The 57,671-nt window shown below is 35.0% G+C and carries 53 protein-coding genes, 1 tRNA gene and 1 pseudogene (1 of these 55 running past the window's edge); 24 read left to right on the top strand and 31 right to left on the bottom strand.

The genetic code is table 11. The features are described 5' to 3' along the window. The 3 genes in view from ABD745_RS05905 to ABD745_RS05895 are tightly spaced (at most 42 nt apart) and all read right to left on the bottom strand, a layout consistent with a single transcriptional unit that may run on beyond the window. On the bottom strand, positions 1 to 921 hold the beginning of the coding sequence (locus tag ABD745_RS05905; protein WP_344826653.1) for a recombinase. 1,110 nt of this gene lie to the left of the window's left edge; only the first 921 of its 2,031 coding nucleotides appear in the window; the start codon lies at positions 919 to 921; the stop codon falls past the left edge of the window. 13 nt (positions 922 to 934) lie between these two features. Further along, positions 935 to 1,579 carry a monofunctional biosynthetic peptidoglycan transglycosylase gene (gene mtgA, locus ABD745_RS05900; RefSeq protein ID WP_344826651.1) on the bottom strand — a complete coding sequence of 215 codons (645 nt, stop codon included), beginning with the start codon at positions 1,577 to 1,579 and terminating at the stop codon, positions 935 to 937. A gap of 42 nt (positions 1,580 to 1,621) precedes the next feature. Beyond that, positions 1,622 to 2,668, bottom strand: coding sequence for an ABC transporter substrate-binding protein (locus ABD745_RS05895; RefSeq protein WP_344826648.1), 1,047 nt, complete (start codon positions 2,666 to 2,668; stop codon positions 1,622 to 1,624). Positions 2,669 to 2,715: 47 nt separating this feature from the next. On the opposite strand from ABD745_RS05895, the gene ABD745_RS05890 reads away from it, so the two are divergent. The 3 genes and pseudogenes from ABD745_RS05890 to ABD745_RS05880 all read left to right on the top strand — a co-directional run bounded on the left by ABD745_RS05890 (position 2,716) and on the right by ABD745_RS05880 (position 3,528). Then, positions 2,716 to 2,789, top strand: a tRNA-Arg gene (locus ABD745_RS05890). 230 nt (positions 2,790 to 3,019) lie between these two features. Beyond that, positions 3,020 to 3,326 (top strand): annotated as a pseudogene (locus ABD745_RS05885) (transposase); the annotation flags it as partial. Positions 3,327 to 3,360: 34 nt separating this feature from the next. Further along, entirely contained in the window at positions 3,361 to 3,528 is a 168-nt protein-coding gene (locus ABD745_RS05880; RefSeq protein ID WP_249413646.1) for a winged helix-turn-helix transcriptional regulator, read from the top strand. A gap of 206 nt (positions 3,529 to 3,734) precedes the next feature. Here the strand turns inward: ABD745_RS05880 and ABD745_RS05875 are convergent, their stop codons facing one another. The 3 genes from ABD745_RS05875 to ABD745_RS05865 form a co-directional block, all read right to left on the bottom strand. Further along, complete coding sequence (locus ABD745_RS05875; protein ID WP_056015209.1) at positions 3,735 to 4,487, bottom strand: SDR family oxidoreductase; 753 nt, start codon at positions 4,485 to 4,487, stop codon at positions 3,735 to 3,737. 29 nt (positions 4,488 to 4,516) lie between these two features. Next, positions 4,517 to 4,942: a YybH family protein gene (locus ABD745_RS05870; protein WP_056015210.1), complete on the bottom strand. Its 426-nt coding sequence runs from the start codon at positions 4,940 to 4,942 to the stop codon at positions 4,517 to 4,519. 112 nt (positions 4,943 to 5,054) lie between these two features. Next, a complete protein-coding gene (locus ABD745_RS05865; protein WP_056015211.1) occupies positions 5,055 to 5,930 on the bottom strand; it encodes an AraC family transcriptional regulator in 876 nt (291 codons plus the stop codon). 363 nt (positions 5,931 to 6,293) lie between these two features. On the opposite strand from ABD745_RS05865, the gene ABD745_RS05860 reads away from it, so the two are divergent. Continuing rightward, positions 6,294 to 7,595, top strand: a complete 1,302-nt coding sequence (locus ABD745_RS05860) for a chloride channel protein (protein WP_062672582.1) — start codon at positions 6,294 to 6,296, stop codon at positions 7,593 to 7,595. Between the two features lie 360 nt (positions 7,596 to 7,955). Here ABD745_RS05860 and ABD745_RS05855 read toward each other — a convergent pair whose 3' ends face one another. The 8 genes from ABD745_RS05855 to ABD745_RS05820 form a co-directional block, all read right to left on the bottom strand. After that, complete coding sequence (locus tag ABD745_RS05855) at positions 7,956 to 8,714, bottom strand: SDR family NAD(P)-dependent oxidoreductase (RefSeq protein ID WP_056015213.1); 759 nt, start codon at positions 8,712 to 8,714, stop codon at positions 7,956 to 7,958. A gap of 46 nt (positions 8,715 to 8,760) precedes the next feature. Continuing rightward, positions 8,761 to 8,925 carry a hypothetical protein gene (locus ABD745_RS05850; RefSeq protein ID WP_165589281.1) on the bottom strand — a complete coding sequence of 55 codons (165 nt, stop codon included), beginning with the start codon at positions 8,923 to 8,925 and terminating at the stop codon, positions 8,761 to 8,763. Between the two features lie 59 nt (positions 8,926 to 8,984). Continuing rightward, complete coding sequence (locus ABD745_RS05845; protein WP_213279944.1) at positions 8,985 to 10,301, bottom strand: NtaA/DmoA family FMN-dependent monooxygenase; 1,317 nt, start codon at positions 10,299 to 10,301, stop codon at positions 8,985 to 8,987. A gap of 213 nt (positions 10,302 to 10,514) precedes the next feature. Continuing rightward, on the bottom strand, positions 10,515 to 11,411 hold the full coding sequence (locus ABD745_RS05840; protein WP_056015215.1) for a helix-turn-helix domain-containing protein: 897 nt from the start codon (positions 11,409 to 11,411) through the stop codon (positions 10,515 to 10,517). 64 nt (positions 11,412 to 11,475) lie between these two features. Beyond that, positions 11,476 to 12,294: an SDR family NAD(P)-dependent oxidoreductase gene (locus ABD745_RS05835; RefSeq protein WP_056015216.1), complete on the bottom strand. Its 819-nt coding sequence runs from the start codon at positions 12,292 to 12,294 to the stop codon at positions 11,476 to 11,478. Between the two features lie 186 nt (positions 12,295 to 12,480). Beyond that, positions 12,481 to 13,236: an NADPH-dependent F420 reductase gene (locus tag ABD745_RS05830; protein WP_213279945.1), complete on the bottom strand. Its 756-nt coding sequence runs from the start codon at positions 13,234 to 13,236 to the stop codon at positions 12,481 to 12,483. A gap of 26 nt (positions 13,237 to 13,262) precedes the next feature. After that, a complete protein-coding gene (locus ABD745_RS05825) occupies positions 13,263 to 14,066 on the bottom strand; it encodes an NADPH-dependent F420 reductase (RefSeq protein WP_213279946.1) in 804 nt (267 codons plus the stop codon). 20 nt (positions 14,067 to 14,086) lie between these two features. After that, complete coding sequence (locus ABD745_RS05820; RefSeq protein ID WP_056015219.1) at positions 14,087 to 14,830, bottom strand: glucose 1-dehydrogenase; 744 nt, start codon at positions 14,828 to 14,830, stop codon at positions 14,087 to 14,089. A gap of 516 nt (positions 14,831 to 15,346) precedes the next feature. Between ABD745_RS05820 and ABD745_RS05815 the strand changes: the two genes are divergently transcribed. Beyond that, complete coding sequence (locus tag ABD745_RS05815) at positions 15,347 to 16,369, top strand: LLM class flavin-dependent oxidoreductase (protein WP_425394617.1); 1,023 nt, start codon at positions 15,347 to 15,349, stop codon at positions 16,367 to 16,369. A 31-nt stretch (positions 16,370 to 16,400) separates the two neighbouring features. After that, positions 16,401 to 16,745, top strand: a complete 345-nt coding sequence (locus ABD745_RS05810; RefSeq protein ID WP_056015221.1) for a winged helix-turn-helix transcriptional regulator — start codon at positions 16,401 to 16,403, stop codon at positions 16,743 to 16,745. A 772-nt stretch (positions 16,746 to 17,517) separates the two neighbouring features. Here the strand turns inward: ABD745_RS05810 and ABD745_RS05805 are convergent. The 6 genes from ABD745_RS05805 to ABD745_RS05780 form a co-directional block, all read right to left on the bottom strand. Then, positions 17,518 to 18,549 (bottom strand): hypothetical protein, encoded by a 1,032-nt coding sequence (locus ABD745_RS05805; protein WP_344826629.1) that lies wholly within the window; start codon positions 18,547 to 18,549, stop codon positions 17,518 to 17,520. A 75-nt stretch (positions 18,550 to 18,624) separates the two neighbouring features. Then, complete coding sequence (locus tag ABD745_RS05800) at positions 18,625 to 19,647, bottom strand: hypothetical protein (RefSeq protein WP_344826626.1); 1,023 nt, start codon at positions 19,645 to 19,647, stop codon at positions 18,625 to 18,627. Positions 19,648 to 19,814: 167 nt separating this feature from the next. Continuing rightward, positions 19,815 to 20,606 carry a hypothetical protein gene (locus ABD745_RS05795; protein WP_344826623.1) on the bottom strand — a complete coding sequence of 264 codons (792 nt, stop codon included), beginning with the start codon at positions 20,604 to 20,606 and terminating at the stop codon, positions 19,815 to 19,817. 70 nt (positions 20,607 to 20,676) lie between these two features. Further along, positions 20,677 to 21,516 carry a hypothetical protein gene (locus tag ABD745_RS05790; RefSeq protein ID WP_344826620.1) on the bottom strand — a complete coding sequence of 280 codons (840 nt, stop codon included), beginning with the start codon at positions 21,514 to 21,516 and terminating at the stop codon, positions 20,677 to 20,679. Positions 21,517 to 21,953: 437 nt separating this feature from the next. Beyond that, positions 21,954 to 22,568 (bottom strand): response regulator, encoded by a 615-nt coding sequence (locus ABD745_RS05785; protein WP_344826617.1) that lies wholly within the window; start codon positions 22,566 to 22,568, stop codon positions 21,954 to 21,956. A 90-nt stretch (positions 22,569 to 22,658) separates the two neighbouring features. After that, entirely contained in the window at positions 22,659 to 25,532 is a 2,874-nt protein-coding gene (locus ABD745_RS05780) for a ligand-binding sensor domain-containing protein (protein ID WP_344826614.1), read from the bottom strand. Between the two features lie 310 nt (positions 25,533 to 25,842). Between ABD745_RS05780 and ABD745_RS05775 the strand changes: the two genes are divergently transcribed. After that, a complete protein-coding gene (locus tag ABD745_RS05775; RefSeq protein ID WP_344826611.1) occupies positions 25,843 to 26,058 on the top strand; it encodes an NAD(P)H-binding protein in 216 nt (71 codons plus the stop codon). On the opposite strand, the gene ABD745_RS05770 is transcribed toward ABD745_RS05775, so the two are convergent. The 4 genes from ABD745_RS05770 to ABD745_RS05755 form a co-directional block, all read right to left on the bottom strand. After that, positions 26,027 to 26,218 (bottom strand): alcohol dehydrogenase catalytic domain-containing protein, encoded by a 192-nt coding sequence (locus ABD745_RS05770; RefSeq protein ID WP_344826608.1) that lies wholly within the window; start codon positions 26,216 to 26,218, stop codon positions 26,027 to 26,029. The genes ABD745_RS05775 and ABD745_RS05770 overlap by 32 nt on opposite strands. A gap of 279 nt (positions 26,219 to 26,497) precedes the next feature. Further along, positions 26,498 to 27,016, bottom strand: coding sequence for a DUF2911 domain-containing protein (locus ABD745_RS05765; RefSeq protein ID WP_344826605.1), 519 nt, complete (start codon positions 27,014 to 27,016; stop codon positions 26,498 to 26,500). A 30-nt stretch (positions 27,017 to 27,046) separates the two neighbouring features. Beyond that, positions 27,047 to 28,738, bottom strand: a complete 1,692-nt coding sequence (locus ABD745_RS05760; RefSeq protein ID WP_344826602.1) for a sodium:solute symporter family protein — start codon at positions 28,736 to 28,738, stop codon at positions 27,047 to 27,049. A gap of 100 nt (positions 28,739 to 28,838) precedes the next feature. After that, a complete protein-coding gene (locus ABD745_RS05755) occupies positions 28,839 to 31,337 on the bottom strand; it encodes a PIG-L family deacetylase (protein WP_344826599.1) in 2,499 nt (832 codons plus the stop codon). Between the two features lie 999 nt (positions 31,338 to 32,336). Between ABD745_RS05755 and ABD745_RS05745 the strand changes: the two genes are divergently transcribed. From ABD745_RS05745 to ABD745_RS05730, 4 genes are all read left to right on the top strand, one after another. After that, a complete protein-coding gene (locus ABD745_RS05745; RefSeq protein ID WP_344826593.1) occupies positions 32,337 to 32,546 on the top strand; it encodes a helix-turn-helix domain-containing protein in 210 nt (69 codons plus the stop codon). Between the two features lie 122 nt (positions 32,547 to 32,668). Beyond that, the gene (locus tag ABD745_RS05740; RefSeq protein WP_344826590.1) at positions 32,669 to 33,541 is read left to right on the top strand and encodes an ABC transporter ATP-binding protein; all 873 of its coding nucleotides are present in this window, start codon (positions 32,669 to 32,671) and stop codon (positions 33,539 to 33,541) included. Between the two features lie 2 nt (positions 33,542 to 33,543). Continuing rightward, positions 33,544 to 36,720, top strand: coding sequence for an ABC transporter permease/M1 family aminopeptidase (locus ABD745_RS05735; RefSeq protein WP_344826587.1), 3,177 nt, complete (start codon positions 33,544 to 33,546; stop codon positions 36,718 to 36,720). A 1,289-nt stretch (positions 36,721 to 38,009) separates the two neighbouring features. Then, positions 38,010 to 39,089: a hypothetical protein gene (locus ABD745_RS05730; protein ID WP_344826584.1), complete on the top strand. Its 1,080-nt coding sequence runs from the start codon at positions 38,010 to 38,012 to the stop codon at positions 39,087 to 39,089. 46 nt (positions 39,090 to 39,135) lie between these two features. Here the strand turns inward: ABD745_RS05730 and ABD745_RS05725 are convergent, their stop codons facing one another. Next, positions 39,136 to 40,614, bottom strand: coding sequence for a helix-turn-helix transcriptional regulator (locus ABD745_RS05725; RefSeq protein ID WP_344826581.1), 1,479 nt, complete (start codon positions 40,612 to 40,614; stop codon positions 39,136 to 39,138). Between the two features lie 1,085 nt (positions 40,615 to 41,699). Between ABD745_RS05725 and ABD745_RS05720 the strand changes: the two genes are divergently transcribed. The 8 genes from ABD745_RS05720 (at position 41,700) to ABD745_RS05685 (ending at position 47,713) form a co-directional block, all read left to right on the top strand. Continuing rightward, a complete protein-coding gene (locus ABD745_RS05720) occupies positions 41,700 to 42,092 on the top strand; it encodes a GlcG/HbpS family heme-binding protein (protein WP_344826578.1) in 393 nt (130 codons plus the stop codon). Between the two features lie 60 nt (positions 42,093 to 42,152). Beyond that, complete coding sequence (locus ABD745_RS05715) at positions 42,153 to 42,965, top strand: SDR family oxidoreductase (protein WP_344826575.1); 813 nt, start codon at positions 42,153 to 42,155, stop codon at positions 42,963 to 42,965. 229 nt (positions 42,966 to 43,194) lie between these two features. Next, positions 43,195 to 43,734: a VOC family protein gene (locus tag ABD745_RS05710; RefSeq protein WP_344826572.1), complete on the top strand. Its 540-nt coding sequence runs from the start codon at positions 43,195 to 43,197 to the stop codon at positions 43,732 to 43,734. A gap of 182 nt (positions 43,735 to 43,916) precedes the next feature. Next, positions 43,917 to 44,843, top strand: coding sequence for an AraC family transcriptional regulator (locus ABD745_RS05705; RefSeq protein WP_344826569.1), 927 nt, complete (start codon positions 43,917 to 43,919; stop codon positions 44,841 to 44,843). A 221-nt stretch (positions 44,844 to 45,064) separates the two neighbouring features. Next, positions 45,065 to 45,709 (top strand): SDR family NAD(P)-dependent oxidoreductase, encoded by a 645-nt coding sequence (locus ABD745_RS05700; protein WP_344826566.1) that lies wholly within the window; start codon positions 45,065 to 45,067, stop codon positions 45,707 to 45,709. Then, on the top strand, positions 45,678 to 46,367 hold the full coding sequence (locus tag ABD745_RS05695; protein ID WP_344826563.1) for a putative quinol monooxygenase: 690 nt from the start codon (positions 45,678 to 45,680) through the stop codon (positions 46,365 to 46,367). Before ABD745_RS05700 ends, ABD745_RS05695 begins: the two co-directional genes overlap by 32 nt. An 18-nt stretch (positions 46,368 to 46,385) precedes the next feature. Continuing rightward, positions 46,386 to 47,216, top strand: coding sequence for an SDR family NAD(P)-dependent oxidoreductase (locus tag ABD745_RS05690; protein ID WP_344826560.1), 831 nt, complete (start codon positions 46,386 to 46,388; stop codon positions 47,214 to 47,216). Positions 47,217 to 47,242: 26 nt separating this feature from the next. Next, positions 47,243 to 47,713, top strand: a complete 471-nt coding sequence (locus ABD745_RS05685; RefSeq protein ID WP_344826557.1) for a nuclear transport factor 2 family protein — start codon at positions 47,243 to 47,245, stop codon at positions 47,711 to 47,713. A 358-nt stretch (positions 47,714 to 48,071) separates the two neighbouring features. Here the strand turns inward: ABD745_RS05685 and ABD745_RS05680 are convergent, their stop codons facing one another. Further along, positions 48,072 to 48,314, bottom strand: coding sequence for a hypothetical protein (locus ABD745_RS05680; protein ID WP_344826554.1), 243 nt, complete (start codon positions 48,312 to 48,314; stop codon positions 48,072 to 48,074). 621 nt (positions 48,315 to 48,935) lie between these two features. Between ABD745_RS05680 and ABD745_RS05675 the strand changes: the two genes are divergently transcribed. From ABD745_RS05675 to ABD745_RS05665, 3 genes are read left to right on the top strand one after another with little or no spacing between them, the layout of a single operon-like run. Beyond that, positions 48,936 to 49,991 carry a hypothetical protein gene (locus ABD745_RS05675; RefSeq protein ID WP_344826551.1) on the top strand — a complete coding sequence of 352 codons (1,056 nt, stop codon included), beginning with the start codon at positions 48,936 to 48,938 and terminating at the stop codon, positions 49,989 to 49,991. 29 nt (positions 49,992 to 50,020) lie between these two features. After that, positions 50,021 to 51,037: a hypothetical protein gene (locus ABD745_RS05670; protein ID WP_344826548.1), complete on the top strand. Its 1,017-nt coding sequence runs from the start codon at positions 50,021 to 50,023 to the stop codon at positions 51,035 to 51,037. A 10-nt stretch (positions 51,038 to 51,047) separates the two neighbouring features. Next, positions 51,048 to 52,103 (top strand): hypothetical protein, encoded by a 1,056-nt coding sequence (locus ABD745_RS05665; RefSeq protein ID WP_344826545.1) that lies wholly within the window; start codon positions 51,048 to 51,050, stop codon positions 52,101 to 52,103. Between the two features lie 268 nt (positions 52,104 to 52,371). Here ABD745_RS05665 and ABD745_RS05660 read toward each other — a convergent pair whose 3' ends face one another. Further along, the gene (locus tag ABD745_RS05660; RefSeq protein WP_344826542.1) at positions 52,372 to 52,755 is read right to left on the bottom strand and encodes a winged helix-turn-helix transcriptional regulator; all 384 of its coding nucleotides are present in this window, start codon (positions 52,753 to 52,755) and stop codon (positions 52,372 to 52,374) included. Positions 52,756 to 52,883: 128 nt separating this feature from the next. Between ABD745_RS05660 and ABD745_RS05655 the strand changes: the two genes are divergently transcribed. Beyond that, entirely contained in the window at positions 52,884 to 53,675 is a 792-nt protein-coding gene (locus tag ABD745_RS05655; RefSeq protein ID WP_344826539.1) for an SDR family oxidoreductase, read from the top strand. Positions 53,676 to 53,698: 23 nt separating this feature from the next. Then, positions 53,699 to 54,022 (top strand): nuclear transport factor 2-like protein, encoded by a 324-nt coding sequence (locus tag ABD745_RS05650; RefSeq protein WP_344826536.1) that lies wholly within the window; start codon positions 53,699 to 53,701, stop codon positions 54,020 to 54,022. 171 nt (positions 54,023 to 54,193) lie between these two features. Here the strand turns inward: ABD745_RS05650 and ABD745_RS05645 are convergent, their stop codons facing one another. From ABD745_RS05645 to ABD745_RS05625, 4 genes are all read right to left on the bottom strand, one after another. Further along, positions 54,194 to 54,670, bottom strand: a complete 477-nt coding sequence (locus ABD745_RS05645) for a GNAT family N-acetyltransferase (RefSeq protein ID WP_344826532.1) — start codon at positions 54,668 to 54,670, stop codon at positions 54,194 to 54,196. Positions 54,671 to 54,866: 196 nt separating this feature from the next. Next, positions 54,867 to 55,820, bottom strand: a complete 954-nt coding sequence (locus ABD745_RS05640) for a DUF6624 domain-containing protein (protein ID WP_344826529.1) — start codon at positions 55,818 to 55,820, stop codon at positions 54,867 to 54,869. Between the two features lie 283 nt (positions 55,821 to 56,103). Continuing rightward, positions 56,104 to 57,222: a retropepsin-like aspartic protease gene (locus ABD745_RS05630; protein WP_344826523.1), complete on the bottom strand. Its 1,119-nt coding sequence runs from the start codon at positions 57,220 to 57,222 to the stop codon at positions 56,104 to 56,106. A gap of 76 nt (positions 57,223 to 57,298) precedes the next feature. Further along, on the bottom strand, positions 57,299 to 57,671 hold a 373-nt coding region (locus tag ABD745_RS05625), incomplete at its 5' end, for a hypothetical protein (protein WP_344826520.1).

Raw genomic sequence — 57,671 nt, 5'->3', positions numbered from 1 at the left:
ACTGTCATTAATAAGATCTGAAATATTATTTTTATGAGATTTATATCTTAAAATATTAAAAACCAAATATTTGGAATTAATTAAAACATCCTTTTCCTCATCAATTACCAACAACTGTACAATTTCATAAATTCTTTGAACCTGTTGACGGATTTTTAGAAGAGATTGATTAATTTTCCCTGAAATACCATATTTAGAGGAATTTTTAAAGGAAATATTAACAAATTCTAAACATTGTTCAATATAAATTTTAATCTGCTTATATCTGCTATCTTTTGAATTCAGCTGTAATTGGGAGTTTTTTTCAAATTCGGCAGCTAATTCTTCAAGTTCGTTTTGTAAAGCAAGAAACGGGTTGTCGAAGTTTCGGTATTCGGGAGCCATTCTCACAACTTCCACTTCCATAGCCGCTCCGGTGACCCGCCACGACAGGATATTCATTGAAAAAAGCATTTCTTTTTTCACATTCGGGAGGATGATAAAATCTGAAATCTCAAGAATATTGAATAATTCATCAATCTCATTTTCAGGAAGATTATGAAAATATTTTAAATCTTTTTCCGGCCTTAAACTGGCATTGTCTATTAAATACCAAATTGTTTTTTCATTAACAACCGGTGGTAAAATTTTATTAAGAATTCTTTTTTTAAACTCAGGAACAAAAGCGTTTTCCGACAGAATATTTGCCTCCGTTAAGGATAAATTAAAGGTTCTTCCTCCAAAAATATTATGAACGTAATGTTTAAAATTTTCAGTGTACTGAGGATTATTTCTAAAAAAAACAAGAACGTCTGTAAAAATCGATCTTTTTACACTTTCTAAAAATTCAGCAAACGGTTCCAGAGAAAGCGTTTCATTCTTAAAAGAAAAGTATTTTTTAAGAACTGACTCAAAATTTGTACTGGAATTAAAGAGTTTCATTAGTACAAAGATACTATTTCAAACTCACATTCCTCATTTGTCTCATGATCCAATTGTGTTTCTTTCTCAAATATGCCGAGGGATTTTTTGGATCATACTTTTTTGGATTTGGTAAAACCGCCGCAATCCAAGCTGCTTCAGAAGTTGGAAGATCTTTGGAAGATTTCCCGAAATAGTACTGTGAAGCCGCTTCAATTCCGAAAACTCCTTGTCCCATTTCGATAGAATTCAAATATCTTTCAAGGATAATATCTTTGCTCCAGACTTTTTCGATGATGAAAGTATAAACAGCTTCCAACCCTTTTCTCAGCCAGCTTCTGCCCTGCCAAAGAAAAATATTTTTTGCAGTCTGCTGAGAAATTGTACTGCCGCCTCTTATTTTTTTTCCTTTTCCGTTATTTTTCATCGCTTTTTCGATTGCGGTATAATCGAAACCATCATGAATAAAGAATTTCTGATCTTCGGAAGCAATAACCGCTTTTTTTACGTTATTTCCCATTTCATCGTAGGAAATATAATCCCTCTGGAGTCTTCCGTATTCGAAAAGACCGCCTATTTGTGTAATTGTAATCGGCGGATTGAAAAATCTTCCCCAAACGATAAATACAACATTCAGGATCAGAACGATAAATATAAACTGTTTAATTTTTTTCCACATAATCTTGTAAAAAGGAATGTCAAAAATAAGCAAATACTCGAGTTATTGCAACTCTTTCATATAAGTCAGCTTATAATCCGGCAAAAGTTCAGGATGAAAAATCTTAATATAATCCTTTAAAACAAGGTCGGATCTTACTACACCACTTTCAAAAAAGTCATTTGCCTGTGCTCTTTCTTTACCTGTAATCACATAGATTTTTCCTTTATTGAAAACATTTAATTTGCTGTAAAAGGGATTCATACTCAACATTTCTTTTTTCGAGACATGGTTTCCTGCATTTATCCAATACTGGACTCCGTTTGATTTAGTAAAAACTTCTTCAAAGCTCATGGTAACTGCTTTTTCTTCTGAATTATTTTTTAAAACATAATTAGCATTGGCATCAGAAATAAAATTGGCAACAGAAGTTTTCCCGCCCGGAAGGTACCAAACATCACCATACATTTCGTTTGCTAAAACGGTCGGTTTTTCTTTTGCTTTTAAAACTAATTGTTTTAAATCTTTATAGTTTTTCACAACTTCTTGATATTTGGTTTCGGCTTCTTTATTTTTTCCGAGAAGTTTCCCGAAAAGCTTGATGTAAGCTGCCTTTTCCAAAGGTTTCTGTTCCATATACTCATCAAGGAAAATCACCTGAATTCCGTTATTTTTTAATAATTGATAGGTATTATCAAAACTTGCAATATGATTGGTAAAAACAGCATCAGGTTTTAAAGAAAGAATTTTTTCTACATCATATTTTTGTTCATTTCCTACATTTTGAATTTTACCTTCTTTTAATAAGCTTTGAATTTTTTCAGAAAAAATGTATTCCGGACTGGAAACTCCGATCACCAGATTTTCTGCTCCAAGTTCCGAAATATACCCCGCCATACTTGCATTAAGAAGAATGATTTTCTTAAAAGGAATTTGATTTTGTTTAAAATCATAAGTGAAATTTCCCGATTTCAGGTTCAAAATGCCGTTTTGTTCCTTATACTGGACAAGATTTGAGATCGAGGTCGATTCAGAAGATGAAATTTTTGGTTCTCTTTTACAAGCGGTTAGAGTCAAAAACGCGATTAACAGTAAAATTCTTGCTTTCATCTTTCAAAGAAAAGAAAAAAGTGTTATATTTGCAAACCTTTAATGACGGCCTCGTGGCGCAACTGAATAGCGCATCTGATTACGGCTCAGAAGGTTACAGGTTTGAATCCTGTCGAGGTCACAAACGCCCAAATGGCTCTAATTTAATCCAAATTGAGCCATTTTTTTGTTCTTAATTTCAGAATAATCCAGAATAATATTTGTTTAAAGCTGTAACTGACCTATTTAAAAATTCTTAATGTGGCAATTCATTACAAAATATAGCTCATTATTTACCTATTTTAGGTTTCCTATATTGTCGAAAATTAACTTGTATGAGTGATCAGAAATTTTTGGAAGAGGAAATAAAAAATGTTAATACCGGAACAAAAAACGCACAACATCATTAAATGTTTGGAGAATATTATTATCTCATTATACGCCAAAGGTATGATTGTGAGCGATATCGATGAGAAGGTTAAAGAACTATACGACTTTGAAATATCTTCCTCTGCTATTTCCATAATTACCAATGCCGTTGCTACCGAAATGGTGAGCTGCCAAAACCGCCCCTTAGAAGATTTGTATTTAATCGGAATCGTATTCGATGTTCGTGAAAACTCCAAGGTCATTAACAAAACCCATCTATTTGGCAGTAGGATTAGATCGGAAAGTAAAATTACCACTAGAATGCTTTCAAAGAACTAAAAGATATGGAGCTGAATAAATTGGTAAAATGCATCGTTTGTCCCGAAACACCTGTTTTAATCGAATATGAACCGACAGAATGCTGCCCAACTTTCGGCAAAATTATCAATGAAATGATTAATTGGGGAAGAGAACACAGAAAAATTATTATTCTTGATAAGAAAATTAATTAAATTAAAAGAAATTATCATCTTCAATTAAAACGTTTTTACTGCTTTTCACAATAAATAATTTTTTCCCTTTCCATATTAAAAATCAATTCATTATTAATTTCCATCTTCTTAATAAGTTGAAAAAAAGAACATAAATAGTGATAAAGAAGTACTTAACTGCACTCAAATTTTAGAACTGCTTTAAGCGAAAGGATAAATTTAGAAGATTAAATTTTATGTGTTTCAAGTGCCCAGTTCTCAAAAAGTATTTTGCCTGTATTGTATTGCCCAGTGGGAACTAAAAGTGAAGTAGGAACAACAAAATGCATATACTTATTTTCATTGTCTATAATCACTTTTTTATCCTGACCGGTAATTTGAATATACTCAGAGACAAAAGCCTCCATTTTGCCACGTCTTGGTCCTGCAATTTCAATGGTGTTATTTTTAGGTTCTTCCAAAGAAAATTGTACTATGAACTCGGCAACATCATCAAGTGCAATTGGTTGATAGTCTAAGTTCGAAACAAAAACTTTATCCCCTTCTCCCTGAACTTGGATGATGGCTTCCACATGTTCGTGAAATTGTGTTGACCTAATTATAGTGTAAGGTATACCTGAGTTTTTAATAGTATCCTCTTGAAGTTTTTTTGCTCTAAGATAACCGATTTCCAATGCATCATCTGTTCCTACAATTGATAGAACGATATGATGCTTAACACTAGCATTCAATTCTGCTTTGACAAGATTCTTTCCCGCAGTCTCAAAAAATCGAAATGCATTTTCTCCTTCGGGAGAAGATGAATTTGATAGATCTATTACTATTTCAGTTCCGGTCAAGGCTTCCTGAAGCCCTTCACCAGTAAGGATATCAACACCTTGTGATGGCGAGCCAATCACCACTTTATGACCAAGTTTTTCCAATTTGTTAGTTACAAGCCTCCCTGTTAGACCGGTACCTCCTACTACTAAAATTTTCATATCTGATTTATTTAATATTGTAAAGTTTTTTAAAATAAACTGCGCACTTGAACACCAAAGGGATTTTCAAACCAATATCTCCAATATCCATCGGCTCCTCTTTTAGCATAATCATTAGATGTTCCTCGCATACATATTTTTTCACCATTATTCGCAATACCCGCTATACTCCAGTCCAAGATTAGTGATGCTAGATTGCCATCTACATAAACATTCCTTGTTGTAATTTTGATTGGCAATCCGAATTTAAAGAAGCAGTCCAATTCTCGCGCAATCTCCAATCTTCCTCTCCGAGGCTCACCGTTATCATTAATAAAGATTGCATCCTCCTCATAGAAACGAAGCATAGTCTCCGAATGGAAAGAATTCATATGAGCAAGAAAAGAGTCGACTATTCCCTCGGGAGTTTTTGACAATGAGAATACTGAGCTTTCAACAAAATTCTGTCCAATCATAAGACTTAAATTTTCTTTAGAAGTAATTTTTTTGTCTTACAAAATTGAGCAATTGGCATATGCAACGCCACTCACAAATTAAGGTAAAAGGTGGACAAAATAAGGAACAATTTTAATGATCTAAGATTTGGTCTGAGTTTTTAGCGTATTTCTTCCGATATTCACTTGGCGAACAACCTGCTTTTTTACTGAACAGTCTAATGAAATATTTTGTGTCTTGATATCCCAGCTGATAGGAAATTTCCTTGATACTTACCTCCGTATAGTATAGCAATCTTAACGCTTCGTTCATCACTTCCTTTTGAATCAGTTCCGAAGCTGATGATCCAGTCACTTTTTTTACTGTATCGCTTAGATGTCCAACAGTAATATTAAGCTTTTCTGCATATTCAAATGGACGCTTAATACTCCGGAAATGTGATTTTACAAGATTCCTGAATTCCTTTGTGAGACTGATAGAACGTAGACTGATACTTTCGGGATTAATGAATAATTGACGTTCGTAGCACAAAACTGCCTGTTCAATAAAAGCTGAAAGCAATGGTTCTTCAACTTGCCTGTAAGCGATATCGTTCAGATCTTGTAATTTCATCATTGAATCAAAGATTGTTCTAAACCAATCCCGCTCATTATTAGAGAGAGCGATAATCAAGGTTTCCTCTAACAAATTATCCAAACTGGTTTGTGCCGTTCTACCGATATGACGGCTTTCAAAAGACAGATAACAACCGGTTGCGCTAAGAGTCTCTAGAATCTGATGAACTTGTCCAGGAGGAGAGATAAAAAGTGTCCCCACCGGCATTGTTAAATGCTTAAAATCAAATACAACTTCAAGCTGATCAGCTTCAATTAGCATGCAAGTATAATGGTCGTGCCTGTGGGGTGAAAGTGCTTTTATAATACCTGGTGTAGATCCGTTCCAAATACCAACAGCAATCCCACTGCTGTAATCCATTCTATTTAATGTAATTGAATCGTTTTTAGGCATAACAATTTCTTTGCACAACTAATTTAGTTTTTCTTTATTTAATAGTGTATATTATTCAATACTAAAATTAAAGAAGCTGACGAAATCTGCAATTTTTTCATCCGTCACAAAATTAAAAAACATCTATTTTTAACAGTTATCTAAAATTCCAACGTTGCAAAAAGACAGAATTTATAAGTAAAACAAAAAAATTAAGTATATCGTTGCCTTTTATCAGTTGGACTTTCAGTTTATGAATCAATGAATTATTTAAACTTCATTTGAATTGTTTAAATAAAAACAGGTAGTATAAAGTAACAAGCAACTTTTACTATTTCAAAAAATAACTGTTACCTTTACATCTTCTTTAAAACTAAAATAGTTATGCAAGGCAATACAGCGTACAGAAAGAAAATAATCAGATCCAGCTATGTCAAATTAACCGGGATATCTATTATCGTTAGTATTATCTGTTGTCTTATATCTTATACTTTAAAACATTTAACAGGACAGGTACAAGAATACCTCTTTGAACAAATTATAGCCACGGAAAACAAATTGTTAATCTTTTTACCAAGTGTAGGTATTACAACAATCTACTTCCTACGTAAATATTTCTTTCAGAACAGAAAAAATAAAGGAATTAAAGAAATATATACTACCCTGGAAACAAGAAAAGATCATCTTCCTTTTTTTAAAATACCTTCTCATTGTGTTAATGGCTTTTTAACAGTGATTTTCGGAGGATCTACAGGAGTAGAAGTGTCAACAGTAGTTGCCACCGCAACAGTTGGTAATCAGGCCTACAAACATTTGCATAGTGCTTGGGCCTACAAGACGGAACTGATATGTGCAGGTATTATAGCGGGTGTAACCGTACTCTTTGGAAGTGCGCTGGGCGGTTTTTTATTTGCATTTGAAGTTATTGCACGTAAATACAATAAAACCTTACTGATCAGTGGAATTAGTTCGATGATTGTAGCTCATCTATTTGTACATTTTTATGACTCAAATCCACTATTTACATTTAAGGTACAGGACTGGCGTTGGCAATCCATACCTTTTGCTATGATACTAAGTTTAATCGGAGGTATATTTGCGCTTTATTTTACGAAAATTGTCATCTACGCAAAAACATTTTTTGGTGGGATTAACAACAATTTCATCCGTGTAAATTTAGGTGCTATAACTGTTGGGGTATTTATCTTTTTTCTTCCGGCTTTATATGGTGATAGTTATCACGGACTTGGTAAAATCCTCGAATGTAGTTCGTACGACATCGTTAATCTCGCATATTTAATTCCTCTGGTTTTGCTTATCTTCATAAAGCCATTGGCGGCTTCCCTCACTCTCGGTGCAGGCGGTGACGGCGGTGTATTTGCCCCTAGTATTGTTACAGGAGCGTTTTTAGGGGTATTTTTTGCCCAATTCTGCAACCATTATTTAGGTACCAATCTTGTGATTATTAATTTTGCGTTATTTGGAGCAGCTGCCATGCTTTCCGCAGCTATTCACGCCCCTCTTACTGCCATGTTTATTATTTCCAGTATAGTACCGTCTGGATATCTATTGCTGTTTCCTTTGTTCATCAGTAGTGTTATTTCTAAAATTCTGGCAAAGAAAATCTATCCTTACAATGTGTATACTTACAAAGAATTTTCAAGCAGCCGGAACGTAATAAATTGATTAAAAGTACCGTACGATATTTAAATACAACAATCATATCAATAACATCTTCTTTGTTTATATTGGATTATTACATTTACTAAAAAATTAATTTGCAAAAACTCTACAACTACAAGTGATTAAATATTAAAATCGGGGTTACTAATTCCTTTTTGATTTGGCTCAAACGAAGTAAATCATCGATAAAAGTGTTTGAAGATACGCTCGTCTTGGTCACACACATCCAAATGGCGCCACTTTAAGACAAGTGGCGCCATTTATTTTAAGATTATAAATTCATTGATAAATCACTTTTTTCCTCAAAAGATTTAGTGATAAAGAATATTTTATTTCAAATCTGATTAATTTTAATTCAATCTACTATATTCGATATCCTCCAGAAACTTCTATTCGCTGTGCGTTAATCCATTTTGAATCATCAGAGCATAAAAATGCTATAACACTTCCAATATCATCCGGCAGACCAACTCTTCCCAAAGCTGTTTCAGCAGTTAAGTAGTTATTGACATCTGAAATATCACGAACGGCACCGCCATCAAAATCAGTCTCGATTGCACCCGGAGCAAGGGCATTGACTCTAATTTTTCTGCTTCCCAATTCTAAAGCCTGATATCTTGATAAAGATTCTATTGCAGCTTTCATAGCACCATATGCCGAGTAGCCGGGAGATGAGAATCTTGCTAAACCTGACGACACATTAACGATACTGCTTCCATCATTTAATAATGGTAAAAGTTTTTGAGTTATAAAATAAGGCCCTTTAAAATGAATATTTGTCATTAAATCTACGATATCTTCAGTTGTTTGGTCGAAAGGTTTATTGATACCAATTCCTGCATTGTTTACTAATGCATCCAACTTTGCAGAAGGATATTGAGTATCTAAAATATTCCTTACTTCATTTACAAATTGATCAAAACCATCTGTTGTTGAGATATCAAGGGATAACGCAAATGCTTTTTGTCCGACAGCTTCAATTTCTAAGACCACCTGATCTGCAAATTCTTTTTTTGTTTGATAGGTTAAAATGATATCAAAGCCTTTTTTAGCTAATTGTATAGCTGAATCTTTACCTAATCCACGGCTTGCGCCTGTAACTAATGCGATTTTATTTGCCATTTTTTTTGTTTTTTGTTTTTTGTTTTTTGTTTTAAAATTATTTTTTTTATTCTTGTAGAGTGAACCTCTTATTTCCGATTGCAATTGCAGTATTGATTCTAAGATTCCAACTTCTACCAATCCTTTCCATTGCAAACCAAACATTATCCAAAAGACTTTCGTCTTCGAAGACGATTACATAATTGGTTTGCTTTTCTTTGATATCTGACATAAGAATTGAGTCGTTAAATATTTTTTTATCGTTGGAGCATTCATCCTGTAATAGAGTTCCTAAACACGAGGATCTACTCCGTATTGATCTGGTATTCCCAGATTTTCCCTCAGGGTCTTTCCTTCATAGTCCTGATGAAACAATCCCCGTTGTTGCAATATTGGGACAACCTCATTAACAAATGCATCGATTCCGTCAAAATTTACATCTGGTGAAATCCAGAATCCGTCAGCAGCGCCTGCTTCGAACCATCTCTGCATATGGTCTGCTGCCTCAATGCCCGGACCAGCAATGACAGGATGATAATCTATCACACCATGAGCAATAATGTCACGCAGGCTCCAACCCTCTTTTGCAATTTTAAGGGCATGAGATGATCTGGGATCATAAGGAGATGGACGGGCTGCATTTAATAAAGTCTGAGACAACGGAGAATCCAGGTCTTTATCGTTCAGTGGTATTCCAAGCATCTGCTGGAGATATGAAACTCTTTGAGGAAAGAGGTGCTGTGTCAAAATGATTCTCCTATCTAAACCTTCACGCCTGTTCCCTGCTATTGAGGTCATAAGCCCTGCAATATATTTTATCTCGTCAGGATTTCTCCCATGACGCTCTGCTGATTCCCTGAATGCATTACGTTGTGCACGTGCATCTTCAATAGTAAAAGCTGCACCAATTACAACGTTTGCAAATCGACCGGCAAGTTCGTGTGCATTAGGACTTCCACCGGCGTGAAATATCACCGGTTGTCCCTGTTCGGAAGGTGGAATATACAGCGGACCCCTTGACCCTACAAATTTGCCTTGAAGATTGATGGGCACAATCTGATCTTTATCTGCAAAATATCCGGTTTTCTGATCGTGTATCCACGCATCCTTACCCCAGCTGCCCCACAGTGCCTGTATCAATTGTATTGACTCGTGTGCACGACCATAACGCTCTGCACTGGTAGGTATTATTTTTCCGTAATTAGCTGCGACATCATTGCCGCTTGATGTAATGGCGTTCCAGCCTGCTCTACCATGACTCATGATGTCAAGTGCTTTGTATTGCCTTGCCAAATTAAAAGGCTCGTTAAAAGTAGTAGACCCGGTTGCAACAAGTCCAATATATTCTGTTTCTCTGGCAACTGCAGCCAACGTCATCATGACATCAAGGTTAAAGTTTGGAGCTTCGCTTTCTATATCTGCCATGATAGCGCCCGGACCATCGGGTAAAAATATAAACTGGAACTTTCCCCGCTCAGCCGCTTGGGCTTGCTGAACCCTCGCATCATAACTGGTATAACTTTGAGGATTAACTCCAGAAAATCTCCATGCTCCCGGTGAAGAGCCGTATCCGTTTCCTAAATGTAATCCTATTAACATTTTTTTCATATTATAAAAATTTGTTCACTCTTCTTAAATAATTTAAATCACCATTGTTTCTAACCTGCACGAAGAACTCCAATTTCTAAAATTTAATGTGCTTGAATTAATTTTCATTTATTATACATTTCAGAATTTACTGTACCAGCAACCCTACCCTATAAAGCAATACCTTGTAATAAATTGTTTAAGGGTTATCTCTGTTTTGAAGAATTTTCTGTTTTAATTTAGAAGACTTCCTCTGAATTTTCTAGGCGTAATTCCGACCTCCTTTCTAAAAAGACGTGAAAAATAGGTGGTATTTTCAAAACCCAGATGGTGAGAGATTTCTGATATGTTCAACTCTCCTTCGGTTAATAAATTTTTCGCTTCGCCAATCAAAAAAAGATGAATAAGCTCCAGGGCTGTTTTACCCGTCTCTTCTTTTAGCAAATCGGTCAAATACCGTGACGATATGTTCAATTTTTCCGCCATCAGTGCTACCGTTGGCAATCCAATATCCTTAATTTTTCTTTCTTCAAAATTCGCAACAAGCAATGAATTGAACTTTGTTACCATTGAGCCCGTCAGCGGCTTTCTGTTGATAAACTGTCTCTTATAGAAGCGTTGCGAATATTTCAGTAAAGAATCCAGATGGCTTATAATAATTGATTTGCTTAGCTCGTCGGTATTATTATTATATTCTTTTTCGATGTTGAAATATAAATTCCAGATGATATCTTCTTCAGAAGGTGAAAGATGCAAAGCTTCATTCACTTCATAATCGAAATAGCTGTATTTCTTAATTTCTTTGTAAAGTGCTGTTCCAGGTAGATAATCTTCATGAATAATAATTAAAAAACCCTTTTCCTCCAGCATCACATTTTGGAATGCCACTTTCTGCTGTGGTTTTATGAATGACAAGGAACCCAGGTCGTGATCATATTTAGTTTTGCCATATGACATACTACCAGATTTCAATTTTTTAAATCCAATGATATAAAATCCGGAAGAAAATTCAAGCTTATTATTCCCCTTGCACATATCCTGTTCCCCAAAAACCACACTAAAAAGAGGGTTTTCTGGTGGCTTAATGCCAAAAGCCGTATGAAGGTCGCTGATTTTCGTAAAATGTTCCATCTTTTTTATGAGATATTAAAAACAGATTTCTGAAAAGTCAGATTCTGCTCATATTAAATTTCAATTAACCGTGTGCTGCCACAGAAACATCTTCCCAGGATTCCCAGGTTTTAAGACGTTCCGAATAGATGTGTTTCACCCAAGAGAAAGTATTTTTGCCCAAAAGCAGTCTTAACGGTGGATTATCAGAATCTACCAGGCTCAGGATAGCAGTAGCGGTAGCCATTGGATTACCAGAATCCTGATCTTCTGCGTGCTCATAAAAATCTTTTCTTATAGCATCATAATCAGAAACTATTGAACTCAGCGCCAGAGAATTATTTCCGAAGAAATCTGTGGAGAATCCGCCCGGTTCTACAATGGTCACTTTTATGCCGAAACCGCTCACTTCGCTTGCCAGGGTTTCGGTAAGACCTTCCACTGCAAATTTTGTAGCACTGTAAAGTCCCATCAATGGAACTGTGTTCAGTCCCAAAGCACTTGAAAGCTGAATGATCTGACCCGATTTTTGCTCACGTATCACAGGTAATATTGCCTGAACCATCCACAATGACCCCAATACATTAGTTTCAAACTGAGCCCTGACATCTGATTCGCTAAGCTCTTCGACAGCTCCTACATGTCCGAACCCTGCATTATTGATTAAAACATCGATTCTTCCAAAGTGACCTACTGCATTTTCAACTGCTTCAAAACTTCCTATTCTGTCTCTAACATCATGCTTAACAACCAAGAGCGTTGATGAAAATTCCTGCTTTAAATCTGCTAACGATTCAGGAGTACGAACAGCAGCAACTACATTATCGCCACGTCGTAAAAATGCTTCCGTCCAAATTCTTCCGAATCCTCGGGATGCTCCTGTTATAAAAATTGTTTTTGCCATTAGATTATTTTAAATATTTGACATGACAAAGTTCCTTCAAATAACACCTTCGAAAATGATACAAAAGTGGGTAATTATGAAGCGTTTTAACGAAAAGTACAGTGTAAAACTTTAATCTATTGATAAGATACAAACTGGAAATCTTTTCAATACTCATTAGCACATTTCAGTTCAATTGAGCACTTATTATTTTGTCTTTGGATTTTTTTCAAACAATGCTCTGTTAAATTTTACAACATCAGGATGAGAAGGATAGCTAGACATTGCTGAAAGTTCAGCGATCGCTTGATCTCTTTTAACAGGCGCTTCTTCTTTCACTGCATCCTTCAAAGCTTGTTTTAATTCTTCTGCTTCCAATTCCGTGCAGTAGGCTGGTGTCCCCGGTTGATGTCTCCATGATTCTGAAAGACTACCTGAATCAACAACATCATAACCGGCATCATTAACTAATCCTGCTATAACTTTTTTAGCGTCGTCATTGTCTCCGGCTACTGCCATTGCAATTCTGTTTTCTGCATCAGGATTTTTCCCACCGCTGATAAGTGTTTCTGCCAATAAGTTGTTGAAAGCTTTGATCACGGGTCTGCCTAATTGCTCGGATACCCATACACTTTCCACTTTACCGTTTTTTATTTCTTCAATATCAGCATCACGGAACGGATAATAATTGGAAGTATCGACTACAATTACATTTTCCGGAACTTCAGCAAAAAGATTTTTAGGTAAAGTTGGGATGGCAATCGTTGGCAAAGACAAAATGATAACATCGACATCCTTTACAACATCTTTCTGATTCGCAGGCGATACACCCAACTCTTTAGCACGGGCATTTAATTTTTCTGCGTCATCTGAATTATTGATTTTTACAGTATGACCAGCTTCAGCCATTTTTTTTGCAATGGTACCACCTATAGCACCGGTACCTATTATCCCTATTTTCATATTTAAATTATTAAAAATTATTGTTATTAAAGTTTATTTCCATTGACTCTTGGCGGTAAACCGTTGATTGAACGATTGATATCTACTGCATGATCTACAAATCCTTCCGGGTATTGTCCTGAAACCAGAATATCAAAAAATTCCTGACCAAGATCTTTCATCGTCTCAAAAGACAGGGTTTGCTTATCTACCAGGGTTTCCCTGATTGCAGATTCTCTTGCATCCTTAAGTTCATTCAGTGAAAGATCTGTACAATATGCTGGTCCGCAAGCTTGTTGTCTCCAGGAATCTTCAAGTGGTCCAGAATCAAGTGCATCAAATCCTACATCATCTACCAATCCCATCACTACATCTATTTCTTTCTGAACGTCTCCCGAAACGGCTACAGCAATTCTACCATCGCTATTTTTGGGTTTTCCTTCCGCCAATAGACTGTAAGCTCCGATATTACTGAAAGCTTTTACTACAGTTCTACCTAATTGTTGCTGTACCCAAACACTGTTGACCATTCCATTTTCAATAGCATCAATGCGTCCATCACGATGAGGCCAGTAATTAGTTGTTTCTACAACTACAACGCTATCATCTAATTTAGACTTTAAGGTTTGTGCTAATTCCGGAATTCTTAATAATGGGATCGCTAAAATTAAAACATCTATATCAGTAGAAACATCCTCTACATCAACCGCTTTGGCGCCAGCATTATTTGCTATCTGTCGTATTTCATTTACACCTTTGGCATCAGCCAAAGAAACCGTATGTCCAGAATCACTGAATTTTTTCGCCAATGTTTTGCCGATCAGTCCGGCCCCTATTACTCCTATTTTCATTACGTTATATTTATTAAATTTTACTTTGCCGTCATACCACCATCTACTTTATACTCAGCAGCGGTCAGGTATGATGCCTCATCTGATGCTAGAAATAATGAAACGAAAGCCACTTCAAGAGGTGTAGCTAATCTTCCCAGTGGAGTTGGTTCTAAAATTTTGGGATCGTCAAATAATTTAGGATCTACGATGCCGGTTTTAACGCCTCCCGGATGTACCGAATTTACTCTGATATTGCGGGTAGCATATTCCAATGCGGCCATCTTTGTCAGACCTGTAACGGCAAATTTGCTTCCCACATAAGCAGCATTTGGAGATCCAGGTGCTACCTGTAATCCTGAAACTGATGAAATGTTGACAATCGAACCTTGACCTGCCTTAAGCATCGAAGGTATCACTGACTTCATTCCTAAAAACACACCATCACTATTGACGGACATCACTTTTTTGTATTCAGCGAAATCAAGATCCGCAACATTACCAAATTTGCCTGCAATACCTGCGTTATTGACCAAAACAGTAATGTTACCAAATTGCTTTTCAGCAGTTTCCACTACTTCTCTCCATTGATCCTCGCTGGTAACATCGTGTTTTATAAAAATAGCATCCTCTCCTAAAGATTCTGCCAAAGCAGAGCCTTCATCTTCCAGAACATCAGTAATGACCACTTTCGCTCCGTGCTCAACAAACAATTTTGCGTGAGCCTCGCCCATTCCTCTTGCGCCACCTGTGATGATTGCAACTTTACCTTCTAATCTTTTCATTTTAAAAATTTTAATTGAATTAGTATTATCTCTACATCACTTTTCGATCAAATTTTTTAATCGGTGTTTTGTAGAACTCTGTAATTGATGATGCAAAGTTAGAGAGATTTTACTATCAATTGTATAGTCCTTTCCTAAAGGAAAGTGTATTTTTTAAATCATTGGTAGCAGAAATATTAAAGTATAAACTTTGGAATTACATCACTTTCTTTTAGGAAACTACTATCTTATAGTTAGTATTTTTTATGTAATTTTGTGAGGTGTAAAGTGTGCGGTAAACACTTTATATTAGGATAAAACATTTAGGTAAAACATGGGAACTGTTGATACTTAGTTCAGACCGTATTTTTTAAACTAACAGATTAATAGGTATTTCACAAATCCTTTGTATTTTACTTTCTGCTTGTTAATTGCTATCATAAATGAAGTTACATCTATTAATTTTGCATTGATTTATTGGTTAATAGGTTATTGCAAACGATTAAATATTATTAATAAAATCAAAATTCCAAAATAATGAAAAAACATATCGAATATTCAATCTTAGAGCTTGCTATTGTGTCAGAAGGCAGTACTTTCAGAGAGACATTACATAATTCATTAGCATTGGCAAAAGTTGCTGAAGCAAATGACTACAAACGATATTGGTTCGCTGAACACCATAATTCAGCTTCGGTCGGGAGCAGTGCAACTTCTATATTGATCGGTTATGTTGCTGAAAACACCAATAAGATAAGAGTAGGATCCGGCGGAATTATGCTACCCAATCATTCTCCACTGATCATAGCAGAACAATTTGGCACACTTGCTCACCTCTACCCTGACCGTATTGATTTAGGCTTGGGAAGAGCTCCAGGCACAGATACGCTGACAGCACAGGCAATCCGATCGGACTTTATGAAAGCAGCACACTCTTTCCCATCAGAAATTGAAAAGATTGAAAATTATTTCTCATCAGCCAATAGCAACGGAAAAGTGAGAGCACCTATAGCTGAGGATGCCAATGTGCCGATCTACATTTTAGGGTCAAGCACTGACAGTGCACATTTAGCGGCTCAAAAGGGATTGCCGTATGCATTTGCAAGCCACTTTGCCTCAAACCATTTATTGCACGCTTTAGAGATCTATCGGGAAGAATTTCAACCTTCAGAAATGTTGGCAAAACCCTATACAATTGCGGGCGTCAATGTGGTTGTTGCTGATACCGATGAAGAAGCACAAAGGATATTCACATCACTCATCAGAATGTTTTTCGGAGTTTTAACCGGAAATTCTCAACCTTTGCAACCACCTACAGAAATGACCGATGATCTGAAAGATATTTTAAATCATCCAAGTTTACATCAAATGCTTAAATATTCTTTTGTAGGAACCAAAGAAAAGGTAAAAGAACAAACGAAAGCATTTCTTGAAGAAACTCAAGTTGATGAACTGATTATGGTATCGACAATTTATGATATCAATGACAGGGTTAAGTCTGCAAAACTTTTTGCTGAAGTGGTGAAAGAAATTAATGGTGTAGAAGTGACCTATCATTAAATTTAAAAGCTAATCTGATAAAATAAAAAAAATGGCACAAAAAAAAGTACACTGTGACTGCCTGGACACTATAAAACCAGTAAGAGATACACTTGACGTCATTAATGGAAAGTGGAAAGTACCCATCATCATTTCAGTAGGCGTTGGAAATGATCGTTTTACGGATATACAGGAAAGTATTCCAGGAATTACACCTAAAGTTTTAGCAAAAGAACTAAAGGATCTGGAGCAGCATAAACTGCTGAAAAGAATTATTATCGACGAATATCCAATAAAAATCTCGTACAAACTGGAGCCTTATGCAGATACCTTGACGCCACTCATTTATGCACTTAAGGACTGGGGAGTTAATCATAAAAGAAAAGTTACGGAATAGACAGTTTGATAAATCGCCGGGATTCATTCCATATCTTCCACCAAATAGTTCGATATTTCTTCGGTTATGGGTACAAGGCAATTACTGCCAACTTAAGACATACTATTCCAATACTGATTGTTATTAATTTTTTAAATTAAATTGTATTAGAAACAAACTAAAAGAAATTTTTTGTTAAAAATGAGTTTTGTAATTCTTGTCTAATTTGGCTCAAACGAACCAAATCATCTATAAAAGTGTTTGAAGATACGCTCGTCAAGGTCACTAAATCTTAAAAGAGAATTTTGTAAAATATTGAAAAACAATTAATTACAAATTCTCTTTTTTTTCTTTTGTATCCAAATTTCAGAAATATACTTTTTTAATCTGCTTGAATTTGATTAAATCTATTTGAATATTAAAATAGATATGAGTTGTAACAAATATATAGAATCATTGTTAAGCTCTGAAATAATGACCGTTAGACTCAAAATAATCATACATAATGTTTCTTGCTGTAGATTCCCAGTCAACGCAAATATAAAAACCCATTTCCAATTAGTATAATTCTGTTTATCATGTATAGTTTTGAAATCTTAAATTAATATTTTTATTTGAATAATGAATGATTCTCCATACGATAAATTTAGAAATATTTTTTTAAACTCCTGACTTACTATTATTCAGTCAGGAATAAGCACTATAAATTAGTTGCCAATAATTCTTGTAATAATAAACCAATCAATCTACACATGGAAGTGTCTCTGAATTTGTAGATAGCTTCCAAATTTTGCTATTTCAATAATGTTAAGGTAAAGCTGTTCTGCCCAAGATTAGATCTCACCACATTGGATGTACATCCTCCACTTGAACGGACACGCATATAATAGGTTCCTGCCTGCAGATAAGCGATATTTGATGTAAATGCAACATCAAAGCCAATATAACCTCCGGCAAGATGGATATCTTGATTTGGAAATGCATTATTAACTGCCGAAGTCGGGCTTTGGCTTAAATTAAAAGCTATAAAAGAACCACAGTCTAAAGGAGATTTATCTGTAAGTAAACGTGTCGTAACAATATAATATCCAGGGATCGTAACAATAGCGTTTGTTCCCACATATTCCAAAACACCGGACGAAGGGAGACTGGTAGCAGGTCCCGCATTTGAATTGATTACAATAGTAGCTCCTGTTCCTGGGTTCTCACGCCATGTGCCTGTTCCATTGGCATCTGAAACCATGATTCTTCCTTCTGCCTGTGTACCATCAACAATTCGGGCTGCTCCGGGAGTAGTACCATTGTTTATATCTAATCTAGTAACGGGATTCGCCGTTCCTGAACCAATTCTGTTATTTACGGCATCAACATTTAAAGTAGTGCCATCCACTTGAAACTGACTTGTTCCTGTAGTAGCCGTTGAAGTAAAATTCAAAGTCTTATCCGTCATTGCCACCTCACGATCGGTTTGGAGGGTACCATCAGCATTATAGAGATTTATATTCCGGTTGATTATTTTTTGCCAGACATTTCCATCGAAATAATAATACCCTTCGGAGGTTATATTTATGGTTTTTGGACTTGTAAGAGTGGGAGCTGAAGTAGCATAGATCAATATACCTGTTTGTGCTGCATTATACTGGCTGTCTGCCATTCTTATCTGATCTCCGGTGAGACTTGGAGCATTGAGACCTTCTGCCCTGCTTCCATCTGTTGTTTTCGAAACTACATCCAATGTAGCGTTGGGAGAAGCCGTATTAAAACCTATTTGTGAAAAAAAGATTTGAGAGCTGAATATACTTACTAATAATATGATTTTTTGCATAATCTTAATTTAAATTAGGTGTAGAAAAATTCTTTAAGCAGTTCCATAAAAAATAGTTGCATAGTTTTCAATGGATTATTTCAGTAAAGTAAGTGTAAACCCATTTTGTGATAAGGTACCTCTTGTATTATTTGTTGTACATCCTGCGGCAGTACGTACACGCATATAATAAGTTCCCGGTTGAAGATAAGCGATATTCGAAGTATAAATGAAATCATTGGTAGGTGCTCCGGCTACATGCACATCCTGAACAGGAAAGGCATTGTTAACAGCCGCAGTAGGACTTTGGCTTAAATTAAAAGCAAGAAAACCGCCACATCCTAAAGGAGTCTTATCGGTTATAAGCCGGCTTGAAATCATGTAGTACCCCGGAGTAACAACAGTAGCGTTTGCACCCGTGTATATTAAAGTACCTGCAGGCAAAAGACTTGTTACCGATCCCGAATTTGATTCTATAACCGTTGCTGTACCGCTACTTGCACGCCATGTTCCCACTCCATTGGCATCCGATACCAGAATTTTCCCCTCTCCTTGTGTTCCGTCTACAATTCTGATAGCTCCGGCAGTTGTCCCATTATCGATATGTAATTTTGTTGTAGGAGCACTTACACCCAATCCGATCCTGTTATTCACGGCATCAACATTTAAAGTATTTCCATCGACCTGAAAATGACTTGTGCCAGTAGTTGCAGTAGAAGTAAATGCGAGTGATTTATCCCCCATGGTTACAGTACGGTTGGCATCGATAGTCCCATTGGAATTGTATATATTTATGTTTTGGCTTACTACTTTCTGCCAAATAGTTCCATCGAAATAGTAATATCCTGCAGAAATAATATTAATGGTTTTTGCACTGGCAGAAGTAACAGGTGCGATAGCATATATCAACATTCCTCTTTGAGAATTTGTATATTGATTATCGGCTGATTTTATCTGATCTCCTGTAAGTCTAGGAATCAGGATTCCTTCCGGTCTGCTTCCATCGGTCGTTTTAGCCACTATGTCGAGTGTTGCATTAGGCGATTCCGTATTGATCCCTACTTGCGAGAATAAAAATTTTGTACCCAAAGTACAAATAAGTAATATCGTTTTTTTCATAATACAGAATTTATAATTTTCAATGAAATAAATTATTTGGATGATGTAGAAGTCTTCAGTATTAGCTTTAATTATGGTGTATAATCAGAACATAATTTTTTTAATAGTTAAGTTTTTTTCTAAGACTCAACAAAATGTGTTTTTAGAATCTCTTATTCAGGTATTACTTAATTCACCCGTTCCACAGTTAAGGTAGTTTCAACCAATTGATTTGCGTTAACTCCCGGCGGTGGATTCCCTACAGAAACAGGTAAAACGACATCTCCTGCCTCAAGATTCCAAATATTGATCATAACAAGCGAAGAGCCATTAGTTACGCTATCATCATTACTCCTTACAATATTAGCACCTCTGTAAGCACGTATACCCACTGCATTTCCTGTATATCCCAGATTTGTATATAATGTCAATCTGTAAATTCCTGTTGCAGGGATTGTATATGATACGCCTTGTGAGGGTTGTGTGTATGGCGTTGTAGGGCCAAGATTAGTGACCGTTCCTGTCGTTAAAAATCGATCGTTTGGTCCTAGTGTTAGATTAGCATAAGGAGGAGTTGTCCCTTTGAAATCAGTAGTCCCGTTATATAAGCTGCTTGAGAAAAAATAAAGCGCTGTAGCCGGTGTAGCTGACCAGGTTGCTAAACCATTAGCATCTGAGGTAAGTACTTTCCCAGACCCCTGTGTACCATCTACAATTTTTATAGCTCCGGCAGTATTTCCATTGTTGATATCAAGCTTTGTAGTGGGGGCAGTATTTCCAATTCCCATATTTCCGTTGTCCAGAACGGTGACCATTTCAGTATTAGAAGAATTGTTAACTTCCAAAGCTTTGCTGGAACTGGTATTTCCAGTAGAAACAATATCTAATCCTGCAGAAGGATTGGCATTGTTAATTCCAACTTGTCCATACATTATTGATCCTATAAATAAGGCTAAAATTTTTAGTGTGTAATTTTTCATATGTTTACGTATTTTTTTTAAGCTGCTGTATGATTTTGAGCCGGACTCTTGTATTAAGGATAAAATTTCATTATTGAGTGATTGGAAATGCTGTAATGATATTTTCTGCCCAAAACGAACCTCCTAACCTCAATAATTTTTTATTAACATCTGTTACTGATGAAGTAGAATTACCTGTTAATAAATAATAAGATTTCGCTGTTGTTTCGGTATTATCAATTAAAACGGAACCTTGAGCAAGACCGTATTTATTGGTTCCAGCTATTGTAGGGTCTAAAATATTACCACTCACATATTTTGCGGCTCCGATAAAATCAGCAGTGGGCGCAGTGGCAGTATCACTATCTCCAAAAGTAAAACGTACCCACATATAATCACTTGTTGCGAGCTGTACAGTGGAACCGTCATATCTTAATAATTCCACGACATCTACTCTCCACTTTCCGGGCGGTAGTGTAATATATTGATGTGTAGATTGCCATGCAGTTACAGGTGAAGTTTTAAAAGTGTAATCTCCAATCCCGTCATTATTGGGTTGAGTCCCCATAATGGTGGTGAGTGTGGCTCTTTTCCAGGTACCGATACCTGTTGCGTCTGATGTCAGAACGTATTGGTCAAATTGATTTCCGTCTGCCAGTTTAAAGCCCGTTACTGGTGAACCTGCAACTCCTCCCGTCTGAATTTCTAATTTTTGCGTGGGGTTAATTGTACCAATTCCTACACTTCCGGAAGAAGTTATGGCGACGTCATTTGCCTGTTGTGTTGCAGAGGGAGCTCCTGTATCAGCATTATCTTTAGCGCCGTCTACGTGAAATTGAGCTTGAGGATTTCCAGTATTAATTCCAACTTGCGCTGAAATTTTAACACATCCGGTTGCTAAAATTATTAAGCTTACAATTACTTTTCTCATAATATCATTCTGTAATTATTTTATATTCGGCTAAAAATGGTAATTCATATTACAGTTGTAGTCCATCGATTGAAGGCTATTATTGAAAAAGTAAAAATTATTGTCTGAAGTAAAATTCCCTATAAAGCTTTGTATTAAAAACTGACTAATCAAAACTTCATACACATAACTGTTGCGCAGGTTTTGCACCTATATATCCGTGGGAACAGATAATAAATGCAAATCCTACAGGCAACATGGGGGCAATAAATTTTTTTTCAACAGAGTTGTTTTCAACCTTGTCAAAATTATTAATTAGTTAATTTTTTAAAGAATGTAATTCGTAATAAGATAAAGACATAGATGTATGAATATAAAGACAGCATTTGTCTCTTTTTTAAGACAAATGCTGCAGGAAGATGCTATTCTTATTTTTAACGGATTCCTATTGAAATTAGCTAATCCAAATTTTTATAAATCTTAAAAAGCTCAATAAGATTCTTCACACCTAATTTAGTATAGATCCTTTTCTTGTAAGTACTCATTGTACCCGACTGAATCTTAAGTAAATTAGCAATCTCCAAATTTCCATTTCCTTCGCCAAGAAGCTTAAAAATCTGGAATTCACGTTCGGATAAAATTTCTTTCGGATGCTTTTTACCTGATCTTTCTGAAAATTGTTTTATAATACCGGGAGGATAATACTGTCCGTTTTGAAAAATAGATCTCACGGCTTTCGCTAAAGTTTCATCGCTGCTTAATTTGCTTACATAGCCTTCTGCACCTTCCAGAATATATTCTATAGCGATATGCTCATCTGATGAGGAGAAAATCATAATCAAAAGATCATTCTTAATCATTTTTAATTCGCTAATCATATGTTTGTAGATGCTGCCCTCCATTTCAATATCGAGGATCACCAGATCAAATTTTTCACGAATTAGTTTTTCCTTCAGTTCATGATAATTTATCGCAAAATCAATTGTAATATTATCAATCTGATCCTCCAGTGCAATAGAAGTTCCTAATCTTACCACCGAATGATCATCAGCAATTATTATTTTCTTATTCATAGATTCCATTTATAATTACTTTCACAATTGTTCCTGTGGGTTCATTTTTGCAAAAGCTTATTCTTGCATTAATTTTTTTTGTTAGCTGGATTACCATATGCAGGCCCAGTCCATAATTTTTAAAAATAAAATCGTCTTTCTCCATATTTTCATAAACCTGAGCGTAATATTCGATCTGGCTTGATGACATTCCTTTTCCCGTATAATAATTTCTACTTCTTCATTTTTTTGTTCAGTTTTTATAAGGATCTCACCATGAACGGTATTCTTTACAGCATTATCAAGCAAATTATGAAGAATGGCTGACAATATATTTTTATTGATCCTGGTTGTTAGGTCCGGATTACAAAGATTACGAATGATACTTTGATTGGTTGCCGCAATCGGCTCAAACAGCTTTTTTTTGTTCTCCACAAGAGTAAAAATATACTGCTCCTCGTCCGTAAAAATATTTTCTTCTTTGAATAATCCTGTATATTCTTTCAAATCCAAAGTGAACTTAAACAGTTGTTCTGAAGTGTGATATATTTCATCAAAATATTTCTTTTGTAATTCGGCTTCTTTTGTCTTATTGAGCCTTTGTGAGATTGAAACCAAAAATCTAATTGGTGTCGTAATATCGTGAGTGATACTTTCCATGATTTTTTTCTGATATTCGGATTCGTTTCTCAGTTTGTTGGTTGTAATCTCCAGTTCCTGATCTTTATTGTCTAAATGGTCTTTTAATACTTTAACTGTTTTTTTAAGAATATTAGTACGCATCCGGATAATCAGCACGATAAACATGATTCCCAATAGGATAATTAAGATTCTAAACCCTATCGTCTGATAAAAGAACGGTTCAATCTCTATAAATATTTTTCTGTAAGCAAATTGTCCTTTTTCAGACGTTAGAAACCTGACGTGAAGAATATAATTTCCGGGAGGATTATCATTTAATATAATTTTTTTGGAAGTTTCCATGTCTTCCCAATTGCTGTTTCCACTATTTTCAAGCTTTGCCTCCGCATAAATATTTTTAATATCATGATAATAAGGGAAATCCAGAAATATTTCAGCCATTTTATAATTACTTTTCAATCGAAGGGTGTCGGTGAAATTGAGCATCTTTTTCCCAACTTTGGCTCTTTCGATAAATAACTGATCTTTTTTGGGGTAATGGGTTTTAATTTCATTAGGTTTAAAAAACACAAATCCTTCCATTGAGGGAAATATAAAATCTCCGTTTTTCAGAATATTTCCACTCGGATTGGCACTGCCATTAAATTCATTATTGAGAAAACCATCTTCCTTGGTGTATCGATAATAAGTGACTCTGTTTTTTTTATTTTTAACGTAGTCCAAGAGTAATTTTTTAGAGACTTTAAATAATCCGTTGTTGGACGAGATCCAGAAAAAACCGTTGTTATCTTCTAAAATGTGATGGACGTTGGCAATATATCCCTGTTTGTCGTCGGGCATTCTGATAATTTTATTTTTATGAATCAGATGAAAACCTTTATTATGAGTAGTAAACCAGTAATTGCCGTCTTTTGTCCGCTGAATTTCCTTTATGGGTAAATCTTTTGCCAGGTAGTTTATGATCTTATTTTCTGAAAGGGAGATCATAAAAATTCCGTTTGTTGTTCCAACATAGAGCGTGTCATGGTCTCCTTCCTGAATAGAAGTGATATTATTCTTAAACCTGAAAGTATGTGTGTTTTTTTTGAACTGATCATCGCTGAATATATACAGATAATAATATTCGTATTTATTATCTGCCATGTTCACTGCTAAATTCGATTTGATTTTAAACAGGCCTTCGACATTTCGGTTAATAAACATTATGGAATCATATTTCTTGTATTGAGAAGAACTGTATCTTCTGTGGATCTTGTTAAATTCTACACACAAAAGATTACGGGAATTGTCATAGACTAAATAACGTTTATCATAGTTGAAAGTAGCAGAATATATTTTATTTACTTTTTCTTTATAATACTCAAATCCCTGTTTTGAAATAATTGAATTAGAAGTGAAAGGTAAAGCTTCATAGACCACCTCCCCGGAAAATGGAATATTTTTCTGTGGAATATAAAATTGAGAAAGGTTAATAATATTAAGTCCTTTCACCACATTGCCGAAATAAAGTTTATTAGACTCTTCATCATAAAAAATACAATATAAAAGTTCTTTTTCAATTTTTTCATACCGCATCAGAAACGAAAGCGAAGGAACATCGTGAGATACCTTGCTAAGATAAATATTACTGTTATTGATCACAAAAACCTGTCCGGTTCCCTGATGCCAAAATATTTTAGATTTAGGGTCATTGTATAGAGAAGGTTTGTCATCGTAGGATATAAAGCCACTTTTTATTATAATCGTTTTTCTATTTTTCGGATCCGGAAGATAGATGGTATTATTATGTTCAAAAACATTGCTCAGACCTTTCATTGGAAAGCCTGAAAGTATTTTTTTCGCTGGCTTATTTTCTTGTTTGTATGTAATATAATGATTGTCAAAATAATATGTACCAGAATTTGTATTTATATAATAAGTATTAGTTTCCGGAAACCAGTTACTGATAAAACTACTTTTATAATATCTTTTGTATTGTTTATTGTCGGCCATGAAATAAGTTTTAGAAACTTTTTCATCGAAGACTTTTGCAGTTCTATTTGATACTAAAACACAATTTTCGTCATTACTATTAAAACAAATAATGTCCTTATTTTTTGTTTCTAAAAAATTTCCAAAATTTAAGTTACCTGCTTTAAAGGAATTGTAAAGCAAAAAGCTTTTTCCGTCATAGCGTAAAATTCCACCGTCTGTTGATAACCAGATAAATCCATATCTGTCCTTGATAATATCTTTGACACTATTTTGCGGCAGCCCCTCGTCCATTCCATACCAATATGAGGTGTAATGCTGAGAATAAAAAGATAATGAGAAGAATATAAATACAAAGCAACAATACTTCATTATTTATTTAATTTTTTTTAACAAATATAATACAGAAAAGTAATGATTTCTTCCTCCGTTATAACATTTATTTTATTCTAGAAATGTACTATTTGATTACTTTCATTTTTAAAACATTCTGAAATACCAGAATACACTTTTAAGTAAATGCCTGGGTAATAAAGTATCTCTCTCTCTTATTTTATCATTTAAATCATACAGCCACTGGTAAAAAAGTGATAGTAAATCTGAAATTTATGTTAGATCGACCGAGTGCATCTAATCTATCTTTGCTAAACAATTTGAAATCCAATAATTAAAATATTTCAAAATGGAAAAGCAGACTAAAGTATTAATTACCGGTGCCACAGGCAAGAGCGGCGGTGCTGCCATAGACGAACTTTTGAAAATGGGTTATCCGGTTCACAGCATTGATGAACGTTCACAAGAACTTGTGCGGAAAGGCGCAGAAGTAGTAGTTGGCGACTTGTTAAACCTCAATGATATCTCCGCTGCTATGAAGCATCGATATTATAAGTTGCAATAACACCATCTCTGCAATATACCTCCAACCCGTCTTCACAATGCTCACAATGTTCACAGGAATTGACCAAAGTTCCTACGTCTGCCAAATCACCAACTTTGAAGTTCTCAACGTGGTCGCCAACTTTTACCACCCGTCCGACAATTTCGTGTCCGAATATCATCGGAAATACTCCTCAAACCATTCATTGTTGATCTGTGCAAGATCTGAATGACAAACACCATTATGTTGTCGATGGTAATAAATGACAGGATCGGAATGTTTATGATTTATTTCTGAATCGGCAAGTTTAGTGATCTAGGCAAACGATTTATCCAGTAAAGCTAATGCAAGATAAGACAGATAATAACACCGGAATTTACAATAGTAATGTTTGATACAATATTAAAATTTTAAACAAAAAATCCCGCATTAACGGGATTTTAATTTCTTGTATTTAAATTTATTTGATCTCTACAGGAACTGAGATTTTATCCCAATCCATTGTGAATCCATTATTGTTTATTTTATAAACTAAAGTTTCCTGTGTTGCAGGTAAAGCTTTTGTTTTTACATCAACACGTAAAGCATCTTTTGCTTCTTCGTATTTATAAGCGCCCCATTGTTTTGGCTCTTTGTTAAAAATTGCAGTCCAGGTTCCGCTTTGTTTAGGGATTAAGAAAAAACTGTATTTACCTGCAGGAAGTTTTTTGCCCTGAACGGTAATGTCCTTATCGGTTTCGAAAGTAGTTGCTTCATTGGCACCCGCACGCCAAACTTTATCATAAGCTTCCAGACCACCCCAGATTGTACGCCCTTTTACAGACGGGCTGCTGTAGGCAATGGTAATGGTTGCATCTTTAATTTTTCCTGTTGCAATAGCTGGAGGGCTTGCTGGTTTTTTAGCTTCCTGCGCAAAGGCATTTACTGAAATTGTCATTGCAGCTACAAGTACGGTAGCAGTTTTGATCATTGCTTTCATAATAATATTTTTATTTGATTGTTTATTTGCTTACGAATTTACTGCTTTCGGCTTATAAAACAGTAATCCGATTGCGGAAAATATAATAACTGCCGCTGCCCCGATTACGTTAAGCCAAAGGAAGGAGACGATATCGAACTGATAAACGGCAATAACCGTAATTTCTGATAAAACTGCAGAAATAAATACAATCGCGCCGTTGACTTTTTTATAATAAAATGCAACCAGAAAAATCCCCAATATCGGGCCGTAGAAAAGAGAACCCAATACGTTAACCGCTTCAATAAGGGAACCCATTTGAGTTGCAAACATGGCTACACCGATTGAGAAGATACCCCAGGCTAAAGTGTGTAGACGACTGTACCTCAGTTCGGTTGCATCATCAGGAATTTCTTTTTTAAATATCAAATGAACATCTTTTAATGAGCAGGCGGCAAGGGAATTCAGCGCTGCGGAAATTGAACCCCAGCTGGCCAGAAAAATGACGGCAAACAATAAACCGATCATCCCTACAGGCAAGGTATTTTTTACAAAATACAGGAAAATATAATTGGTGTCCGTTTTCTCCGCATTGTAATTTGAATGATTGATTGCTTCCTCCACCCTGCCGTGAAGTGCTTTTACCTGGGTTTGTGTATTTTTAAAATCCTGAATTGTTTTTTTAAGTTGAGGAGAATGAGTTTCTTTCAATTGTAGAATTTCTTTCGATTCTGCGTTAAATTTTATTTGCAGATTTTGATGCTCTTTTTCAAAAATTGCAGCCTGTTCAGGTTGTGTTTCCTTTAGATGTTGATAAGAGCGTTCGTTAAAATAAATCGGAGCCGGCTTAAGAGAAAAGAAGGCGAAAAGCAAAGCACCAATCAGGAGAATAGCAAACTGCATCGGAATTTTAACCAATCCGTTCAACAGTAAGCCCATTTTTGCATTGGTATTGTCTTTCGCTGTAATATACCTCCCGACCTGACTCTGGTCCGTACCGAAGTAAGAAAGGGCCAGAAAAAAACCACCAATCAACCCACTCCAAATATTGTATTTATCTTTCCAATCGAATTCTGTGGTGATGACATTGAGCTTTCCGGATTTTCCCGCCAGATAAAGCGCATCTTTAAAATCAACTCCATTCGGCATATTTTGAATAAGCAAATACCCTGCAAAAGCCATTGTTCCCAGAATAATGAGAAACTGTAATTTTTGGGTGTGAGCGATCGCTTTTGCCCCGCCAACATAAGTATAAATCAACAGAATACCCCCTGTTAAAACATTGGTTACATAAATATTCCAGTTTAAAACGCTTGATAAGATGATACTCGGAGCGTAAATGCTGATTCCCGTTGATAAACCTCTGGAAAAAAGAAAAAGCAGTGAAGTGAGCACTCTTGTTTTTTTATCAAAACGGTTTTCCAGATATTCATAAGCCGTGTACACATTTAAGCGCTGGAAAATCGGGATGAAAGTGATACAGATCACAATCATCGCCAAAGGCAGACCAAAGTAATACTGAACGAAACGCATACCATCTGTATAAGCTTGGCCCGGTGCTGAAAGAAAGGTAATCGCACTTGCCTGTGTAGCCATAATCCCTATCAACACAATGTACCAAGGCATTTTATTATCTGCTTTCAGGTAGGATTCGTTGCTTTTTTGGCCACGACCGATAAATACCCCGTAAACAACCACTACAACAAGGGTAAAAATGAGAACTGTCCAATCTATATTGCTCATGCCCAGAATTTAGTAAACAAATAATAAAATGCGATCTGCAATACTAATGCAAGTGCTAATAGTATGTACCAGGTATTCCAATTTTTAAATTGTTTGTTCATCAGTTTTTCTGTGCAGATAAAAAGTTTAAAAATAAACGTGCCGCACCAACATTTCCCACTGGCAACTGTCTGAAAAATGCCAACGGGGTGTAAATAAAATTCCCCTTCCCATATTTGGCGTATAAAGTTGATCCCTGTAGTGGTTCTTCACCTGTATCATGCATTTCAAAAAGCGGTTCATACGCTGCATCCCATTGAGCAGGGAAATAGGCGCCACGCTCCTGTACCCAGCCTTTAAAATCATCTGCAGTAATTTTGTTCGGAAAATTCAGTAATTTATGATTGGGATTTAAAAATTTAATCTCAGCATTTTCTTCGGTAACACGCTTATTGGCAATACTAAAACTATACATTCCCAATTGGTCAACCGTTGTATCCTGATTGGTGTTGTACTGCATCACCAAATTCCCTCCGGCTTTTACATAAGACCATAAAAATGGCATCCAACGTCCTAATTTTTTCTCTGTATTATTAGCACGAACACCCAATACAATGGCATCATACTTTGAAAGTTTATTTTGACTTCCGCCTGATTCTTCTAAATTGCCATAAAAATCTTCGTCTTTCAACACATCTACTTGAATACCTGCAATTCGTAGGAAATCAGGAATGAAATCTCCTGCACCTTGTACATAACCCACCTTTTTAACTTTAGACTGAATATCACCTTTCATTACAGCTACAGTAGCAGGTGTAAAATATTGTAAGGAAGGTAAATGCGGATACTGAATTAATATTTGTTTTTTATTATAAGTTATTCCATCTGCAACCAAATTGGCATCCAATTGTAACTGATTTGATTTTATTGAGGCCAATTTAGCTTTTGGAATGACATACTCCACTGTAAAATCTTTCCCGTTGATTGATTTTAAATCACCGCCGCCCAATCGTTCTCCCTTATACATCAGATTAACTTTACCATTACTGAACTGTTTGTTGGAATTAACCTTAACATTTAAACTCAAATGTAAATCTTCATTTTCTTTAACCAAATAAAGCGGTTGTGTAAATTTCAGTTCAAGCGCAGGAACAATACGCAATCCTTCGACCACATCGCCACGTACAGGATCTAATTTCTTGAAAGATAAAGGAAGTTTAACCTTAAACTTTTCCGAACCGATTTTTAAACCAAGCAAAACATTCAGTGGTGATTCTGCTTCAGGCAAACCGACTAAAGTATCATTTGGAACAGAGAAAGTTGCTGCATTCGTGGCCGGTTTTGCCAACCAGTAAGGTTCTGTGAGTGCTGCATCTGCAGGAATCTGAATTTTACGTTCAATCGTTATTAAAGAATCTTTTGATAGTTTTCTGTTGAAGCTTTCTGATTGAGTTAACCATTGTACATCTTCTAAAACGACAGGATTTGCAGCTCTTGAAATCAGATTTAACCTGAAATTGTAATGATCCCCGGCAACAGCTTCGGCTTGATTGGTAACTACCTCACCCATAAACCCTGCACAGCTTAAAATGATATTGTCAAGAGATTTAAGTTTATCTTTTTTTAGGTCTGCATCCTGAATAGCCATAACCTTTTTTCGCAAAGAAAGCAAAGCAGGCAAACTATGGTCTGGATTATTGAAATCGAAAGCGGAAATAATTTTATCTAATGATTGGTCAATATCAGCGTTTCCTTTCCCGGTCCAGGTTTTAACGACTCCGTCAAAAAGTGTTGCTTTTGCAGGCTCGCCAATAACGTGGGCAAAATATTCAGTTCTGATGCCGGCTACAGACTGTGTTCCCGCACCCTGGCTTTTATGTAAACTTCTGCTTAATCCAGCCAATTCACCATAGCCCATTCCGAGTTGTGCATCATATTGCCCAACGGTAACTTTCAGCTGATTTTCAGATGTTGTATTGACCCCACCAAATCGGAAAGTATTCCACAATACACGTTTTGGCTGCCATACATTAACATATTTTAGTTGATCTGGGAAAGCTGTTTTATCGCCTGCCAGCTTAAAAGCCTTTTCCGCAACCACGGCCGAGGCGGCATGTTGTCCGTGTCCTGCCGCAGCAGTAGGAGGAAAACGACAAATGATCACATCCGGACGGAATTTACGGATTACCCAAACTACATCAGCTATAATACTATCTTCATCCCATTGTTTAAAGGTATCGGTCGTATTTTTAGAGAACCCGAAATCAATTGCCCGGGTAAAAAACTGTTGGGCGCCGTCTAACTTTCTTGCCTCTAAAAGCTCATGCGTTCTGATTAAACCCAATGCAGCACCTTGCTCTGTACCTAATAAATTCTGACCACCATCGCCTCTGGTTAAAGACAAATAGCCCGTTTCTACATTTTGGTCGTTGATTAACCAGGAGAGTAATCCTGTATTTTCATCATCGGGATGAGCCGCAAGGTATAAAACTTTAGGCAGCTGTTTAAGGGTTTTGAGTTCACGGTAAATTTCAGATGATTTTGAGGACCGAACCTGCTGGGCCGAACAAAAAACCGTATAAAAGCTAAGAATAAATACAATGATTACTTTTTTGAACATTTGAATTTGCTTTGCGGGGCAAATATAAGTAAATCGTTTTTCTTTTGAGGTTTCCGACTTTCTATGCAGATTACCATTCAGGCAAGCATAGGGAAAACGGTTATCAATTTCTTGAAATCAATAACAAAACAGATTCATGCAAGCTTGAAATATTTTTGCGGAGGGTTCGGATCCCAGATACCCAAAAAGATTTTTTTCCGCAGTGACAACGGAATATATTTGCTATGGAAAATCAGGTAGCCTCATTATGGAATCAGGATAGTAAAATATGATTTCCTTATTATATATTCATCAATAAGAAAGAATATTGTGACAGATACTGTTGAAATACTTCAGTCCGAAGAATTTAGGACTGTTGGAAAAATAATACAATGCATCATTCTTTTATTCTTTTTCAGCACACTCAATCAATTTATTTTTTTAATTAATTAATGTTTTACGATAATTATTTATATATTTGCATTAACAAATTAATTATTCTATGAATCAAAGTAAAAACATTTCAAAGATCCTGTATTATTTGTGCATTTTATTATCTGCCGGGTATCTCCTCACATTTTTCTATTCGGTGTTTTGCCTGCTGACAGATTTTGCAGTTGTTCCATATAAGGACCATTTATATTTACACATAAATTATCCATTTACAGAGCAGCCATTTCTGAACATCGAAAACAATTATCCGTATATCATCCTCTCATTTTTATTGGTTTTACTGACTTATGGTATTTTTTTCTGGCTGTCGGCCAAAGTCTTTAAAGTTTTTTTCCAGTCAAAATTATTTACCGAAGAAAATATCTTGCAGCTCAAAAGATTTTACAGTTATAACATTTACTTTCCTTTACCCATAGTCACTATCGCAAGTTTCTTCGTGGAAGTAGAAAGCATTATATGGGGACTGGTCTTTATCCACTTCATGTTAGGAATTTTCTGTTTTTTCCTTGCCAATATTTTTACACAGGGATTATATTTACAAAACGAACAAGATCTATTTATATAAAAATGCCAATTATCATCAACTTAGACGTTATGCTTGCCAAACGAAAAATGCAGAGTAAAGAATTGGCAGAGAAACTGGGAATCAGCACTGTCAATCTCTCTGTTCTTAAAACAGGAAAAGCAAAAGGTGTGCGTTTTGATACGCTGGAAGCAATCTGTAAAGCTTTGGAATGTCAACCCGGAGATATTCTGGAGTATAAAAAAGAGGAATAATTAATATTTCAAAAAACTTTAGTGACTTTTTGGTTATTTAAAGTTTCAGCATAACATTTTTACACACAATTTGAAAAGCAATGGAAACGTTGCCAGGATTTCTATTACCTAAAATCATACTTATGAATACCTTGCATATCAATAATTTAAACCTCACCTACAAAAATGGTTTTCAGGCCATTAAAGACATTTCTTTGAAAATAGAAAACGGTATGTTCGGTTTATTGGGACCTAACGGCGCCGGAAAATCATCTTTAATGAAAACCATTGTAGGTCTGCAGAAGCCGACGTCCGGAACTATCACTTTCAATGGAGTCAATATTTCTGAAAACCCTGATCATATAAAACAAAACCTTGGATTTCTACCACAGGATTTTGGCGTTTATCCCAAAGTATCTGCTTATGATCTTTTGCAGCATATCGCCGTATTAAAAGGTATTGAAAATGGTCCGGAACGGAAAAACCAGATTTTAAACTTACTGGAAAAAGTCAATCTTTCGGACTTTAAAAATAAGGAAGTCCATACCTTTTCCGGAGGAATGAGACAGCGTTTTGGCGTTGCTCAGGCTTTGCTGGGAAATCCTAAGATCATTATTGTTGACGAACCGACTGCCGGTTTAGATCCTGAAGAACGAAACCGTTTCAATTCATTGCTCAATGATATCAGTAATGATGTGATCGTCATTCTTTCAACTCATTTGGTAGAAGATGTCCGCAATCTTTGTTCAGAGGTTGCCATTATCAATCAGGGAAACCTTCTCAGACAGGGAAATCCAAACGAGCTGATAGCAGAACTGGAAAACAAGATCTGGTCAAAACCAATTGATAAAAGTCAGTTGGAAAATTATCAGTCCAATTACAGGATCATCAGTCAGCAATTGATCGAAAGAGAATTACACATTACTGCATTTTCGGAACAACAGCTTCCTGATTTTACGTCAGTAAACCCTTCACTGGAACACGTTTATTTTCAAACGCTCACCCAAAAACCATAGTTATGAATGCTTTATTTTTATTTGAGGTCAAACGTTTTGTAAAACGTTGGCCTGCATATCTTATTGTCTTAATTTTAGTATTGACCGGCATTTTTTGTGGCAATCAGTTCAATCTTACGGTTGGCGAAAGAATTTATTTGAATTCACCTTACACCATTGGTTTTATGACTGGATTGTTGAGTTTAATTATCATTTTTTTTGCGATCATCTATGCTGGCCAGATTCTGTTTAAAGATCAGGATTCAAAATTTGACATTCTCATTTTTTCCTATCCATTATCAAAACGAACTTATATACAGGGAAAATTTCTCACATTTTTTCTACAGACTTTTCTTAGTTTTATATTTCTGATGGTCGGATTTGTGATTGGGCAAAATTTGCGTACAGGAAGTGAAATCCAACCTTATTTTAATCTTTGGCATTACCACTATCCTCTTTTGATCTTCGGAGGAATCAATTGTCTAGTAGTCTGCAGCTTTTTATTTTTCATTTCTTTTACTACGAAGAAAAAGCTTCTGGTTGTCGTTGGCGGATTGTTTCTTTACGTTTTGTATATGATCATTCTGGTATTTTCCAATTCTCCGTTTATGACGGGAAGCTTACCTCAATCATTGGAGACACAACAATTATCAGCTTTGATCGATCCTTTCGGGATCTCATCTTATTTTTTTGAAGCAAAAAAATTATCGGCTCAGCAAAAGAATGAATTGATCGTTCCATTTTCGGGATATTTATTGATCAACAGAATAATTTTTCTGATTATTTCAACGCTGTTTTTATTATTGACTTATCGATTATTTTCTTTCTCGGCATTTTCTCAAAACAAAAGTAAAAACAAAGGTAAAAACCAGATAACAAGTGTTTCTTTTACTAATAATTTGAAACAATTTACAACCACAAAAGCAGTATTTGGAATTTCTGCCGGGATAAAATCTGTTTTATCATTTGTAAAAATCGATCTCATTTACCTTTTTAAAAGCATCGCCATTGTAGCAGTTTCTATACTGCTGTTATTTTTTATCGGAATGGAAATGTATGCCGAAATCGAAAAAGGAATCCGTCTTCCCCAGAAATACACAAGCTCAGGATTGATGTCGACCACTATTTCGGAAAATTTTCATTTGTTTGGAATGCTGATCGTCATTTATTTTATTAACGATTTGTACTGGAGAAGCCATTCATCGGGATTTTTACTGATTGAAAAAAGCACCTATTTTTCTAAAAATAAACTGAGCGGACATTTTATTTCAATCAATATTTTATTATTCTTTCTTACAGCAATTCTAATTTTGGAAGGAATAGCATTTCAGATTGTTTATAACTATTTTTATATTGATTGGAATGCATATGGGGGAACAGTGCTTTTCAATACTTTTCCGCTGATCCTTTTCTCTGCTTTTATTTTGTTGATCAATGACAATATCAAAAACAGATTTGTTGCTCTGGGCGTCTCTGTTCTTATGGGTTTTAGTTTCGCCGGACCAATATCAAAAAAAATTGTTTCTTATCCATTATTAAGGATTTTCTCAGATTACAAAGGCGTTTACAGCGACTTCAACGGATACGGGACTTATGCTTCGGTTTTTACAGAAAGACTTTTATTCGGATTAGGTCTGATCGTTTTTTTATGGCTGATCAATGAATGGATCAAATCAAAAAAATGGAATGTCAGACAACTCATTTTCCCATTCATTGTACTATCTCTTGGAGCTTTTACAGGAAGTATTTTTATGAAAGGTTATTTTCCACAAAATGAAGATGAAAAATTAGTACAGTCAGCGAATTACGAAAAGAAATTCAAACACTATGAAAATATACCGCAGCCAACTATTACAGATGTAATAACTGAAATCCAGCTTTATCCATCCGAAAGTTCTTATAAGATCCACGGAAAATACAAATTGGTCAATCAAACCGACAAACCAATCAAGAAGGTTTTAATTAATTTTCATCCGAATCTTAATATAGAATCTGCAGTTTTCCGTACAAATTCTGAATCAAAGAATATCGATCAGGAAGTCACCGAATTTTTTTTACATAAACCTTTAAACCCCGGAGAAACAGCCAATCTTGATTTTAAAATTTCCTATCATTGGTCTGCCGTTAATGGCCACGATTCATTTAATTCAATCATAGAAAACGGATCTTTTATGAGAATCAGCCGATATTATCCCACTATCGGGTACCAAGCAAATAACGAAATTGAAGATGAAGGAAAACGGGTAGAATTTAAACTGGGAAAACAAACGGAATTGAAGAAATTAGAAGCTCAAGAAGTATTCAAAAAGGATTTCATTAATCTGAATATGACTATTTCCACAGAAAAAGACCAGATTGCTGTAGGAACCGGAGATTTAATTCAACATTATCTTAAAGATAACAGAAAATATTTCCGATATAAAGCTGAAAATATTCCGTTTCGTTTTGCCGTTTCTTCCGCAAAATATAAAATTAAAACAACCATTTATAAAGGAATTGGCATCAACATTTTTTATAATGAAAAACATCCGGAGAATGTAAATCATTTGATCGAAAATGCAAAAATCACTTTGGATTACTGTACCCAGAATTTTGGTAAGTATCCTTTCAAAACCATCAATTTTGCAGAAGTTTCTTCCTTCACAAAAGGTTTTGCAGCCACCGCTTATCCTTCCTCTATTTTTATGACAGAAGATATGCTGTTCCATGCAAATATCAATTCGGATCAAAATCAGGATGTCATCAATGAGCTTGCTGGCCATGAACTTTCGCATCTTTGGTGGGGAAACAGTCAGATCGATCCGGATGACAGAGAAGGTGCCACTATGTTAACTGAAACTCTAGCTATGTACACCGAAATGATGCTCTACAAAAAGATGCACGGAAAAGAGAAAATGATGGAAAGAATAAATATTCACCAGCAAATCTATGAAAATGAAAAAGGATTATCAGAAACTCAGCCACTTTACAGAGTTACAGGTGAAAATACTCATATTTCGTATTCAAAAGGTGCCATAGTGATGGTTAAATTAAGTGAATTGATGGGAGAAGACAAAGTAAATACAGCTCTTCACAATTTTCTTTTGCACAATCGATATCCTAAAAAGCCCACCACTTTGGATTTGCTGAAAGAGTTTTATAAAGTTAGTCCTGATAAAAAGGTCAATAATAAGGTGGACATTTTATTCAAAGCAAAATAACTTTTAAATGTAATTAGGTAATCAACCTTATTTGATTTACGGTACCTATAATTTAATTACTGATCAATGTGAAAAAAAGGTAACAATATATTTTAATGTACCACTTTAATTTCAATAGACAATTTATGAGAAGAAGATATGATTATCTATTTTTGTTTAACTGGATATTATCATTTAAAACAGAGTTTTTTTGTTTAAGTTTTTTACATTGAAGTATAACCTAAATGCCATTTAATACCATCAAAATATTATCTATATCTGCCAATAAATGATTTGAATAGAGCCCTGTCGAGATCACACACAGCCAAATGGCGCCAACTAAAGACAGTTGGTGCCATTTTTTAATGTAGTATTTGTAAATTTCTACTTCTTGAAATAACCAAACTCTGCATTACCTTATTATTCTCTTAAGAATGCTCGAATCGTAATTCTAATTTTGGGTTCTTTTAATTTTTTCATATTTCAAAGAGTTTAAAAAATTGTATCCTAAAAAAGGCAGCAGCTCCATGATAGGGTTGCCAATAACGTTTCGCCTGTTTGGAGAAGTTGCGGAAATAGGAGCAGAGCTATCTCTACTTATCGTAATCAAAAAGCAATCATCCTCCGATTTTACATTTTTAAACGTAACGATCTAATGTGGTTGGAAGAAAATCATCTTACCCCGTACATGATCAAATTCTTTTTTACCGTAGGGTAATGTTACCCGAGATAAATTTCTGAAAAGAAATGATGTAAGAACCAGCCGTAAAAACAATATCATATCCCTACTGAAATTTATGATATCGTTGCAATGTTTCATTGCAAGCAATTAATTATTTATATTATAAATTCCGGACTTTAAAATGATACTTCATGGATACAAAAGTAATACGTAGGAGCACAATTCTGCGTAGGCTCTCATTCTATCAATTCTAAAACCTATGCACATTTAATGTTTAGAACAGAAGATTTGTACCACAGGTTGGAAAGAGAAATGGCTGATAAATTTTTGCTATTGTTATACTGCGTATCAAACTTTCAGATTTTTATGAATGTTATAAGACTTGACAGAATATGAAATAATAATCACATTAAATCTCATAACTGTGTATTAAATTTATGAAGTAGAGACAATTGCCCTATAATAAGTATAATTGCGTATAAATGCGTAGCATTGCGTAACCTATTTCACTGTTACTTAAAATACTTTTGCATAAGAAAACGATTCTAAAAACGCAAGAAACTTATTGATCTCATATCTTATAAGTTTTAGAAAAATTTAACCATTTTAAAAACAACTAAAAACAGCAATGAAAAAAAGTTTATTAATGGTCAGTATGCTGATATCATCATTAGCATTCTCACAAGTAGGGATACACACTTCAAATCCCCAAGGCTCTTTCAACGTAGATGGAGCTAAAGATAACCCGACAACGGGAATTCCTAATGCAGCCCAACAATCAAACGATCTTACAGTATTAAATACGGGGAATGTAGGAATCGGAACCAATGCTCCGGTCGGCAAACTCCATCTGTATAATCCTGCTACTGGATCAGAAATGGGTAATGATTATGTCATTGATGACGAAAGTCCAGTTTCACAAATCCAGGGTCTGGTCATGCGCCGTTCTGCTGCAGGGAACAACCTTGCTCAAAATGATTTTATCGGAGCGATGCTATTTAATCCTAAAATTGGCGGAACTTTCGGATACGCAGGCGCTGGAATGGCCGGAATTTATCGTGGTAACGGAACAACCGCTCTTACTGCACTGGCTTTACGGGTAAACAGTAACCAGGAAGCTGTACGTATTGACGAAAATGCCAATGTAGGAATAGGAACTTCTACCCCAAGTGAACGTCTGGATGTAGCTGGAAATGCAAGAGTGAGGACGATTACCCCTGTCACAGGACCTACGTTCGTAACTCCTGTTTATTCGGATGCCAACGGAGTTTTAGTGAAAGCATCGCCTTCTGCAACTTTTGGAGGGGTAATTTCAAATAGCGTGAATGTGGCTAGTGGCGGTACAGGAACATTGATTACCAATATGACAGACGGTGCTATATACAAGGCATTGGTATCAATAGGTGATGCTTGCGGCAATGTTGCCATCGCAGAATATTTGATAATTAACATCGCCGCAAACACCAATTTTGCCATTAAAGGATCTGACGGGCTTTTGAGTAGGGTGCCAACCAAGGCTCCTACTTTTACAGAGACGAATCAAACCACTACCGCAGTTACCTGGACAAACAAACCGGGCTGTGCCGGAGGTGATGATCCTACGTCATTTAATTATACCTTAACGATGCCTGCAGCAGGAACAATTAATGTAACCAATAATGGTAATATTACTAAAGGCTATAATATAACTCTTACAAGACTTAATTAAAATCACTTAATTTCAAAATTATAAAAAGCATCTTCCGGGATGCTTTTTATAATTTTGAAAGCAATATATATAAATCATTCTGGCTTTTGAGATTCATTTTTTTCATGATTCTGTAACGTCTGCTTTCTACGGATCTGAGTGTAGAGTTCGTGAGTACTGCAATTTGTTTAGTTTCAAAGTTCATTCTCATTAAGACACAAAAATTAAGGTCCGGAACATTCAGTTCAGGGTATTTTTCTTTTAGAGATTGATAAAAAGTAGGATAATTTTTCTGGAATTCAAAGTAGAAAGCTTTAATATCCGTTTTAGCTAATTCGACAAGCATTTTAGAAAGCTCCCGTTCTTTACTGGCAAGTTTTTCTTCAATGGAAACTGATGTACTATTATGATTTGAAACAACATCGTTTTTTTTTCTTTTGTAAAATAAATATATACCAATTGATAATAGCCCTGTGAAAATAGCCCATACAATAGCATTTGGAAATTCTTGATCTTTTTTGGAAGATAATTTTACATTAATTTTATTGATAAAGTCACTGTTTTTAATCTTTTCTCTTACAATGTTAATACTGTCTGCCAGATGCTTTCCTTTCCAGGAATAGATTGTAGCATTTTCGAAATCTTTTAATTGACCATAGGAAGCGGAAATCATAGGGTACACTTCGTAAAGTATATACACTTTATTACTTTGTTTAGCTTTAGAAATTGCCTCTGAGAGATACTTTATAGCAGGCTGAAAATTTTCCGATACATTTTCGATGGCACCTTTAATGATAAGATTTTGAAGGATAAGGTCTTCATTAGGATAATTTTTAAGAAACCTGTCAATTTCAGCACTGTATTTTCGTGCTTCATCAGTTTTTTCAGCAAGAGCAGTTGACCATGCTAAAGATTCCAATGCATAAATCAGTGTATATTTTTTATACTTATTACTATTCTTAATTTTAATCGCTTCTGCATAGGCTTGTTTTTTATACGATAAAACAGGAGCCATATCTTTCGCTAAACCTTCATTATTAACCAATACTTCCGCTTTTGCTAAAAGAATATATACCCTATTAATCTCCTTTTGATCAGTCTTGCTGACGAGTTTATTATAATCATCGATTTGTAAACTTATCTGTTTTGCCCTGGTAATTTCTCTTAACTGCAACAGCAGCCGCTGATAAATTAATAAAAGATGACATAGTGTATTATAATTGTTTGTTGACATTGCTATATTAATACCTTCATTAATTTTTTTTAATGCCATTTCAAAATTGCCCTCATTGCAGTATATATTAGCTTCCTCAACAATAGATCTTTCTTTTCCCTCTATAAAACCGGCTTCTTCAGATAGATAGTAAAGATCTGTTGTGTTTTTAAATATCATTTGTTTATCAAGATTCCCAGTAATACAGCCTTTGTCAATAATTTTAATAATACTGTCGATCTTAGCATTATTCCTTTGGGAAAAAACTTTGCTTGCAAGAGAAAATAGTAATATAAATAAAGCTTTTCTATATATTATATTAAAATTATACATATTAGGATATTAGTTAAACAAAAATACATATTAACATTAATTATAATATTATTAAGAAAAAATAATTCTCACAGTATTGAAAAAAAATATTCATAAATTTTAGGGATATAATATGTCCAGATTTTAGGGAGACTTACAATATGTGTAATAAAAACTTTTAAAAAGTTCTTTTTTCAAAAGTTTTGATCGATTTTAATAGATCAATAATAGAAGATATTTAACTTCTTACATGAAACTCACTGTCTTCAATACCGGAGAGCTAAAATCTTTTTTCATTAAAATTAATAGAATCATCACCATTATAGAAATTTATAGCATATAAGCCCACCATTGCAAGTAATTATATAATTTCTGTTATATTTTTTGTACTGCTTTGTACTAATGTTGCCTTTTGCGAGCAATACGCAAAAAGTAAATTATAGATCTGAAACGTTCAGCGTGTAAATTTAACTCATCTCTTTAAGTCTGAGTTAAAATTTAATTCTTACAGTGATACTGGTGAAATGCGAAAATTTGCAACCTCTGCCAATAAAGTCAGCCTGGAGACCCCAAAAAGCTAACTGTAGCCTTTCTGAAATTAGCTTCTTCAGACAAACCTCCAGTTCACTTACCACTTGGTACAGATACAATGGAACGTTTCAGAGTGAAAACTAAAGATTTTGAACAGGATATTACGGATTGGTACGATACAATTATAAGTACACATCATGGCGATACGCAAGAATAAGAATCTTATGACCACTAATTAAATCCTGTTACAGATGTAATGTTTTTTAATTATAAATATTTTAGAAAATAAATTTATCCAATTCAGATTATGAGTTGCTTCACCGTAATTCTTTAATTATTAGAATACAGATCTTTATATTTAACTAACATTATTGCTCCAATAAATCATCTAACGCTAAATGTTTATGCCATATTATAGATGGTTTTCGAAATACATGATAGTCATTTTCACATCATTCTTTGATATTCATAATTAAGCCTTTGCTATTTGTATAATCTTCCGTCCGGTTTCGTTGCAACTTTGCTACAGAGAAAATCAATAATCAATATTGATTCACAACTTAAAAATATTTATCATGGAAATCACACAACAACAAGCTTTTAAATCGTTGAATCAGTCGATGGAAAAAGCAAACGAAATTGGCGTAAATGCCAACATTACAATTCTGGACAGGGCAGGCCATATCAAAGCATTTATCAGAATGGACGAGGCTTTTCTTGGATCAATCGATATCTCAATGGGGAAAGCAAAAACTGCGATGCTCTTTCGTATGAATTCTGAAGCCGTGGGAGAATTTCTCAATCCTGAAAATAAAACCTATGGAATGGTAAATACCAACGGAGGTCTTGTAGGATTTAAAGGCGGAGTTCCTGTTACTTCAGAAAGTGGAACAGTTGCTTATATCGGTGTATCCGGCGGAAGTCCGGAGCAAGACTTTGAAATCGCAATCGCAGGAAGCAGAATTTAATCTCAATCAGTTAAAAATAACTTTTAATAATTATAAATAAACAAATAAATTTTAGAAATCATGAGTACAACAAAAACAATTTTAATTACCGGAGCAGGTTCCGGATTCGGAGAAGGAACAGCATTCGGTTTAGCTAAATTAGGTCACAAGATTATCGCAGGAGTTCAAATTTTACCGGAAGTTACAGCGATGAGAAAAAAAGTTGAAGAAGCCGGACTACAGGACTTTATTGAGGTTAGAAAACTAGACATCCTTGACAAATATGATGTTAAGAATGCATTAAAATTAGATATCGATGTATTCTTCAGCAACGCAGGAATCGGTGAAAGCGGTCCTGTATTTGAAATTCCGTTAGATCTGGTTCGAGGAAACTATGAAACCAATGTTTTCGCTCCACTTGAACTGGCACAGGGATTCAGCCAAAAATGGATCAGAGAAGGGAAAAAAGGTAAAATTGTATTCACTTCTTCAATGGGCGGATTGTTTACACCGTCAGGATACGGAATTTATGTTTCAACCAAACATGCTTTGGAAGCTGTAGCAGAAGCTTTGGCTGACGAACTGAGCCCTTACGGAATCAAAATTCAGACAATCAACCCCGGAGCTTACCTAACAGGATATAACGAAACGATGGCAGAAAACGCCTTCCGTTGGCTGGATGACGAGGTGAATTTCACAAAACGTGCTGACATGAAAGCCAATTTTGATTCGCTTTTGGGTACTCCGGAAGGCAGACTTGATCCACAGGAAATGATTGATGCAATGATCAGAATTGTACCATCTGATACAGGTAAATTCAGAAATGTGGTTCCGCAATTCGTTGAAGATATGCTGAAAGACCATCAGTTGAAAGCTTGGGAAAACACAATCTAATTCCTTATTTTTTAAACATATTGAGTTAAGGAAATTTTTAAACTTTCCTTACACCAAACATAAAATCCTTTGTTTACAACAGAGGATTTTTCAGTTCTACTCCACTTACATAATTCTACAGGAATCTTTGATATTCATAATATCGACTTTGCATTTTGTATAAAAACGCAATCCCTTTCTGCAGAAATTTGCAGTATTAAATCAATATTAATTTCAAAATTTAGAAATCATGAAAAATTTATTACAAAAAACAATCATTGCATTAAGTTTATCTTTTGCCGTTTCCGGAAGCGCACAAAATCACAAACATGACACCGGATTTAAAATGCCGGCATTAAATCCTAAAAGCGCATTAGCTGAATTAAATGGAAATCATGTTGGCATCAGAGTACCTGATTACGATGCAGCTATTAAATGGTATACCGAAAAATTAGATTTCCGCATTATCCATGAATGGCCATATGCTGATGAAAAACTGGCTTATTTAGCACCCGCAAATACGAACGATTTTTGGATTGAAATCCTTGCCGGCGGAAAGCTCAGTGAACCGATTGTATACAACGATTTAGGAAAAAGTCTTGAAAAGGCAGGTTTCCACCACATCTGCATGGACGTTACGAGTGTAGATAAAACGGTTGCCGAACTGAAAAAAAGAGGTGTTACAATTGTTGGAGAAACATTTTATTTACCCGCTATCGGACGTAAGTTAGCATTCTTTCAAGATCCGTGGGGCAATATGATTGAATTGTCTGAAATTGTAAAAAAATAAGATATCAATCTTTTAAAAGCCTTTAGCAGTACTAAAGGCTTTTATTTTTTTTAATCTTAATAGCTGAACATCTTTCTGCTTTGGCCACAGTTAATAGCAAAAGCAAATTTTAAATAAAAAATATTCTTACCTGGAATATATTCACTTTTAATTAACTTTACGACACCAAATATGCCATGAAAATGATTAGAGAAACTATTGACAGTAAAGAAATCAATACTCTGAGGGATTTACCAGATATGATTCCGGTTTTTCGCGAATTTTTTGAAAATTGGACTATCCGTGTATTTAATCGCGAACAGCATGAATGTAGAAATTATCTTTCGCCCAACCGCAGAGAATTCTACAAGATATTATTTATCACCAAAGGAACCGGTGTTTTTACAATGGGGCTTAATACCTATTATATTGAAGAACCCACTATGCTTTTTATCCATCCAAACGATATTATTTCATGGAAAAATCTGTCAGAGAAAGATTCAGGCGGCTATTATGTCTTGTTTAAAAAATCCTTTGTTAATCATCATTTACAGTTAAAAGCAATTATCGATAAATTCGCATTGTTCACGGACAAACAAAAGAGTGTTATACGTCTTACTGAAGAAGAACTGCCACGTATAACCCAATACTTTGAAAAAATGCAGGCAGAGGAACAGGATTTAATCAACGGTGAATATAGAGAAGATGCCATGCAGGCTTTTTTACAGTTATTAATGGTAGAAAGCATGAAAGTGGCAAGGTATCCAAAGCCAGATGAAGTTACTGAGGATTATTCGCAGGTACACCATTTTTTTAATCTTTTGGAAAAGGAAACTTCAGGAATAAATTATACAACACCTCTGAGAATAAAAACGGCCAAGGAGTTTGCAAACGATCTGCGAATGCATCCCAATTACCTCAATGCGGTATTAAAAAAACATACGGGACAAAACGCAAGTACTCTCATACGCAATCGGATACTTGATGAAGCAAAAGCTTTACTGGTACAGACCGATTGGAGCCTTCAAGACATAAGCTATAGCATTGGTTTTGCTGAACAGCCTAATTTTAGTCAATTCTTTAAAAAATATACAGGTTTTACACCTGCTGAATTCAGGAGAAGTTTTTAATATTTTTTCTGCCGCCGTAATTAAAATCCTTTGTTTTCGAACAGAGGATTTTTTTTGATTCTGCTCCATCTGTATAATTCCATAAAAATCTTTGATATTCATAATGTTGACTTTGCAATTCGTAATAGTTGAGGACTGCTTTCTTCAGAAATTTGTATCAACAAAACAGGACAATAGAGTCCTATTGTTAATCAAATTGTTAATCAAAAATCATCGTAGTTATGGAAAAATCAATTTTAATAATCGGAGCGGGTCCCGGGTTAAGCCGTGGTGTAGCCGAAAAATTTGCTAAAGAAGGTTTTGCAATTAACCTTGTAAGTCGAAATCAGGACAATCTTGAAAAAATTAAACAAGAGCTAAATGCCAAAGACATCAACGTAAAATATGCTGTAGCTGATGCCGGTAAGGCAGATCAACTCACTAAAGCGGTTGCAGCATTATCAGATGGCAATTCAGGATTTGATGCGGTACTTTATAATGCAGCGGTACTGAAAGCGAAAAACATCGTGGAAGAAACTTCTGAAACCCTTACACAGGAATTTACCATCAACGTAGCTAATGCGTTACATACACTACAGCTGACCCATGCAGGACTGAAACAAAAGAAAGGCGCTTTTCTTTTAACCGGCGGAGGATTAGCTATAAATCCAAGTGCAGAATATGGCTCTTTATCCATAGGTAAAGCAGGTATCCGAAGTCTGGCATATCAACTTCATGACCAGCTTAAAGATGATGGAATTTATGTAGGATTGCTTACCGTTGCGGGATTCATTCTCCCAGACAGCGAAACACATTCGCCGGAGATTCTTGCAGATTTATTCTGGAACCTTTATAATGAAGGAACAGCTGTTGAATTCGAACAATAATGTGATGGAAGCAGATAACAATAATCAAAATGAGGTAATACTATTCGTAAAAGTCGCCTCAAAAACGGAAAGTATATCCAAAGCAAAAGATGCCTTGCTGTCTGATGTCTATGGTGCAAGAACCGAAGCAGGAAATTATAAAATGGAACTGTATTCAGCGGAAGGTCATCCCAATAATTTCTATCTATTTGAACGTTGGAAGGATCAGGTTTCTTTAGAAGAACATTTTAAACATCCTTACACTTCAGCTGCATTCGATTTGCAAAAGAATGATCTCACGGAGCCCATACAGATGAATTATCTGATAGACTTATGGCCTTTGAATGATAAGCCGGTGAAGGAAAATCACAGACCACTTACGACATTAATAGTACCATTTGAAACAAAACCCGGGAAAGAAGAAGCACTTGTAGCACTCTTTGAAAAATTTGTGCCCCTGGTAAGACAAGAACCTGGAAATATAGAATTTCATTTTCACAAAGTAACAGGAAATAAAAACCTATTTGTACTCTACGAGCGATGGGAAACCCAGAAAGACCTGGATCAGCATAATAAGCAACAAACTACAGTTGACTTGGTTGAAAATGTTGAACCATTGCTTGAAGGTAATGTTTTGGATTCCATTTTATTCGTAAAGGATATCAGTCAGGAGAAATAACAATTTTAAAATATTATAATGAAAAATAATAAAATCTGGCTCATTACAGGCGCCTCACAGGGCATCGGTTTTGCAGCCATACGATACCTTCTCTCAAAAAATCAGACCATAATTGCTACAACAAGAAACGTTGATGCATTTGATAAAGAGGTGATTAAAAATCCAAATCTGGAAGTGATTTCTCTGGATTTGACAAATGAAACTGCAGTGGAAAACTCAATAAGTTACGTAGCTGAAAAGTATGGCACCATTGACCTGCTTATCAACAATGCCGGATATGGGTTTGTTGGAGCCATTGAAGAAGCATATGAATTAGACATTGCAAAAGTACTTTCCATCAATGTGGAAGTAACACTGAGAATGACACGCTTTGTACTTCCTATAATGCGCAAGGCAGGGAGCGGTCATATCATCAATTTATCCTCTGTTTCAGGATTGGCAAGTTCGCCGGGATTTGGTATATACAATGCCGCCAAATATGCAGTGGAAGGTCTTTCGGAAGCATTATACCACGAGGTAAAAGATCTTGGTATAAAGGTAACCATTATAGAACCCGGAGCCTTCAGAACAAATTTTTTAGATAGCTCGCTGGTTGTAGCGAAAAAAAATATTAGTGACTATGATGCAACAGCGGGCAATTTCAGAAATCAATTGAAAAAGAACAATGGACACCAGCCTGGCAATCCTGAAAAGGCAGCCGAAATCATTTTCGAAATCAGTAAAATGAGCAAGCCGCCGTTAAGATTACTTCTGGGAAAAGATGCTTACAACAGAGCCACTAAGAAGCTCAATGATATGCAGATTGAAATTGAGCAGATGAAATCTTTGACCTTGTCTACAGATTTTTAAAAATTAATCAATAAATCTAAATACTTATGAAAACTATCAAAATGGCACTTTTTGCCTTAATGGCAACATTCGGAATGAATGCAGCAGCACAAACTCAAAATGAAAATAAAAAAATTATCAACGCTGGATTTGAACGTTGGGCAAAAGGCGAAGGTAGTTTTTTTGACCTCCTTACAGATGATATGGTCTGGACAATTAACGGCAGTGCACCGCTTTCAAAAACATATAAAAGTAAAAAACAATTTCTAGACGAAGTAATAAATCCTTTAAATGACAGACTATCACAAAAAATAGTCCCATCCGTCCGTGCGCTTTATGCCGAAAACGATATGGTTATAGCCCTTATTGACGGAAAGGCAACAGCAATAGACGGCAGACCGTATAATATGTCTTATGCCTGGTTTATGCAGATGAAAAATGGAAAAATCATAAAAGTGGATGCATTCCTTGATGCAATACAGTTTGCAGATGTCATGCAACGTCTTTCAGGAAAATAATTTTTTGAGATTTCATCTTTTACGAATTTAAATTCTAAATATATGCATACAGGAAGACGGTATTCACTATCAGAATTTTTAATTTGGTCAAGACGCAGTATCTAAGTAACCGCAATTTGTCACAATATAACCAGACAATTTTGAAGAAAAAATTTTTCGCTAAATTATAATATTATAGACTGTAACAAAATAGTTAAGAACCATTTGTTCCGAATAATTTTGTTGATATAGTCGAGAAATGGTTGATGATAAAGTTGTTATTTCTTTTTTTTCTCCAAGTTTAATTGGCTCTCCATTAATTAATGATTCTTTTACATCATTTATATTAAACATAAATCCTGTGAAATTTTCGGGAGCATCAATGAGTATTTTTTTTTATTTCTGCGTGAGAAAAAGGATTTCTATTTTTTTTTCGTAATACTGTAAATGTAACTTTTTCAGATTCCGATATCAAATTTTGTTCTTCCGCAGCATCCAAAGATTTAAATAATGTAAGATTATCATATAAATCAACAACTTCTAAAGTTTTTTGATTATACGTTTCATGGTTTGAATAGTCTAAGCCCAAAGTATATTTTTCAATTAAAGCAAATTTTATCATCCTTTCCAAAAAATGATCTGTTCCTAAAATTGCTGTTTGAAATAATTCAAGTTGTAAATTCTGTAAAATCTCATTTCTTAAACTTGTTAATGGTAAAAATGACGTGGTTGATGTAAAAAATAGTTTTTAAATTTTCATAGTTTTTCTCAATAAGTTTAGTGTAATTAGGGATAAAAAGCACTTTCATTGATATTTTTATATTATTTATATTTATTAACGAAACATTAATGGAAACTTGGTTTTCTGATCTTTAGTATTAATACTTGATATTAATATATTTTTTCGAAAAAATCTAATTTTTTTGTCTTTTAAATTCCATCATTATGTATTTTTAATGGATTATTGAGCGGACTTTCTCTTGGTTTGATAACGACAGAATGCTGTGCCGAAATTATGAGCTCATCGTAGAAACTTCCGAAAATATGGTGAAAATATTCGCTATAAAAAATTTATTGAACAAAATTTAGCGGGCTCCAAATTTATAACATCGTGACCTTATGCATAATTGAAATTTTATATGTTGCTTAGTGTTAATTTTTTATTATAATTAAGAATACCTTATTATAATTATTCTTAATTATTGGTTTATTTTAGTAATTTTATCGCTTAAAAATTAGGAATATGAAAAAAACCAGTTTATTAGCATTTGTCTTAATGAGCAAAATAATATTTTCTCAAGTTGGGATAAATACTCCAAATCCCACAGCCGCACTGGATATTGTTTCCAGCCAAAGCGGAATCCTGATTCCCAGAATGACAGCCGCCCAAATAGAACTCATTAATCTTCCTACCGAAGGCGAACTAGTTTTTAGCACGACAAACACAGGATCCATCGTTAACGTAATAGGATTTTGGTATTATAACGGAACTGCGTGGAAACCTCTTGCAGCAACCAGCTCAAACGGAATAAATATTTACAGTTCAAGCGGAACGCTTACCGGTAACAGAACAGTTAGTCTGGACAATCATAACCTGAATATTGGTCCTGATAGGTTATTCATATCAGGAAATACCCCCGGTAATGTAGGTGTAATGACTGCAACCCCCACACAAAAATTAGATGTTAATGGAGGAATGAGAGTTCGCACCTTACCTAAAGGAAATGTATTGACTACTGCTACTGGTATCTTATCGACAGACGGAGCTTTAGTTTATCATTATGGAGATCTGCGATATTCTTCTGTTACTACAGATCATGAGGGCTGGTATTTACTGAATGGAAGAGCATTGTCGACATTACCCGCGAGTGCTCAGACAAGAGCAGCAGGTTTAGGCATTACGGGAATACTTCCCAATGCTGCAGGTAAATATATGAAACAAGGTACACCCGGAACAACAACCGGAGCTGATAACGTAGTACTTACCCAAGGAAATATACCCAACTTTACACTGAGTGGCAACACAACAAGTGTATCTCACAGTCATGACTTGATAAGTCCGGGAAATACAGTGGTAAGAGGTACAGATATTCTTCAGGATCCTGCCGGCGCTTCCAATGTATGGCAACTGGCCGGAGGTGCTGCACCAGGCTCCATAGCCGCCAATCAGACTTATGTATCTACCGCTGGCGGAGCTCACTCTCATACGGTAACAATACCTACCGGAGGAACGGCAACACCAATTGCTTTAAATCCTAATTATATCCAGCTGAATTATTTTATTTATTTAGGTAATTAATAAAAAACTATATGCTAACCAAAACTACAATGAAAATCATATCTCTTTTGTATCTTTTCTTATTAATCGACACAAAAGCCCAAGTGGGTATAGGAACTCCAAATCCAAAAGCCGCTCTCGATATTACATCTACCACACACGGAATATTAATCCCCCGAATAACCGCTGTTGAAGCAGAAGCCATCAGCAGTCCTAAACTTGGTGAATTGGTATATGCAACAACCAACACAGGAGCTACAATCAATAAAATAGGATTTTGGTATTACAACGGTACAGTATGGAAACCTTTCGGAGCTGCTTTACAAATAAATACAGATCTCTATAACGGTGACGGAACTTTAGCCGCTAACCGAACAATGACTACAGGCGGAAATAATCTTTCTTTCGACTCAGATAAATTATCAATCCTTTCTGCGAGTCAAAAAGTAGGGCTTGGAGATAATACTCCCGAACATACTTTGGATATCAACGGAAATACCCGTATAAGAAATTTATCAAACGGAAATGTCGTAGCCTTAGCAGACGGAACTTTAGCTATCGGCCCTAAAGTACCTTACGGAACCGTAAAAGAATCCCTTCGTTCTACAGATCATAACGGCTGGTATAGATTAGACGGTCGCGCAGTGAATACTTTACCGGCTATCGCACAAACCAATGCAGCAGCATTAGGAATTTCAGGAACTTTAATCAATGCTAATAATCTTCTGATTAAACAAGGTGCTGCTTTGGCAACAGGAGGCTCTTCAAATATTGCTCTTCTGAGAGCAAACTTACCCAATTATAATATGACAGGTGTAACTTCGGCAGTTGCCGATCATACCCACTCAGTATTAAGCGGAGGACAAAATATGAACGCTGTAGCCTCTGGAAATGCATTTATTGTAAGAGCAGGAAGAGGAACCGTGAGCAGTACCGTTGGGGTAACGTTAACTACAGCTCCAGCCCATGTTCATACCGGAAATATTGCTTCCGGAGGAACCGGAGCCACTCTGAATATTATACCTGAAAGCATCACCTATACTTATTTTATTTATCTGGGACAATAAATTGGAAATTATGAAAAAAATAATTATAACTTCTTTGTTTTTATCAGCATTAGTTGCACCTTTAAAAGCACAGAAAGCCGTAGTGGGAGTCGGAACAAGCTCTCCTCAAACAGTACTGGATGTAGTTTCCAATAGAAATGGGATTTTAATTCCCCGCCAGACTGCATTACAAATTACCAATATTCAAAATCCGCAGGAAGCTGAATTGGTTTATTCTCTTACAAATGACGGCGTGACCGTTAATGAAAAAGGCTTTTGGTTTTTTCATTCCGGAACATGGCTTCCTCTATTAGACAATAATGCTAATACTAACAGCATTTATACTATAGACGGTATTGTCAATTCAAACCGTACAGTTATCCAAAACGGGAATTTTTTGGATATCGGTCCGGGATTATTTTATATTGACGGTGCGACTTCACGAATCGGATTATTAACAAACGCTCCTACCCAGGCTTTAGATGTAAATGGGGAAGTCAGAATTCAGACTTTAAGCAGTGTAGGAAATGTTGTTGCCGATGCACAAGGGACCTTACTGCATGATACTGCGGAATTTTTTGACATCGGTGACATAAAACCTTCATACAATACTGCAGATCATGACGGATGGTATCTTCTTGACGGAAGAGCTGTCACTTCTTTACCCCAAACTGCTCAGAACAATGCATCAACCATATTGGGAATAACAACAGCCTTACCCGATGCTTCCGGTCGATATTCCATAGGAACAACAGCAACACCAGGAAGTTTTACAGGAAATAATACCATAACACTTACGCGAAGTAATTTTCCTGTATTTAATTTCACTTATACAACCAATTCAGCAGGGGCACACGATCACACGTTTAATTACCAAACGATCAGGACCAATACAGCCAACGGAGGCGGAAATAATATCCATGCCTATTGGCTGTCCGGAGCTTTTGTAGGTGGAGGAAATTATCCGCAGAGTACCTCTGGATTTCATTTCCACTCCTATACAGCAGCATCCGGAGGGAGTGACACCCCTGTAGACATCAGACCAAGTGCATTGAATGCCAATTATTTTGTCTATTTAGGAAATTAAATAAATATATATTGATAAATTCTTTAGAAGGTAAAAGAGGTTTTTGATGTTTAGTTTGTTATAACCTTCTTATATAAGTCCCGACTGTAGATTCTTTAACATTAAGAGTATTTGCATTTCCAAAGTTTTCGTTCCCTATAGCTAATAGCTCAAACTTGCAAATTTATTCAGATAACAACTTTCGGGACTTTTAATTATCTAATCTTTATTTTTTGTATAATTAAAAATTAACATATTACAAGATATATAATCGTTTTGTGAGATTAATTTAGCTGAAATTTTCTAGATCAACAGATCCTTGAAGTCTGTTTAAAATCAACATCCTTAATCGATCCTCATGTTGATCTGCCCATTGACCTAAAATACCTATTACAGGAATCAAACTTTTACCAAACTCCGTTAAGCTGTACTCTACTTTTGGAGGCACGACCGGATAAATTTTCTTTGTAACCAATTCGTGATCTTCCAATTCCTTTAACTGAATGTTTAAAACCCGTCGTGTTGCATCCGGTATTTTACGCTGTAATTCACTTGGTCTTTTATGCCCCTGATCAATAAACCAAAGCAAACGTATTTTCCATTTACCATACAGTACTTCACCGATCAGATCAAGACCGCAATTTAAGTTCGGTATTATTTTTCTCTCATACATATTGCAAAATTAAACGTATGTTCCGATTAGTGCAATAGGGGAATAATTTATCCCTATATGAATCGTAATTCCGTACTTGTGCAAACTGTTTTTATACCCCAATTTTGTCCTATAAATAATTCTAAAAAATGGAACAATTTAATTTCAACAATGAGTTATCAGGCAAGATTGCATTGGTAACAGGAGGTACAAAAGGAGCAGGAAAAGCAATTGCAGAAAGGTTGCTACAAGCTGGCGCAACAGTTATCATTTCTGCTAGAAATGCACCTGAAAAAGAAAACAGCAATCTGCATTTTATTGCCTCCGATCTGAGCAAGGCAGAAGGAACACAAAAAGTAATCAACGAAGTATTGTCTACTTATGGAAGGCTGGATATTCTTGTAAATAACCTTGGTGGATCATCAACACCCGCCGGCGGCTTTACTACATTAACAGATGAAGATTGGGAATCAACCCTGCAAGCTAATTTGCTTGCTTCTGTTCGACTGGACAGAGGTTTTTTACCACAAATGATCGATAGGAAAAGTGGTGTTATTATTCACATCGCTTCCATCCAGGGTAAACTCCCTTTGTACGATTCAACTTTGCCTTATGCAGCTGCAAAAGCAGCTTTGAGAAACTATAGTAAAAGTTTATCAAACGAAGTTACCCCTAAAGGTGTTCGGGTTCTGACTGTTTCGCCAGGCTGGATCAATACTACAGCATCTGAAGCCTGGCTGGGCGAAATTGCAAGAAACGCAAACAGTACTGTAGAAGAAGCGCAACAAAGTGTAATAGATGCATTAGGTGGAATACCTTTCGGTAGACCTGCCGAACCAAAAGAAGTAGCTGAATTAGTTAATTTTCTTGTATCACCAAGAGCCGGCTATTTATCAGGAACTGAATTCGTAATCGATGGTGGCACAGTACCAACAATTTAATAATCTTAAAAAAAAAAGAAAATATGAATTTACCAAAAGTAATCACAGAATTAGTAAAAGCTCAGAACGATTTTAATAGCGTTGCCTACGCAAATTGTTTTTCTGATACAGCTGTTGTTTTTGATGAAGGAAAAACACACAATGGAAGAAAAGAAATAGAGCATTGGATCGCAGATTCCAACGAGCGTTACAAATCGGTTATGACGCCTGTCAGTTATGAAAAAAATGGCAGTTCAAGTGTCTTATCTGCAGAGTGTTCAGGTACATTTCCTGGAAGTCCAATTATATTAAAATTTCATTTCGAAATTGTTGACGGACAAATACAACGTTTGAAAGTAACTGATTAAAAAACGGCTAAGTTTAGCCGTTTTTTTGAATAACGGGCAAACCATTCTCGGAAGTGATTTTTATTGTTTTTTGAAATTTTAAATATTTGTATTTATAAAATACTCCAAACATTCAGCAAGTATTGCTCAGAGATATTGATATTTTTTAATCATTTTTTGAGATTTATGATTTTACACAAATTTATAGGCCATCACAATACAATGATGTTCTTTTCTTTCTAATACTTGTCTGAACCCCGCCTTAAAATATAACTCTTTAGCTTTATAATTATGAGATTGTACTTCTAAAGAAAGTTCTATCTTACCAAATCTTTTCTCAGCTTCTGTGATGATATTCTCCAGTAATTTCATCCCAATATTATGACCTTGAAATTTAGGCTTTATATACATTTGATAAATATTTCCAACATTCATCGAATTCTTTACCAATACACCAATCCCAATTAATTGATTATTAAAAAATGCACCATAAATAAATTTATCAGATGTTTGGTTTTCAATATCTCTTTCAATGGAAAGTTTATCAATTTTTACAGACTCTTCATAATCTGCTGAAAAAAAATCCGGGAATTTTTTTAAACTTTCTAACCTTATTTTTCGGTATTCACCACTTTCTCCAGGTTCTAAACACCTAAATTCAATATTCATTTCTAGATATTGATGCTTCTATTGCATCGTTTTTTGAGAATTAGTTTTATCTATAGTAACGTTTCTGATGCTTGGCGAGGTTGCGAACTTCGGAACCGATTATTTTCTGTTAAAGATTAAATTTCTTGCGAAACGTAAAAATGAATTTACCACAAAATTCGCAATCTTACCAAACGCCTGTTAGTAGACATTTTTTCTATTTATTTAATTTTTCTAATTCGGATAATTCACTTTTATACTTTTCAACGTCCCAAATTAAATTCCAATTTTTAACATAGTCAGAGATTGGACCTAGGCCAACTTCTGTTCTTCTTTTATCTACATTGTCAGGATCAATTAAAGGTAAAACATATTGAGTTTTAGTATTTGGATTGGTTCCTATTTGACTTCCGTATATTTGTTTTCTACCTTCTCGAATTTCTATTCTGTCAATTAACAAAGCTAAAGAACCTGGACTTGCATTTCCTTTTGTTACAGCTTCTTTCATCATTGGTAAATATTTTTTTTGCGTTTCTAAATCTGAATGTTGAATTACAAGAAATAATGCACTATTGGCTTGTGCACCTACTTTGTCTTTACCAACCCAACCTTTTTCATCTAATATTTTTTTTACTTTTAATAAGTTAATTGAGTCTTTCTGAATTGTTATTTTCCAAAGGTCTTGCATTTCTTTAGAATCTTGAGCGAATTTTTTTTGGGTTTCATTGATTTGAACTCTATACTTTTGGTCTTCGTCAAGAATTGTCAATAATTCAGCCTGCAATGGTTTATCATAATTCGCTTCTATTAACTCTAATTTTTTTTCTAACTTTTCAATTGTTTTTCCCCATTCTTTTTTTGAATGTAAATTTTCTAAATCAGTATCAGAATTTAAGTGCTTCAGATTTGTCCAACCTTTTTCTATTGATAAGTTCAACCATTTAAATGCTTTTTTTGTATTTCCTGCCAAAGAAGATGCGCATGCGCCATTATATAAGTGATTTGGATTTTTGCTTTCAATTTTAAAAGCTTTATTATATAAATCAGTAGACATTTTATAATTTTTTGTTTCATATAATTTATCAGCTTCACTTATTAATTTTGAATATTCTTGAGCATTAACGCTTGTGAATAAAAATAATAATAACAAAGTATAAATATTGTTTCTCATTTTTTTTCTGTATTAAATTATTAAATTTTAGATGTTTCCGTTCTGTTTTTTTAAGGCTTTAATTTGTAAATCGAAATTTTGATCTTTGGTAGAAACCCTTGCATATCCAATTTTCATATTTTGTTACATTAAACTCATACTCCGTCAATTTATAAAACTTTGTTTATTGATACGAGATTTTGAGAAAGTAAATTAAAATAATTAAAATTTTATTTAAATTATCTGGCAGCTCCCAATAAAAACTCCTACTTTCAGCAGGAGTTTATTCTAGATTCTAGACTTTTTAATTCAGATATTGTAATACATTTTTCTTTTCCAAAGTAAATATCTTATGAGATTTATTTTCTATGGTAATCGTCTTGCTATTATCAAGTAATGTTTTTATTTCGCAGAAAGCTTCGCTACTCATTTTAGAAACATCAATATTGTTAATTTTAATGATTGTATCCGCTAATTGTAGTCCTGATAATGGAGGAATTTCTAATTTATTTACAATAACAAGACTGTTATCAATCGGTGCAAATGCAATCCCGAAACTTTGATATTCAGGAGTTTTTCCTGTACTCGCAAGAATGATTTTTTTATTAATAAAATCAAGATCAACTAAATAATTTTCTATAAACCTGGTGCCAATTAAATTAGGTGAATCAGAACTGCTGTCTATTATTTGATTACCCAGTTTTGTGTCATTGAGTTCAATATCCATCAAATCAACCTGTCTTTGTCCTTTAACAATACTATTTAAAGATTGGGATAGAAGCCCTTCAAAAGTCAAAAAGTCCTTATCTTTTATTTTATCGTATACTGTCTGATTAACCGTAAATCCCATTCCGGAACCGGTATCAAATATAAATTCTATATTTTGATTTCTTATTTTAGCGTTAATTCTTGGAACATTGGTAAAATTCTCTTCAGAAAAAGGAATCGTTGCAATAGGATTGGCGAGTTCCTGTGGTTTATCAAACACCGTAATCGTCTTGCTTTTAAAATCAATTCGCCAAATTTTGCCTTTCATCATATTGGCTCCAAAAATTCCACTAATTTTTTTACACGCACGACCGCTCATCCAGCCTATATCTGCAAATGAAAAGTTCACGTTTTTAATGTTCAAATCTGCTACCTGTAAATTATCTGTCGAAAAAACTTCCATCTTTGATTTCGCATTATTTGCGTCTACTCCTTCAAAAATAGTAGTACTTTTCTTTTCTTTCAATTGATCTTTTAGTTCAGATGAAATAATCGTAAAAGCTCCTGAATCAAAAATGAAATTATAGGGATTATTTTTAATATTTAGGCTTACCACTATCTTTCCGTCAATTAATTCAAATGGTATTGTTGCCGCGTTAAAAAAGAAAGGAAACAATAATAAAAATAAAAACAAAAGCTTTTTATGATTTCTCATTTTCGATTGATTAAGGTGTCAGACAAATATAAGAATAAAAAATAAAGACTGCCAATGAGGCAGTCTTCTAATTTAATTACCAAGTCCACTTGATGCCGACAGAACCCGTTACGGTTGTAGCACCAGTCTGAGGATTGGTTGTTGTGCTTACGTTTGTGGAAAGCTCTTTCTTTTTCTTTCCTCTTGAAGCGAAAGTTGAAGGAGGCGTTGTATCCTGCATATCAACAGGAATTTGTCCTAAAAATCCGATCGCTAAACTGAATCCTGTTACTCTTAAGTCTACTAATTCAAGTTCTTTAAGGTAAGCTTGCTGTTCGTCCGACATTTCGAAGTTTTCAGAAATAAAATCAACCGGATTATTGGCTACATATTCGGCAACTTTTAATCTTTCGTCGATTGATAAAGCGTTCAACTCTTTTTGTTTTGCTTGTACTCCTTCTGGAGTAAAT

Source organism: Chryseobacterium ginsenosidimutans, from assembly GCF_039536845.1.
In the GTDB taxonomy this organism is placed as follows: domain Bacteria; phylum Bacteroidota; class Bacteroidia; order Flavobacteriales; family Weeksellaceae; genus Chryseobacterium; species Chryseobacterium ginsenosidimutans_B.
This window is presented reverse-complemented; position numbering and strand designations above follow the sequence as displayed.

Coding starts and splice junctions, on each gene's coding strand:
- mtgA (WP_344826651.1), bottom strand. CDS start 1,579: ATGTGGAAAAAAATTAAACAGTTTATATTTATCGTTCTGATCCTGAAT.
- ABD745_RS05895 (WP_344826648.1), bottom strand. CDS start 2,668: ATGAAAGCAAGAATTTTACTGTTAATCGCGTTTTTGACTCTAACCGCT.
- ABD745_RS05880 (WP_249413646.1), top strand. CDS start 3,361: ATGGAGCTGAATAAATTGGTAAAATGCATCGTTTGTCCCGAAACACCT.
- ABD745_RS05875 (WP_056015209.1), bottom strand. CDS start 4,487: ATGAAAATTTTAGTAGTAGGAGGTACCGGTCTAACAGGGAGGCTTGTA.
- ABD745_RS05870 (WP_056015210.1), bottom strand. CDS start 4,942: ATGATTGGACAGAATTTTGTTGAAAGCTCAGTATTCTCATTGTCAAAA.
- ABD745_RS05865 (WP_056015211.1), bottom strand. CDS start 5,930: ATGCCTAAAAACGATTCAATTACATTAAATAGAATGGATTACAGCAGT.
- ABD745_RS05860 (WP_062672582.1), top strand. CDS start 6,294: ATGCAAGGCAATACAGCGTACAGAAAGAAAATAATCAGATCCAGCTAT.
- ABD745_RS05855 (WP_056015213.1), bottom strand. CDS start 8,714: ATGGCAAATAAAATCGCATTAGTTACAGGCGCAAGCCGTGGATTAGGT.
- ABD745_RS05850 (WP_165589281.1), bottom strand. CDS start 8,925: ATGTCAGATATCAAAGAAAAGCAAACCAATTATGTAATCGTCTTCGAA.
- ABD745_RS05845 (WP_213279944.1), bottom strand. CDS start 10,301: ATGAAAAAAATGTTAATAGGATTACATTTAGGAAACGGATACGGCTCT.
- ABD745_RS05840 (WP_056015215.1), bottom strand. CDS start 11,411: ATGGAACATTTTACGAAAATCAGCGACCTTCATACGGCTTTTGGCATT.
- ABD745_RS05835 (WP_056015216.1), bottom strand. CDS start 12,294: ATGGCAAAAACAATTTTTATAACAGGAGCATCCCGAGGATTCGGAAGA.
- ABD745_RS05830 (WP_213279945.1), bottom strand. CDS start 13,236: ATGAAAATAGGGATAATAGGTACCGGTGCTATAGGTGGTACCATTGCA.
- ABD745_RS05825 (WP_213279946.1), bottom strand. CDS start 14,066: ATGAAAATAGGAGTAATAGGGGCCGGACTGATCGGCAAAACATTGGCG.
- ABD745_RS05820 (WP_056015219.1), bottom strand. CDS start 14,830: ATGAAAAGATTAGAAGGTAAAGTTGCAATCATCACAGGTGGCGCAAGA.
- ABD745_RS05815 (WP_425394617.1), top strand. CDS start 15,347: ATGAAAAAACATATCGAATATTCAATCTTAGAGCTTGCTATTGTGTCA.
- ABD745_RS05810 (WP_056015221.1), top strand. CDS start 16,401: ATGGCACAAAAAAAAGTACACTGTGACTGCCTGGACACTATAAAACCA.
- ABD745_RS05805 (WP_344826629.1), bottom strand. CDS start 18,549: ATGCAAAAAATCATATTATTAGTAAGTATATTCAGCTCTCAAATCTTT.
- ABD745_RS05800 (WP_344826626.1), bottom strand. CDS start 19,647: ATGAAAAAAACGATATTACTTATTTGTACTTTGGGTACAAAATTTTTA.
- ABD745_RS05795 (WP_344826623.1), bottom strand. CDS start 20,606: ATGAAAAATTACACACTAAAAATTTTAGCCTTATTTATAGGATCAATA.
- ABD745_RS05790 (WP_344826620.1), bottom strand. CDS start 21,516: ATGAGAAAAGTAATTGTAAGCTTAATAATTTTAGCAACCGGATGTGTT.
- ABD745_RS05785 (WP_344826617.1), bottom strand. CDS start 22,568: ATGAATAAGAAAATAATAATTGCTGATGATCATTCGGTGGTAAGATTA.
- ABD745_RS05780 (WP_344826614.1), bottom strand. CDS start 25,532: ATGAAGTATTGTTGCTTTGTATTTATATTCTTCTCATTATCTTTTTAT.
- ABD745_RS05775 (WP_344826611.1), top strand. CDS start 25,843: ATGGAAAAGCAGACTAAAGTATTAATTACCGGTGCCACAGGCAAGAGC.
- ABD745_RS05770 (WP_344826608.1), bottom strand. CDS start 26,218: ATGATATTCGGACACGAAATTGTCGGACGGGTGGTAAAAGTTGGCGAC.
- ABD745_RS05765 (WP_344826605.1), bottom strand. CDS start 27,016: ATGAAAGCAATGATCAAAACTGCTACCGTACTTGTAGCTGCAATGACA.
- ABD745_RS05760 (WP_344826602.1), bottom strand. CDS start 28,738: ATGAGCAATATAGATTGGACAGTTCTCATTTTTACCCTTGTTGTAGTG.
- ABD745_RS05755 (WP_344826599.1), bottom strand. CDS start 31,337: ATGTTCAAAAAAGTAATCATTGTATTTATTCTTAGCTTTTATACGGTT.
- ABD745_RS05745 (WP_344826593.1), top strand. CDS start 32,337: ATGCCAATTATCATCAACTTAGACGTTATGCTTGCCAAACGAAAAATG.
- ABD745_RS05740 (WP_344826590.1), top strand. CDS start 32,669: ATGAATACCTTGCATATCAATAATTTAAACCTCACCTACAAAAATGGT.
- ABD745_RS05735 (WP_344826587.1), top strand. CDS start 33,544: ATGAATGCTTTATTTTTATTTGAGGTCAAACGTTTTGTAAAACGTTGG.
- ABD745_RS05730 (WP_344826584.1), top strand. CDS start 38,010: ATGAAAAAAAGTTTATTAATGGTCAGTATGCTGATATCATCATTAGCA.
- ABD745_RS05725 (WP_344826581.1), bottom strand. CDS start 40,614: ATGTATAATTTTAATATAATATATAGAAAAGCTTTATTTATATTACTA.
- ABD745_RS05720 (WP_344826578.1), top strand. CDS start 41,700: ATGGAAATCACACAACAACAAGCTTTTAAATCGTTGAATCAGTCGATG.
- ABD745_RS05715 (WP_344826575.1), top strand. CDS start 42,153: ATGAGTACAACAAAAACAATTTTAATTACCGGAGCAGGTTCCGGATTC.
- ABD745_RS05710 (WP_344826572.1), top strand. CDS start 43,195: ATGAAAAATTTATTACAAAAAACAATCATTGCATTAAGTTTATCTTTT.
- ABD745_RS05705 (WP_344826569.1), top strand. CDS start 43,917: ATGATTAGAGAAACTATTGACAGTAAAGAAATCAATACTCTGAGGGAT.
- ABD745_RS05700 (WP_344826566.1), top strand. CDS start 45,065: ATGGAAAAATCAATTTTAATAATCGGAGCGGGTCCCGGGTTAAGCCGT.
- ABD745_RS05695 (WP_344826563.1), top strand. CDS start 45,678: ATGAAGGAACAGCTGTTGAATTCGAACAATAATGTGATGGAAGCAGAT.
- ABD745_RS05690 (WP_344826560.1), top strand. CDS start 46,386: ATGAAAAATAATAAAATCTGGCTCATTACAGGCGCCTCACAGGGCATC.
- ABD745_RS05685 (WP_344826557.1), top strand. CDS start 47,243: ATGAAAACTATCAAAATGGCACTTTTTGCCTTAATGGCAACATTCGGA.
- ABD745_RS05680 (WP_344826554.1), bottom strand. CDS start 48,314: ATGATAAAATTTGCTTTAATTGAAAAATATACTTTGGGCTTAGACTAT.
- ABD745_RS05675 (WP_344826551.1), top strand. CDS start 48,936: ATGAAAAAAACCAGTTTATTAGCATTTGTCTTAATGAGCAAAATAATA.
- ABD745_RS05670 (WP_344826548.1), top strand. CDS start 50,021: ATGAAAATCATATCTCTTTTGTATCTTTTCTTATTAATCGACACAAAA.
- ABD745_RS05665 (WP_344826545.1), top strand. CDS start 51,048: ATGAAAAAAATAATTATAACTTCTTTGTTTTTATCAGCATTAGTTGCA.
- ABD745_RS05660 (WP_344826542.1), bottom strand. CDS start 52,755: ATGTATGAGAGAAAAATAATACCGAACTTAAATTGCGGTCTTGATCTG.
- ABD745_RS05655 (WP_344826539.1), top strand. CDS start 52,884: ATGGAACAATTTAATTTCAACAATGAGTTATCAGGCAAGATTGCATTG.
- ABD745_RS05650 (WP_344826536.1), top strand. CDS start 53,699: ATGAATTTACCAAAAGTAATCACAGAATTAGTAAAAGCTCAGAACGAT.
- ABD745_RS05645 (WP_344826532.1), bottom strand. CDS start 54,670: ATGAATATTGAATTTAGGTGTTTAGAACCTGGAGAAAGTGGTGAATAC.
- ABD745_RS05640 (WP_344826529.1), bottom strand. CDS start 55,820: ATGAGAAACAATATTTATACTTTGTTATTATTATTTTTATTCACAAGC.
- ABD745_RS05630 (WP_344826523.1), bottom strand. CDS start 57,222: ATGAGAAATCATAAAAAGCTTTTGTTTTTATTTTTATTATTGTTTCCT.